The sequence below is a fragment of the Niallia oryzisoli genome, from assembly GCF_043641075.1.
Classification (GTDB): Bacteria; Bacillota; Bacilli; order Bacillales; family Cytobacillaceae; genus Bacillus_BD; species Bacillus_BD oryzisoli_A.
Window position 1 is genome coordinate 178289 of the sequence record NZ_JBHZRC010000003.1, and the last position, 57671, is coordinate 235959.

Genomic DNA, 57671 nt, shown 5'->3' on the forward strand with positions numbered 1-57671 from the left:
TAGCCAGCATTACACCATGGCCGATTTAGTAAAGGAAATAAAAGGTCATTTCGAGAAAGTAGATGATTTAAGCCACTCCTCCTTTGGAAACTCTAAAGAACTTCAACAAAAGGGAGAAAGTTTAATTTTATCAGCGAAGGATATGGTGATTAAATCTGACGAAGGAAGAGATTCTGTTAATAAGGTTGAGCAGTTGATTATCCAACTAGGTAAGAAACTGGATGAAACTTATAACAAAATGAGCCAATTAAATGATCGTTCAAAGGAAATTGAACTAATCGTTAAGACGATTAAGGAGATTGCCGACCAAACAAATTTATTAGCCCTAAATGCTTCTATAGAAGCCGCGAGGGCAGGAGACCAAGGAAAAGGCTTTGCTGTTGTTGCTGAGGAAGTTCGAAAACTTGCAGAAAGCACGGCCATGAGTACGAGTGATATTAGTCTTTTAACGCAAACCATTCAGCAAGATATTTTTGATACCCTGCAATCCACTAATTTAAGTACCGAATTAGTTAGAGAAGGAATGGATTTAAGCAAGGACACCTCAAATAAAATTGATTTTATTTCCTCGGTTATCCATCATGTTGAAAATGAAGTAACAACGGTCATACATACAATTGAGGAACAAAAGGAATATTCACAGGAAGTCATGCACGAAATCTCAAAAACGAAGTCTATTTTTGAAACGGCAAATGAGTTGATATTACAGCATATTAAGGATGCCAATATTGTTGACGTGAAATTAGAAGAAACAATTAAACAAGTTACCAATTTTGAGGGGAAAATATAATAAGCTAAGATCTAATTTCAGAGAGCTCTTGGTTTAATCTTGTTGCAGGTACTCTATTATTAATAAATTTGAAATATAAATAAAAAGCTGCCTCAACGAAGAGAAGCAGCTTTTATATTTCGGCAAGTCATTTAAAAGGCTTTTCAGCAGATCTTTACGTAAAGCTTACCTTCATGCCGTACTCTTCTGCTTAAGTAATAGCCAGATCCTTAAAGTTATTCTATACGATTTAGAACGAGTTCGTAACCGCTTCCCTCTGATTCAATTAATCTTTTGATTCTTTTGATTGAAGTCGATGAGGCTCCGGTCTCGATTTGAATGTCCATATAGGTATCTCCATCCCTTACCAGCCTTGCTACCTCAAGCCTTTGACTAAAGGATTTCAATTCATTCATCGTACACAGATCATCCAAAAACTCCATACATTCTTGTTTATTTTCTAAAGAAAGAATCGCTCGAAATAATTGCTTAACTATTTCTGGTGAAAATTCTTTGATATCCATTTCTAGCCCCCGCTGACTTTTATGATTAAGACCCTATTATTTTTTATAGATAAATAAATTGTGAGAATAATTCTCATTAATAAACATTACTAGTATAAAAAATATTTTGCAATATATCAATTTTTTCTATAGAATATCATTCTTTTCTCCTATTACACAGGGGAAGGGGCACCCATTGACTAATCGGGCAGCCCCTCTATATTTCTATTTATCTATTACATTTCCTATCGACGGATATCCCACTTTGGACGATCGGTTGAGGAGAAGAAGCTATTTCTTACTTTTCTACTATTCAAGCTCTTTTCACACATCCTATTTGCTGCTTCAACAGTTGTCATATTTTCTTTCTCTGATTGCTCAAGAACCTCAAGAATTGAACGATAGATATTTTTTGTTTTACTTAATACTCGCTCCTTATTTGGTCCGTATAATTCATCCGCCACTTGGATCACACCGCCACTATTGACAATATAATCAGGTGCGTAGAGAATGCCTTTTTCTTTTAACACTTTCGCATGACTTTCATGAAGAAGTTGGTTATTAGCAGCCCCTACAATTCCCTTGACCTTTAATTGGTCAATCGTTTGGTCATTAATAATACCTCCAATGGCACATGGAACGAAGATGTCTCCGTCAACACCATATATTTCATTTCCTTTAACAGCCGTTACCTTTCCACCCATTTGCTTACCCTTTTCGACTAAGGAATGGATCGCGTCTTCGGAAATATCTGTTACATATAAGTCTGCTCCATTTTCCAGTAAATGTTCAGCTACTTTATAGCCTACTTTTCCTAATCCCTGAATCGCAAATATCCTTCCAGTTAATTCCTCATGTCCCCAAAGGGTCTTCGCCACCGCTTGAATGCTGTATAATACACCTAGTGCTGTCGGAATTGATGTTTCACCGCCACCACCATACTCTTCAGGTAATCCAGCGATGCAATTTGTTTCTTTATGGGCATGAACGAAATCGTCAAGAACGGTCCCCATATCCGTACCAGTATAAAAGCGTCCTTTAAGAGAATCGATAAATTGTCCATAAGCTCGGAATAATTCAGGTGTTTTGTCCTTCAGAGGATCACCGATAATGACACCTTTTCCTCCGCCAAAATCATTCCCTGCAGCAGCATTTTTGTAGGTCATGCCTTTTGATAAGCGCAAAGCATCCTCCAATGCTTCTTCAAACGTATCGTATGGTCTCATTCTTGTTCCACCTAATGCTGGTCCAAGGGTTGTATCATGAATGGCAATAATCGCTTTTAGTCCTGTCGCCGGATCATTACAGAATAATACTTGTTCATGCTCTTGAATTTTCGTGAAAAGGTCGAATGATTGGATTAATTGCCCAGATTTTTGTTCATTTGAATATGTTAATGCCATTTTGAATTCCTCCTAGAATGTTTGTAAGTTAGTGATTAACCTTCAAGTGCTTGTCTTGTTACTTCAATGGATTCTTCCTTCGTTTCTTTTTCCTCTTCCTGTAAAGGTGTTAAACCAATTCCGGTGTAACCATAAATAATTGCGATAATCGGATTGATCATACTAATAAAAACAAATGGAGCATACTCCATGCCGATATTTAAAGTGGACATGATAAAGGCCCCTGTTACCCCCCATGGCACTATAGGATGAATAATGGTTCCTGCATCCTCTAATGTTCTCGATAGATTTTTCGGATGAAGCTTCACCTTTTGATAGGCCGTTTCAAATAACTGCCCCGGTAATAGAATGGACAAATATTGCTCACCGACTGTCAAGTTAATGCCAAGACAAGAGACAACCGTTGATGCAATAACATTCCCCCTGCTCTTCAAGATATTTTGAATCCCTTCAATGATGGAGCGGGCGATTCCTATGTGTTGAATCATTCCTCCAAAGGCGAGCGCGATTAATATAAGTGAAACCCCAAATAACGTACTGCTCAATCCGCCAAGCGAAAGCAGGCTGTCAATGGCTTCCACACCAGTGTTTGCCGTATAGCCGTTATGCGCTGTTGACATAATCGTTCCAATCCCAACATTCGGAACCGTATAGAAGGTTGTTAAGATAGCTGTTATTAAACCAATCACCATTGCCGGAATAGGGCTTACACGTTTGAATGCCAGTATGATGATTAACAACGGTGAAAGAAGTGTTACCGGTGTAATCATAAACTCATCATTGAGCACCCGGATGAGAGTATTAATTTGGCTGCTGTCTGCCCTCCCCTTGTCCATCAATAGACCAATAACTGTAAAAGCCGCCAATGTAAGGAGAAAACTCGGAATGGTTGTCCATAGCATATGTTTTATATGATCAAAGATATTGACCTTGGCCGTTGCCGATGCCAGATTCGTCGTATCTGATAACGGGGAGATTTTATCGCCGAAAATCGCTCCGCAGACAATGGCCCCGGCTGTCATGGCTGGAGAAATGCCTAAACCGAAAGCAACCCCCATTAAAGAAACCCCAATCGTACCAATAGCACTCCATGAACTTCCGCAGACAACCGAGACAATCGCGCAAATGATTACGGCTGACATTAAGAAGAACTCAGCTGATAAAGTATGCAAACCATAATACGTAATGGTAGGAACTGTTCCATTCAGAACCCATACTCCGATTAAAATTCCAATTAAACATAGAATTAAGATCGAAGGAATCCCTTGTGCAATCCCTTTCGCCATGGCACTCTCCAGTTCTTTCCATTTATACCCTATTGCAAGTCCATAACAAGCAACAAAAATCGTTGCAATGACAATCGGGATCTGTGGTGCGACATCATAATACAGGATACTCGTACCTAAAAATGTAATAACAATTAGTACAATTCCTATCGAGGCTAAAAATGAAGGTTTTTTCATGTATCTTCTCCTTTATCTTCTTTTATGAAGACGGGTCTCATTAAAAAGGAAAGCACCAGTCGTTCATCCTGATCCAATTCAAACATTTCAATCTATTTATTGAAACTTCTATTATTTATTGATATTTTATATATAGGTAATTGTTTATTTTTGTTGCCACCTACTTTTTCTAGGTGGTTTTTTATGTCTTTATATTTTGGAAAAAGCTTACTAGTTTTAAAGTGAAATTGTCCAATCTTCATGACAAGGGGGAGCCTTTATTTCTAGGCTGAACCATTTTATATAGTTGGTTTTGCATGTTGATAGCCGAATCCGCTTTCATTTTCGAAAATGAGTAATACATGGACATCCTCCTTTAGATGTTGAAAACATTTCAGGATTACTGCGTGATTGTTTTTTTTTGATACGAATCAACTGTTGCACTGTTAAATTAAATTGATTACCAATTCAGATTATTACGAACATTTTGAATTATTTAATTACCACTGTCATTATAGTAATTAAATCATTATGACGCAAAAATATTCATTAAAACGATAGTGCGTTAGTGAGTTAAAGTGTCTATTTGCACATCTTATCAACGTCACAAATAAAAAGATGACCTAGTATATACGAGGTCATCTTTTTTATTTCGATATCTTGTCCCTAAGGTCCCTGCTATATAGACACATGTAATATAATCAGCTTTATAAATGCCCCACACCTAAACAAGGCAGCTTTACATTCAATACACACTAGCAAGGCCTTTAAAAAGCTCGACAGCCGTTTCAATAATGTCATCCTTAAAATCATATTCATAGGTATGAATGGGTGGATGCTCAAATCCGTTTCCAATGTAGATCATAGCGCCTTTTGTTACCTTTGTATAATGACCGAAGTCTTCGGAAGCGCGCCATGCCTCCTTCATTTCCACAAGCTCCATTCCCTTCTCCTTGCAAACGGCACGAACCCTGTCATTGCTCTCTTTATAGTTGTAGGTTTCCGGAAATTCATCGTTATACGTAAAGCTTACCTTCATACCATACTCTTCTGCTTGAGCATTAGCTAAATCCTCAAGGTTTCTCTGAAGCTTGTCTAATTCCTCTTCATAATAGGCACGAATCGTCAACAACAGGTCGCCCTTGCTTGCAGACATCCCAAAGGCTCTTTCACCGACATCAATTTGAACAACCGTACATAGGACAAGTCCTTTGTTATTGTCCGAAGAGGTGAATTCAGGAATCGCATGAATCAATTTGGCAATCGCGTAAGAAGGGTTAACACCCGTTTCAGGCTGGCTGGCATGTGCCGGAGATCCCTCAAAGTGAATCGTCATACCCTTTGATGCAAATTGACAGGTGCCATCGATAACGTTGACAGATTTGAAAGCCATACCACTCATGTTATGGTAAGCGAAAATTTCTTCAATCTTATTTTCCTCGATAAAGCTGACACATTCTACAGCACCATCTCCTGTTTCCTCGGCGTGCTGGAAAAGGAAGAAGATGTTTTTATCAGTACCCTTTTGATCAACCTCAAGCGCAAAGCCGGCAAGGGAAGCAGAATGTCCGTCATGTCCACATTTATGTGCTTTCCCAGGGAACTGTGAACCGTATGGAAGCTCAATGCCTTCATCCATCGGAAGCGCATCGAAGTCAGCACGGAACGCGATATTCTGTTTGCCTTCACCTGCGCGGTATGCTGCATAAAACCATTTATCATGTTCAATGATTTCCAGCTTTGTGTGTTTTTTTAGGAAGTCGATTAAATACTGCTTTGTCCATGCCTCCTCGTTAGAGAGTTCTGGATGCTGATGTAATTCATGACGCAGTTGTTTGACTAATTTGAGATTTTCACTTTCCAATGTTACTATCTCCAATCTCGAAATGATATTCGTATTCTTTCTTTATATTCAATATACACCTTGTATAATTAGGTTACTATACTGGGAACATTGTAATCTTTTGGATTTTTGAAGTATCGACCCTTTTCTATATGACTATTTAGCTCCTATATTATTCATTATTGATTTTCGTGTAGGTATGACAATTCATAAGCGGAGAATTTCCGGATAATCTCTAAAGAAGAGGCTTAAAAATAAGATATAAACGGAGAAAATCCGATTAGCTGCTCTAAATAAGATAAAATCCAAAGATTTGGATCATATAGACGGAAAAACATCCTTTATTTTTAGGGGAATATCTATATTTCCCAGTCTAGGCGGAATTTTTCCGCTTATTTTTCAAACACAGTGATTGACCCTACCGTTATAACAAAGGTTAATAGAAATAAAAAACCATCGGGTCCACACATTGAAAGTGAACCAGATGGTATGTTATCCTTCAGAACTAAATTGAGGCAGATCCTTCTCCATGCACTTGTTTCACCAATGATTTTAGGTCCTGTGCTAGTGTTTCAAGGCTTACGGTCATCGTTTTAAGTGATTCGGCTTGAGAAAATTGTTGTTCAGCTGTTTTTACGATGCTGTTTCCAACATTTACTGAATGCAGGGATGCCTGCTTGATTTGTTCCATTGTTTTAACAACATGATCAGAGCCCGATGCCAGCTGTTCGGTTACAGCTGAGACGTCGACGATTTGTACTTCGGCAGCTTTTGTTGCTTCTACGATATGTTCAAAAGCATCACCGCATTTTTCGAATAAAGGCAGACCTTTTTTCACATTCTTAGAAGCCTTATCAATAGTGTTTACGGCTGCAGCTGTATCATGCTGGATTTCCTGTATCAGCACAGAAATCTTCTTTGCCGAGCTGCTTGACTCACCGGCAAGCTTTCTCACTTCTTCAGCCACAACAGCGAAGCCTTTTCCGGATTCACCTGCCCTTGCCGCTTCAATCGCAGCATTTAAAGCCAACAGATTGGTTTGCTCTGAAATGCCGGTAATAACAGCCAATATTTCATTAATTTCCGTGGATCTTTTTTCCAGCTGATTAATGACAGTCGCTACATCAAACACGTTTTTCGAAATTTCCTCAATTTGATCCTGTGCTTTATTCAATTGATCAAAGCCTTCTACCGCTTGGTTGGCCGTGGCGTTTGAGGCCCCTGCAACATGTGAAAAGCTTTCAGCAACCTGTTGAACCCCTGACATTATTTCATCCAGCTGCCCTTTTCCATGTTCAATTTCAGATGTTTGAACCTCAATTGTAGAAGCTGCCTCCTGTACAGACATAAGAATAAGATGGCTTGATTGAGTAGACTTCTCTGCATTTTCCTTTAAGGTCGTAACCGTTTGAATCACACTATCCGAGGCTTTTTCTAGGTTAAAAATAACCTGTGTCAGCAAAGCTTCTTTTTGTTTGTTTTCAAGATTTAATTCGGCTGTATACTTTCGTTTTGAAAGGATATAGAAAATCGTGGCACCTGCTGTAAAAACAAGAAACACTGCATGGATCAGCAATAAGGAAAACGGATAGTCATGCGTGCCGCTAAGCAATACAGGAAATATGAAAAATCCGGCAAAATGGTGAATGGCAAAAATAATGGTACTAATGAGGATTTGGTTAATATCATCCATGAAAGCAATCATGGCAATAACCCAAAAAATCGAAAAATGATATTCAACAAATCCGTTACCCCCGGCGATAATGGAAATACTGCTAAAGGTAAGCGTTAATTGAATAAATAACGGCAAAAGAGGATGCTCCTGTTTTCCCTTGTGCAACAGCAATACAACACCGTACAACAGGATTGGGATTAGCAGAATAATGGTTAGTATGAAAGAATTTGAATACTGAACATGATTCCTCATTGAAAGTACATGATCAAAGGTCCCTGTACCTCTGTGTAACACGTGAACAATGACGTTTATTAACACTGCAGCAAAAGACAAATACAACATATTCTTATTGTTCTGGGCTGTCATAACCCAATCCCCCTAATGATACAATTTTCTATATATTACTATAATTGTATAGGAAAATTGGCTCATATTTTCATGAATTTGCCAATGGTTTGTGAAGGATTTGTGAAGAAGGACCAGGGCGACGGTTCCTTGGTCTAAAAGCTCTGCTTTGTGTCCACTATAGACTTCTTACGAACCATATTAAAACCGGTTCTGACAGATTCCTCCTTTATAGGAACGTGTTTGTCAGAACCGTTAATCTACCTGATTTCCATTAAGTATTTATAATAAGGTGTGTAGGGGTGTCACTAGTAAGGAGCCTGCTGTTTTTTAACATGTCTACCCACTATCTATTTTGTAGCAGGAATCTGTCGTGTGCAAAGTTCCCCTACTCCGCCGCCAGCCTGCCGGATGATTTTCGATTCAGGAGCCATTTTACTGCATACCCGCCGATGGTAAAAAACAGTAGAAATCCCAGCAAAACCATCAAGATAGTCATCATTCTCGATGTGTTGATTCCGCTTGTGATCATTCTTAAAGCCTCGACAGTGTAGGTCATTGGGAAGTATGGTGAAATCGCTCTGAAAAATTCCGGTGATGTTTCAATTGGAAAGGTTCCACCTGACGATGCAAGCTGCAAGATAAACAAGACAAACACAATTGGTGTTGCAATTAACCCAGCTGCAAATGACATTCCATACATGATGCTGAAAAATACGAGTGAGATAAACATATTGCCCAAGTAAAATAATGGCGTGTTAACGGCTTCCATTTCTAATCCATTCACAAGGACTGCTGTTAAAATCACAGCCTGCAGCATAACCAAGATGGCCCCCATTATAAAAGTACCGATATAACTACCCCAAAATTTTGATTTAACCGCCTTAGACAGCTTGACTAATGAAAGAACAAGATTCATTAACATGGCCCCAAGCCATAAAGACAATGAGATGAAATAAGGTGCCAGCCCTTCTCCGTATGTATTCACTTGATTGATGGTCTGATCTTCAATCACTAGCGGGTTTTTGATAAAGTTTGAAATTCCTTCAACTGTAAAAGTTAGGCTGTTATTCATCTCGTTGTAGCCGTCCTCCAAGCCCTCTTTTAAGTCAAGTGCTCCTTGATCCGCAGCTGCCATTCCATCATCAAGGTCGATGGCCCCGTCATGTAATGTATGTAATCCTGAGGACAATTCCCCTGTTTTTACTACAGCTGTCTGCAGCCCTTCAAGTAATTCATTGCTGCCTGTTTGCAGTTCTTCGGCACCGCTAATCAGTTTATCCACTCCCGCCGATGCCTGCTCCTGCGTTTGCGTTAGCGTATCCGTTAGAGTACTCGTTCCATCTGCTACCTGTTTGGCACCTTCGTTTAGTTTTTGTAAATTGACCACTAAATCGCCGGTGCTCGTGGCTGCGTTCCTTAGATTCCCTTCCAGATTTTGATTCGTAAGATTCGTGGCAAGCTGCTCTAATATTCCACGTGCCTGCGCAATGCTTGCTGGATCATTAGACGTCGCTAAAAGAGTCGAGGCCTGACTGATTGCACCTGTGATGCCGCCAATGCTGTCAGCCGCAGCCCCTAAGACTTCTGAAAACTTCGCTTCCTCAAGTTTAGAAGTCATTTGAGCAAGTCCATCCGATACCGATGTGGCACCCGTGGATAATGCAGTAATATCACCGGTGCTTTGGGTTAATCCGCTTTTGAATTGATTCAGTCCACCTAGTAAGGAACCCACTCCCGTTGACAACTGTGCCTGTCCCCCAGCAGCATTCTCCAGTCCTTCCTTCAGCTGGTCTGAACCGGAAGCTGCAGTATCTAATCCCGATGACAACTGCTTGGAACCATTGGCTAGTGCGCTTGTCCCCTCCTGAAGCTTACCGGCACCAGTACTCGCTTCTCCAAGAGAATCTCGTATTGTATAAAGATTGTTGGCTAAAGCCTTAGTTGTTTCCTTTTGAATATTGGAGGACACCTCTGCCTTAATATTCTCAGCAGCCCGTTCCGACACTTGGGCAAATACATAGTTTTTCCCTTTGTTTGCTTCATAAATAATCGTCGGTTTTTCAAACTTTCCATAGTTTGACTCTGCAATTTTTTTTGAAAAATTCTCAGGAATCACAATTAGTGCATAGTATTTAGTGCCTTCTATTCCCTTTTGCGCTTCTTCGTAGCTGACAAAATGCCAGCCAATGCTTTTGTTATCCTTCAGGTTTTCTTGGATATCCTTACCAAGATGAAATTCATTCCCATTCTTCACCACCGCCTTATCCTTGTTCACAAATGCAACAGGCACCCGGTCAAAATGTCCATAAGGATCCCAAAACGAGCTTAGATAAATACCTGAATACAGGAGCGGTACGAACAGAATTGCGATGATGGCAATGATCATCAGTCTTTTTATCGACCTCTGATTCGGCTTTATTTCCTCATCCATCGATGCTCACCTCTTAACGGAGTTATATATGTATATTCTCCCTGTTAGGAGAGGATTATTCTAGTTTCGAGATAGAGGAGAGCAGGGATGAGAAATCCCTAAATACCAATTTAGATAAAAAACACAAAGTGTGGTGTGACGCTCACCCCATGCTCTATTGAGAATATTTGTAAGGACATGGAACAACATTTAACATAAAAACATATATTGAAACTAGGTCGTACACAAAACAAAAAAGACCGCGGCTTAAGCTCGTACGGTCAAAAAACAAGACTAATGGTAATTGAGAAATCCATCTTCGTATGCACACGCAAGGTGGATTATTCTTTTATGCTTATTTGGTCTACACAAGCGAGACGTCACATCCCTGCCAATTTTTTTGTTAAAGCTTAGCCTAAACATGGGTATTACTTTATTTAAGAGTATCATCATGGTACTACGGTAATTGTATCGTTTTAATATGCTCTATATTTAGATACACCATTTCCCTTTCAGCTGTTATCAGAGCCACTTTGTTATTTCGAACCTTTTGGAGTAAGCCGATTTGATCAGGATTTTCTCCCCCATCGATAATCACTAGTTGATTTTCAAATTTCTTCAACTGCTCATCAAAGGACCTTGCCAATGGAATAGAAATGGGCTTAAGGGGTAGATTTTCATTGTTTAAAGAATACGGTGTGGCATTTGGGGGATATGGAATAAGCCATTTGACGTGTTTCATTGCAATAAACATGGTTTTGTACACAGGGGAGTGAAAGACAAAATAGTCGTTCATAATGCTGGTTAAATAGCCATGAATGGATTTATTTCCTGTTACGTACACCTGGACAAACAAACCCTTTGCAATCATCAATACCTTTCGAAAGGATATAAGTTCCGTTTCGATTGGTCTTTCTGATGGTGGATGATAAGTAAAGCCTTCATTGTCTTTACTAGTTTCTTTCAATTTTTGAATGTGTACTAAAGGTATATAAAGAAAATGTTGGTCTTTTTCATCATACATGACGATAATATCCAATCCACTATCTAATAGAGTTCCTCGAAGAAAAATATCTCTGGACATTTCCACCTCAATATTTTTTCCTATTAAATCTACAAAATCTACAAGCATTTTCATTCTCCTTCTTTCAAAATCCTACCCTTGAAGAGTGCTGCCAAAAAGCCAATAAACCCAATAATAAAGAATAACTAAGGTGAATAATGTTGCTGGCGGTATTACAACTATTGTGACTTTTATATAGTCCAGCCAGCTAAGCATGACTTTCCCTTTTCTGATGATGTGCATCCACATTAGTGTAGCAAGCGTTCCCATTGGAAGTAATAATGAGCCCATGTCGCTGCCAATTACGTTCGCAAGATAAGCTATTTTCAATTCAAGTAGACTCAAATCCATATTCATTAAGGTGAGTGTACCAACCATGAGGGCCGGGTGATTATTAAAGATATTGGAGAGGACAGTTAGAAGGGTACCCATCATGACACTTGCGTGGAGCAGGCTGCCTGAAACCATTGGCTTCATGAACGTAATCAACCAGTCTGTTAAACCAATGTTATGGAGACCGTAAATGATGGTATACATAGAAAAGGCGAAAATGATAATATACCACGGTGTTTTTTTCAGCATATCTGCAGGAGATTGTTTTAAATAGGCCCATCTCCAGCCTAAAAGAACAAGCGAGCCGATAACCGCCATAAGGGAAACGGGAATGTTGACAAACGAGGCGACAAATAAGCTGCAGCGGACTGCAAATACAAATAGAAGGACGTTTCGCATAAATCGAGATCGAGCTTTTTCCGAAGCATGCTGAATTCCTTTGTTTATTTTAAGCGGGTGGTCTGTTGAACGTGACAAACCTGAAACATTTGTAGGAACTGTTTTGGGTAAAATTTTTCTAAAGCGAAGGTACAAGAGCCAAGTCAGCAGCAGCAATCCAGTTGTTGCAGGCACAAACATCATGGCCGTTTGCAGCCATAAATCCATATGGACAATTTTTAGCGCGATTAAATTGACCATGTTACTTACGCCGATTGGCGCACTTGAAGCCGTTGCAATTAAAGCACCCGACAATAAATACGGGATTTTTTGATGGTTAGGTAAGCCCATATTGTTTAATAACATGACTAGAATAGGAGTTGTGATTAAAATACTTCCATCGTTGTTGAAGAAAAGTGTCATGAGAAAGCACAAAAGATTGACGTACCAGAATAAACGAACCCCTGACCCCTTTGCTCTTTCAGCGAGCTTCTCTGCCATCCAGTTAAAGAAACCAAAGCTTTCTAACACGATCGCCATGACAATGGTGGCCATAATCGTAATGGCTGCACCACTTATGGTGTTTGAAATGATCCCTAGGTCTGATAATGAAACACTTCCAATAAGCACAACAATGATTGCACCTATTGAGGCTGGTATCGCTTCATTCATGCCTTTAGGTCTCCAAAGAATAAAAACCAAAGTAGCCAAAAAAGTGAATATGGTTAGCCAAACGGTTAAATGCTGCATTTTATCCCCTTTCCATCATTAAGTAATTCAGGTTGTTCCTAATATGGCTTTACCTCCATCCGTCCAGCTGTGCTGATGTCCCTCCCTGCCATTTGTCCCTCTAGTGATGTTGTACTATTACTATATGTACCATGTATTGGACATGCTCTGGTTTTGTACCCTTTTTCACAAAATCAAACTAGAGTCTACTTTTCTTTCTTAGTAGAAATATTCATTTGGTTAAGCTGAAATAGAAAAATAATTATTTAATAATTTAAATATTGATAGATTCATCCAATTCAAAATTACATTTTCACATAAACTATTACAAATACTAAAAGGAGGTGATAAATATAAAAAAACAACAAAAAGAGCCTAAGGATTATAATTCGGCTGTAAATGTTGTGTTTTTTATACTATCTGTGATTGTCATTGGCTTTTCTCTATTTTTTGGAAAATAGGTTCTAGCGTACTATTTCTTTAACGTAGATTTTCAAGCTAAGAAAGCTACTTTAAAGAAATAGTATGAAGGATTAAAAGGAGTGAAAAAAGAAGAATGCGGGTACGGTGTCCCTGCAGAAGATCGGAGTGCTGTTAATCATAATCATATCCCTTTCATTAAAATGGAATAAACACAAAAAACAGAGCCTTGCATAATGCATGACTCTATTTTTTGCTGCAAAATCGATCAAGAACTTTGGGACGAGGTGTCTGTCTCTTTGAGGCTGCCTTGTATTTCTTGGTGCCTTGATATGGCAGCATCCATTATGCATCTGAAAATGATTAAAGCATATTCTGGATTCAGATTATGCTCTTCAGAAAGTTTGATTAGTTTATCAAACTTTTCAGACTCTCGCACGGAGTCTTGAGCCATAAGGTTATTAGCAGCCTTATAAATACCTACTTTTTCCGTTAATTCAAACCGTTTAGACAGTAGATTGATTAATTCACTATCAATTTGGTCAATACTAGTTCTTAAATTTTCTAGATTACTATTATTCATAAAATTCCTCCAACTTTGTTTTAATCATTATAACTCCTTTAGAGCAGATATAGATAAAAACACCTCCAAATTGGAGGTGTTTTTATCTATATCTTCAGGTCCAGGGCCATGGGGGCAGGTTCCTTGGCTCTCCCTGTTTAGCCTTTCCGAGGAGGCTCTTGACCTTCAGGTATGAGTGAAAAGTATGCTTCGCCTTCAAGTCGTTTTTGGTGCTCTTTCTTAGCTTGATCGAGAATCTCCGGGTTCTCCATGACCTCTATGGCTGTGCATGCGATGACTTTTCCAGCCTGCAGCATGCCTTTGTGGCCAATGGGCATTGCACCCTGCGAAACGACCTGCCAAGTGTGAAAAGGTGTTCCGAGCGCCCAGCAGGCTGTCATACATTGCATGGTTGGAACGATCCAGCTCACATCTCCCACATCTGTGGAGCCTGACAGCATGATTTCTTTTTTACTAAACGGCGGAATGACATCAGCTATGTGCTTTTCTCTTAATGTTTCCGCCGTATTTTTATCAAATCCTAATAGGGCAGCTTCACGATCTTCGGGAGATAGCGACTCTCTTATTTCCTTCGCGTACTTTTGATCGAACTCGTCATAGGTAGGTACTCCAATGACTGTTAAGTTTTTGTGCATGGTCTCTGCAAGTGTGGTATTGGGAATCAAATCCGAAGCAGCTCCCTCGAAACTTACCTCCACCTTTGTTCCTGTCATCATGGCCGCACCTTTTGCAATGTCATGCACTCTGTTATACAGCTCGATGACTTGCTTCTTTTTCGGCGCACGAATTAAATAGGCGACCACTGCGTGTGCTTGTACAACATTCGGGGAATTTCCGCCTGTATCCGTAATGGCATAATGGACCCTTGCCTCTGGAATCATGTGTTCCCTTAGGTAGTTGACTCCAATATTCATCAGCTCGACCGCATCAAGTGCACTGCGGCCTAAGTGAGGTGCAGCGGCGGCATGTGCACTTTTTCCGTTAAAAATAAATCGTACGGCGTAGTTAGCCAACGTACTGTAGTTCATAATAACCGGCTTCGTTTCCGGGTGCCAGGAAAGGGAGAAATCTACATCATCAAACAAGCCAGCTCGAGCCATATACGCTTTTCCCGAACCGTTTTCCTCAGCCGGACATCCATAATAACGAACCGTTCCTTTCAATCCAGTTTGTTCCATATATTCTTTTACCGCTACTGCTGCGGCAAAAGCTCCTGTTCCCAATAGATTATGTCCGCATCCATGGCCATGACCGCCAGTTGAAATAGGATCATTTTCAGTAAGTCCTTTTTTCTGACTTAAACCAGGTAAAGCGTCGAATTCACCTAAAATTGCCACTACCGGTTTTCCGCTGCCAAAGCTGGCCATAAAGCCAGTTTGAAGTCCGGCAATATTTCTTTCTACCTGAAATCCTTCCCCCTCCAATGCACGATACAAATATTCTGAGGACTGATACTCCTCAAAGTGAATTTCTGGTGTTTCCCATATTTTATCGCTTAGTTGGATAAATGTTTCTCTGCGTTTCTCTATATAGTCTGAAATAAAAGTTTGTATGTTCAAACCGAAACCCCCTCCTTACTTTTAAAGCTGTACATAGCATCACTCTAATCATTAGCTCACGAAGCACTGGCTTCTTCACTCTTTTTAGTAAGTAATTCACCTTTTTCAAAGTTTATCGTTAAAAGAGCAACCGCACATATAAAGGCAAATATTATTAGCATCCAAAATGCGGCATTAAACGAGCCGTTAAATGCTTCAACGATAAATCCAATGGCAAGAGGCGTGATAAAACCAGCAAGCTGCCCGCCTGTGTTAACCAGACCCATACCAGAACCTGCGACAGCGGATGGTAAATTTTTCAATACTAATGCTGGTAGTAAAATAATGATGAACGAAATAATTAGCATAATGACCGTTTGATAAATGATAAAAGAAGTTACAGTTGAGGCAGTAAACATAAGGTAAAGAAGAATGGAAATCAATACACACGCAAAAGCCCCTACAATTTTTTCGCGTCCTTTTGCTAATTTGTCAATCAAATACCCACTTAAATAAATACCTACAAGCTGTGCTACCCCTGGAATCGTTTGCAGCCAACCTAATGAAACTAAATCGAGACCGCGTACATCCACCAAATAGGTAGGAAGCCATGTGGCAAGACCCCAGTTAACCGCGTATAAGGAAAAATAAGCAATAAATAAATTGAGCATCATGGGTGTCTGAAACAGCATTTTAAACGATCCCTTTTTAACCCCATTAGAAACCTGTTTATTTTCCGTATCAGGACTGTTTGGAAGCTTGATCACATACCAATATAAAGCGGCAATAATCGCACCTATGAAACCGATGATGACAAACGTGGTACGCCAGCCAATTGTGGAGAGTAATGTAACAGAAAGTACTGGGATAATAAGTGCAACAATTCCGCCAGATGATAGCATGATAGACATGGCCCCAGCCCGTTTCTCTTTTGGAAACGCTTGTGAGATGATTTTTGAGCTGGCAGGTTGAAATCCTCCCTCTCCAATCCCAAACAAGAAACGTATCACAATCATGGAAACCATTGACCATGCCGCACCAGTTAGACCAGTAAAAATGGACCACATAACGACGGACGTGATCAGAACCTTCCTAGCTCCAAACCGATCAGCAAGCCAACCCCCAGGCAGCTGCATAATTGCATATCCCGCGAAAAAACTACTGAGTAGGAGTCCTGTCGATGAAGCGTTCAGATTCAAGTCTTCCGTAATGTGCAAGACAGCATAATTCATAATATATCGATCCAAATTCCCTAATGCCCAGCCTAAAAAAAGTAAAGCTAAAAACCAATTTCTTCTGCGTGATGACACCAATTCTACCATCTCCCTTATTTCATCTTTTAGTGTTGCATACGACTATAAGATAAAAGCTAGTTTCTTTCATAAACTTCAACAGAATTCCCCAGCTATTTTCCCCTAAAAAGTAATGTTTTCTTTCAGAAAAATAATCATGAGGTTAAAGCTTAATATGAACTTTCGGAATCCTATAAGCCCCTGCTGTTAAAGCTAGCTCTCTATCTTTCATGCATTTACATAGAATTTATATAACTTAACGAACTATTAACGAATTATTCGTTAATTAAATATTACGTAATATTCTCAATCATATCAATAGTTTTTTGAATGATTGAGAATATTGGAAAAAATAGGCAACATTGTCCAATCGGTTATATATAGCTTAATAGGCAAAAAAAATAAGCATTGTATAATCAAATGCTTATTTCAACTTATATACTTTTATTGGCCTTCCTCGAGTATGTGGTGACTCCTCACCGATATAGTCTGCCAAATTCACTTTACACAAATCTGCTACAATCTTTTGGGCATACCGTTCACTCATCTGTAGGTTGATGGCTAAATCCTTCGTTGTGAATCCATTCCAACCCATTCTTCGAATTAATGCCTCAATTTTCTTATACGTTTTAACACTTATATTTCCTTTATTTAGTTTCTCCAAAAATTCTTTATCATCCGTTCGATAGACATAAGTGAGTTCCTCTTCCTGTCCGACTGACTCAATCATCGTCCCATCATCCTGAATAATCGTAATCTTCTTTGCTTCCTTTTCCTTCGATTGACGAAGTGCACGATGAGCATTCATTTCTGAAAAATAAAGTGTTTGCCCATACCCAATCCCTGCTGCAACAGCAGTGTTTGATTCGATTGACAAGCTTTCAATTTTCTCCTGGATGCTCTGAATTTCTCTTTCAATGACCCCTCTAGAGCTGAAAATCGTATATCTTCCGTTTCCTTGTTCAAAAAGCGACCCACCTAAATTTTCGCATAGCTGAATGAGCAGTTCTTTGAGTCGAAGCTCTAAATAATGAATTTGATAAGGTTTTTTCAGCTTCTCTTGAATATGGTCAAAATCTATCACTTCAATCATGACAACACCGATTTGAGTCTCTTTATAGTATGATGTCTTGATTTTTTCAAAAAAGATTCGAATCGTTTGAAAGATTTCAATCCGAGTGGGTGACATCCAATAGGCTGGAACACCCGCTTCTTGAAGGGCCTGATTGACAGTTGGGTAACAGGTTAAAGCACCTTCTGTCTTTTGTTGCTTCCATAAATCATAATGGAAACGAAACAATTCATTAGGGTCAATCTCTGCATCGAAGGTCTTCACATAAAGGTCCTTTATGGTCATTTTCAAGTGCTCCACGCCTTCTCCTTCTGCATTATGATTGGACTGAAACATATCAATACTAGCCTGATTTAATAATTTCCCTTGGGAATAAGAGAGCTCCATGAGTCCTTTATAAATGCTCGATTCCGTAGAAAAGATATACACTAGATTTTCATCTGACGGGAGCAGTTTTTTTGCAATCGTATAGGGGATATTTCCCGAAAAAAGCCAAAAATCCACTCGCTGATCATAACTCAAGATAATTTCCTTTATTTCACTTGTTTCATTATAGGCCAAGGGGATAAACTCCATCTCTTGTTCCATTTCTTTTGCCATCTCAAGAATTCGATTTACTGACAAACTCGGGCCAACAATACCGATTCTAAACATTACCGATTCCTACCTTCTTAGATTTACGCTCACGGGACCGCATCCCGCTATTTGTAATTTCCTGTTCATCTTCTGTACATATACCGATTATACACTAAGGATGTCAAAATGAGTTTGGAGGTATGATGATGAATATTGCTTGGAAAGAAATAAAGAAGAATAAGGGCAGGTTTTTGATTTTAGGCTCCATTGTATTTCTCGTTAGTTTATTAACATTTATGATATCTGGTTTGGCGAATGGATTATCACAGGACAATGCAGCATTAATTAAGGATTTACCAGACGGACAGTTTTATATGACAAAAGAAGCTAATGAAACCTATAATCTATCAAGCATAGATAACCATACACAGGATCAAATATTAAAAAATCAACAGGATGCTACAGCATTATCGATCCAAATGGGACTTTTAACTAATCGTGAAAACAATCAGCTCAGCGTTGCATTTGTGACATCGACTCCTTCCCCATTGTTTCCAAAGGTCAATAAAGGAGAAATTATTCTCGATCGTTCACTAAAGGAAAACGGTATAAAAGTAGGAGATACTTTATTAAATAATCAATTCAGCGGCACATTCACTGTAAAAGGTTTTGTTGACCAGAATAAATTCAGCCATGCCCCTGTAGCCTATATTGGCATAGAGGATTACAAGGAAATGTACCGGACAGATAAAATGCAATTAATTTTTGTGCCTGGAGAGGATTCAGATCAGTCTTACGCTGGTTTACAATTTTTCTCGAAAAACGAGTTTCTCAATACCATTGCGAGTTACAAAGCAGAACAAATGTCACTTTCGATGATTGTTTGGTTTTTAGTGGTCATAAGTGGGATGCTGTTTGCCATCTTTTTTTACATGATGAACGTTCAAAAATTGGGTCTTTACGGTATTCTTAAAGCAATCGGCGTCAAAACAAGTACATTGTTCAAAATGATGTGGACACAGATGTTACTCATTACAGTGATTTCGCTGGGTATCTCGATTGTGCTCAGTCAATCCTTTCACATGATAGCACCTAAAGGAATGCCATTCCATTTGACCTTTGAAACAACTGTTCAATTGTCAATCGTATTTCTGGTAATTGGATTTTTGGGAGCTACTCTCTCAGGCTTACAGATCAAAAAAGTCGAACCCTTACAAGCGATACAACAAGGAGAGATGTAACATGACCATTTTTACAATAGATGAAATTAGAAAGTCATTTACAAATGGTGAAGTGAAGGAGGAGATATTAAAAGGAGTGAACCTATCTCTTAATGAAGGGGAGATAACCGCACTAGTAGGTGCTTCAGGCTCTGGTAAAAGCACACTTCTTACAATCGCTGCCGGGCTCCAACCCGCTTCAGACGGTCAAGTGATCTTTGAGGGAAAAAATATGACGTCTATGAGCTCTGAGCAAATTCGAAGGATACGGGCATATAAATTTGGCTTTGTCTTTCAATTTGCCCATCTCGTTCCTTTTCTCACCGTAGAAGAGCAACTAACGCTGATGCTGGATGTATCTGAATCAAAAATGAAGAAGCAGGAGCAAAAAAAGGAAATTGACAAAATACTATCATTAGTTGGAATGGAGCACCGGAAACATGCCTATCCAGCTTCTTTATCCGGGGGAGAAAAACAGCGAGTCGCCATCGCCCGTGCCATTATCCATAAACCTAAAGTTCTTTTTGCAGATGAACCAACGGCAAGCTTGGATTCTAAACGGTCGAAGGATGTAATGACATTAATCCGGGATTTAACGAAGTCTCTAAATCTTACTACACTCATGGTTACCCATGACGAAGATATGCTGTCATATGCTGATCATATTATTAAAATGAGCGATGGACAGGTTATGATAAGCTAAAAGTCAATTCTTTCACAGGAGATTAAACGTATGTCGAACATTCTAGTTGTTGATGATGATATTCATATTTTAAAACTAGTTTCCATCCATTTAACCGAAGAAGGCTATCATGTATTTCAAGCAAAAAACGGAATTGAAGCGTTGCAGACTCTTAGTACTGAGGTGTGTGATTTAGCTGTAGTGGATGTGATGATGCCTTTTATGGATGGCTATTCTTTAACGAAGGAGATAAGAAAGCAGTATGATATTCCCGTCATTCTATTAACTGCCAAAAACCAAATCGAGGATAAGGAGCAAGGATTTCAAGCCGGAACAGATGATTATTTAGTCAAGCCCTTTGAACCTAAGGAGTTAAGCTTTCGAATTAAGGCGTTGTTGCGGCGCTATGATCATGAATCTGATGGATCCCTTGTCCGGATTGGTAGTACAACAATTAATAAAAAAAGCTATGAAGTGAAGATGGGGGATCGAACCTTTCTTTTACCGTTAAAGGAATTTGAACTTTTATCCTATTTATTCTCGAATCCGATGCAGGTCTTTACTAGAGATCACTTAATTGAACAGATTTGGGGTTTAGATTATGAAGGGGATGAGAGAACAGTAGATGTTCATATCAAAAGAATACGTGAGCGTTTTTCAAAAGTAACAGATGATTTCCAAATTAAAACTGTGCGCGGAGTTGGCTATTCATTGGAGGCCAAACACTGATGAAATCCCTTTATGTAAAATTTGTCGTCATTACGATTGGCATCATGATCATAAGCAGTATTCTTGCCTTTCTAGTATCTAATGCTTATTATCAGCAAAAAATAAAGCCTCTTAACGATCAAAAAAACACAGAGATTGCCTTGTCTATTGCTGCATTTGCTAAGGAACATCCAAGTATTATGTTAAAGGATTATTTAGAAAACACAGCTGCAATGGGCTATCAAATATATTCAATTGACCAATCAGGGAATGAAGCGTTTTATGGTGCACCCTTCAGAGACAGCAATCTTTCTGCTTACACAAAAGAGAAGGTATTAAACGGAACTGTACATCATGGAATCCTACAGTTTCCGAAGAGAACATTTGTGACAGGATTTTTTGCTAACGAACTGCAGAATACGATTGGAGTTCCATTAAAGCATAATGGGAAAACCTATGCTCTTTTCATTCGACCGGATATTAAACTACTTTTTAACGAAATGCATTTTTTATTCGGATGGATTCTGATCTTATCGATTACATTGAGCATTGTGATGGTTCTTTTCAGTACAAAATATTTAGTAAAACCGATCACACACTTAACCAATGCAACCCAGTCTCTTGCAAACGGCAATTATCATGTAAAACTGAATATTCCCCGCCAGGATGAGCTTGGAAATCTAGCACGAAGTTTTTCGAAAATGGCTCAAAAGCTGGGACAAACGGAAGAGATGCGCAAGGAATTCATCTCGAATATTTCCCATGATATTCAGTCCCCTTTATCTAATATTAAGGGATATACGAACCTATTGGAAAATGAATCGATAGGTCCAGAAGAAAGAGCACAATACATTTCAATCATTAATAGCGAAATTAGAAGACTTTCTACATTAACAAAACAATTATTACTTCTAGCCTCTTTAGATCGAAATGAGGATATGTTGAAAAAAAGACCCTTCAACATAGGTCAGCAACTAAAGGAATTGATTCGAAACTATCAGTGGGTAATTAGCGAAAAAGGTCTCATGCTTAGCTACACCTTACCTGATACAGAAATAATGGGCGACCCTTCCCTATTAAATACTGTCTGGGATAACCTTTTATCGAATGCCATTAAATATAATAAACCAAATGGAAGCATCGAAATCTCGATACAAGAAAGGAAAGAATCCGTCCTCATCACGTTTGAAGATACAGGTATAGGGCTGAAGCATACAGAAATAGAAAGGATTTTTGACCGCTTTTACCGGGCAGATCCAGCACGTACCAGAACGATTGAAGGCACAGGACTCGGACTATCCATTGCTGCCACCATCATTAGATTACACGGAGGGCAAATAACTGTAACCAGCGAAGAGGGAGAAGGATCTGCTTTTATAGTGGAAATGAAAAAGAACCACGGGGACGGGTTCTGCTGAATAAAAAGGAAAGCTCTGTGATTGAATAAAATCCTAGCAGAGCTTTCCTTTTTTATTGTGATTATGAATGTGAATATAGGTCGGACCAAGGTAGCCGTCCCCGTGGCTCACTTTTATATTTTAAATTGGCGTACTAATTCGTTTAGCTCTTCTGCGACACGGGCGAGATCATTTGATCGTTTGGCCACTTCTTCCATCGAGCTGCTTGTTTGTTGAGAAGAGGCAGAGGTTTGTTCAATGCCGGCAGCCGATTCCTCAGCCGTTGCGGCAATTTCTTGAATCGATTGATTCATCTCTTGAGATTTGGAAGTAATGGCAGATAGATTTCCCGTTATTGTATTAATACTGCTTGCCATTTCCGTTACAAAGGTACTGATCACATTAAAGGTATCATCCGTCGTTTTTATTTCCTTTGAACCCTTCTCAACCTCTTTGTATCCTTCGTTTAAGGATTCGGTTACAAGATGGAGTTCACCTTGAATATGATTGACAATCCCTGTAATATCCGTAACAGAAATAGATACTTGTTCAGCGAGCTTTCTAACCTCCGTTGCAACAACAGAGAATCCTTTTCCATGCTCGCCTGCTCTAGCCGCTTCAATCGCTGCATTCAAGGCAAGCAGGTTCGTTTGGTCTGCCACAGCATGAATCACATCAACCAATTTGGAAATTTCCTTTGATTGAGAATTTAACTCTTTTACCTTTTCGACCGCCTCTTTGACAATTGAATCAATCTTAGTCATTTGCTTGGTAGAGGAATCCATCAATTGCTTTCCTTCATTCGTCATTCCCAATACTTCATTTGATGCAAGCTGGATTAATCCGACATTTTGATTTGTTTCTTGAACCTTTTCGGTAAATTCCCCCATGACCATTGACAATTCACCTGATCGGCTTGCCTGCATCTCCGAACCCGCAGCTAATTCCTGCATCGTCACAGCCACCTGTTCAGAACCCGTTGTCACTTCATTAGATGATTGCGTTAATTCTTCACTTTGACTCGTCATCATATCAGATGCATTTGCAATCTTGATCATCATTTCCTTTAACCTAGCCTGCATGTCATTCATCGCATCTGCGAGCCGTTTTGTTTCATCATTTGTTTTAATCTGGACAGCTTCCTGCGACAGATCACCCTTTGAAAGCAGATTCATACGTTCGGTTACTTGACTGATTGGCCAGGAAATATGGTTAGCAAACAGCCAAATAATCACGATTCCAATAACCAAAGTAATTCCCATGACAATCAAGTTTAACTGAATGATATCATTAGCTGGCTGATTGAAATCCATCATAAAAGTACTTGCATTAATAACCCAGCCCCAATGTGGATCAATCTTGACATAGGTTACTTTTTTTGCAATCTGTTCCTGATCATTTGGCAGAGGAAATTCATAGTATACAAACCCTCCCCCATTCTTTCCCGTTTTTATAATTTCTTGCGCAAACTTCACTCCATTAGGGTCTTCTTTATCCCAGATATTTTCTCCTTCTCGATACGGGTGTGCGATTTCATTCCCTTGTTCATCCAGGACAAATAAATATCCATTTTTCCCCAAATCAATATTTTCATTAATTGGCCTTGTACCATCTTCCGCTCGTTTCCCCAACATGTACTCTTTTACCTGTTCCTGAGCATCATTTAAAGAGAGGGCACCGGCCTCCACATCTTTATTAACAGCATCGATAAATGCTAACGTCATCTCTACACTATTTTTTAGATTTGTCTCACCAAGCTCATCAAGACTAGAAGCACTTTTTTGATAGCTAACCACGCCGAGGATAATCATCGGAATCGTAAGCAGCAGAATCGAAATCGTGAAAAGCTTCATTTTAATTGTTGGATTAAATTTTTTCATGAAGGAATTAAGTTTCATTGAATACACCTTTTCTTGAAATAATATTATCTTTACTTTTGAAAAAATCAGGGTTCTCCTATTAGGATATGTATCATAGCCATCTATTAAAAAGATTAACGATTGTAAAACTTTGCAAAAGGTTCTTTATTAAAACGAAACATGCGGCATTGCTGGAACGTCATCCCTCCCCCTCTCATTTTGTCGTAAACTAGGAATATCAATATATATTGAAAAAACGCTAGCTGATAGGTCCTAAAAACAAACCCTTAGATACTAGGTTTTTATCCTATTTGCTACTATTTCACTATAATAAATTCTGCTAACTATTAATTTTAATCGCTCCATTACTCAATGTAAATGATAAAAGACACATTCAAGACAGGGTACTTGGGCCTAAAGCTCCAGTTTACCTACTCCAAATCATTTAACCCAATTAAAAGAGAATAGCTCCCATACTATCCTCTAAGTTTTCTACCATTATCAAATGCTTGTTCTCGAGAATCCAAGGAACCCGTCCCCGTGTCTCTATTTGAAATTACTCGTGTAATTTATATGGGTTAAGTGATATATTTAAATTAAATGATTATTCAGACTAGCGTATATCTTGATAAAGGGGATGGCAGTCTTGTTTTTTAAAAAGAAAGAGAATAATGAGGAAATGGAGAGAGCTTGGTACTGCGTTGGCATTTTGTCTAGGGGTAGGATTGATGCTGACGAACACGACAGAATTGCGGATAAGATATTGAATTCTGTTGATAATGTCGGGATTGTATCAGGCTTTGTTAAGGATGAGTGCGACCCAGCACTATTGCAAATTCTTTACAGACGTTTTTACCAGCCAGATTTTTCTTCTCCTTGTTTAATCATAAATGAGATTATTCAGGAGAATATTGAAAGAGAAATGAAACTGCTGGAAAAGAAACACAAATGGAAGAAACGATTTGGCATGCTTTCTTTTACTGACTATCAGGAGGCCGAAACGAAAGCCATTTTTAATTTTAATGAAACTCTTTATTTTACGGAAGACGTTGATGCTGCCATTGAATTCCTTAAAAAACAAGCTGCAGCACCTGTTATCTGATGTGGATATTTTTTCATTATTTGTGTTCTTGAACTATACGTATTACCTTTTTGCTAAATCAATCTATTACTTCATAAAAAATAGAGGAAACTCAACTATGGGTTTCCTCTTTTACTTTTTAAAAAAATCCCTATCTCTTATTTATTCTCCTCCAGCTGCTTCTTTATGAATCCCTACATGAATTATGTAAAAATAATGTCTTCTTTTTATATCTGTCTGGTATTAACTCCGCTTTCACCGTCGTCTATTAATTTATGGCATGTGTTGAAGCATATGTATAATAAGACCAATCATCATCATCCTAAAAAGACGATATTAACCAGTGCAGAAAACATTACCGATCCTGCCCATCCATCAGATTCTATTTCCTAAGTTGATAAGAATCACACCACATATACGGCACATTCATTGAGAATATAGGAGAGATCAATGATGTCGACAATCAAAGAATTGTTTGAAATGGCTGTTCAAAATAACTATTCGTTTACGGCCCATTCCCTCTATTACCTGCTGCGGGAGGGACTCGTTTCACCAAACGATGATCATACCGTGCTTCACCACATTCAGGTGGACACCGAGCTGGTAGGAGAATGGACAGATCAGAATTATCTTTGTATCTCGGTTGAAAAAGTGTACTCTTTAAGAATCTCCAGCAATGAGTTTGTCTTCGTCTACGCAAAGAACCCCGATCAGGCAGCTTGTTTTGTAAAGCATAGCTTGAACGTCATCCCGCGAAACTGCCATGAATATTTACTTGATTTTTCGATTGTAAGAGGAAATGAGTTTGTGAGTTTTCGAGAGTTAAAAAAGAACTTATATTCTTCCCCGGCTTTAATTGGAATTTATCAGAAGGATGAAATGTATTACAGTTAGAGCCACGGGGGCGGGTCCCGTGGACCTACTAAATAAATAATATTGACATTTATTTTCACTATCTGTATAGTATAAAATATTCTAATATATTTTTTAAAGAATAATAATTATGAATACCTAAGATTTATCACGCTGAGAAAAGTCAGATAAATTTGCCTATTATCATTATTTGTTTTTATTTGATTGTACTGATTAATCTTGTATTTTCTTATTTTATTACTATATCAATTTAATATTTTTCTTATCTCGAGAGGTAGAGGGAACTGGCCCAATGAAACCTCGGCAGCGGATCCATTTTTGGGACTGTGCCAAATCCAGCAAGCGAATCGCTTGGAAGATAAGAAGAGCTTTGTTTCGTTATTCATTCAACCCTCTTCTTATTTTATGAGAAGAGGATTTTTTATTTTGAACCATACCAAGACAGCAAAGGGGAAAAACAGCATGATTGAATTCCAGGACCTTTCGAAGATCTATCATAGCGGGGACAACCCTGTTAAAGCATTAGATGGAATAAATTTAAAAATTAATAAAGGGGAAATCTATGGAGTCATTGGATTTAGCGGCGCGGGCAAAAGTTCACTAATCCGCTGCGTTAACTTTCTTGAACGTCCTACCTCCGGAAAAGTTATTGTAGATGGCCATGATTTGACCTCTTTATCCACGAAAGAAATCCGTGACGTGAAGAAAAACATCGGAATGATCTTCCAGCATTTTAATCTATTAAACTCAAAAACTGTTTTTGCCAATGTTGCCATGCCGCTCACGTTAGCAAAGGTTCCAAAGGATAAAATCCGACAAAGGGTATCGGAGCTTTTGGAATTTGTCGGGTTAGCAGACAAAGCAGATTTTTACCCTGATCAGCTTTCTGGCGGACAAAAACAGCGAATTGGGATTGCAAGGGCATTAGCGACACAGCCATCCATCCTTCTTTGTGATGAAGCAACATCCGCATTGGACCCGCAAACAACGAATTCCATCCTGCAGCTTTTGAAAAAAATCAACCAGGACTATAATATAACGATCCTCATGATTACACATGAAATGTCTGTGATTAGACAAATTTGTGATCGTGTCGCGGTCATGGAGGCTGGAAAAATCATTGAAGAAGGCACTGTATTCGATGTCTTTTCTTCACCAGAAACAGAAACAGCGAAGAACTTTGTCAGCACCGTTATGCATGATGAGCTTCCAGATTCGATAAAAAAGGCACTTGAGGAACACGACGGTCTGCAAAAGGTATACAAAATTAATTTTAAAGGCAATTCTACTGGACAGCCATTGCTCTCAGAACTTGCAAAAAAGTTTGATATTCATTTCAATGTACTGTTTGGAAATATCACAGAGCTACAGGGAGTACCATTTGGGAATTTAGTTGTTGAGTTTCAAGGAAAACAAAACGAAATACAACGGGCGCTAGCATACATCAAAGAGAAAGAAATCAGCGTAAAGGAAGTGATCTCACATGCTAGTTAATAACTCCCAAATCATTGAAGCGTTAATTGAAACGATTCAAATGGTTGCCTTCTCTCTATTGTTCTCGGCACTTCTCGGGCTGCCTCTAGGTGTTTTACTTGTAGTGACACGTAAAGGACATTTACTTGAGAACCTGCCAGTGTTCAATGTGTTAAACGCGATTATTAATATTTTCCGTTCTGTTCCATTTATCATTCTAATGGTGGCCATTATTCCACTGACAAGATTGATTGTCGGAACCTCTATCGGTACTGCGGCAGCGGTTGTCCCGCTCGTCTTTTATGCAGGGCCTTATATTGCAAGATTAGTAGAAAATTCACTGCTTGAGGTCGATAAAGGTGTCCTTGAAGCTGCAGAAGCGATGGGTGCCACACCGTTTCAAACGATTTTCAAATTTCTTGTTCCAGAAGCGTTAAGCTCACTTGTTCTTGCCTTCACAATTGCGACGATTGGACTTGTCGGCGCATCTGCCATGGCTGGAGCAGTTGGCGGCGGAGGGATTGGTGATTTAGCTATTACTTACGGCTACCAGCGTTTTGATACAATCACCATGATCATTACCGTTGCTATTCTTATCATTATTGTTCAAGGTCTCCAATCACTTGGTAACCTTTTATCAAAAAAAATTAGAAGAAGATAAACTAGGAGGAAACTAACATGAAGAAATTATTATTATCTCTTATTCTTATCACACTCGCACTTTTCAGTGTTGCTTGTTCAGGGAAATCTGGAGATGCAAAAGACGCTGAAGGCGAAACAAAGCATATCAAAATCGGCGTAAGCGGAACAGATACCCGCGTTTGGGATCATGTTGCTGAAAAAGCGAAAAAAGAAGGCATTGAAATTGAAGTTGTCACATTCAGTGATTATGTTTTACCAAACACAGCACTTGCTGAAGGTGAATTAGATGCAAACTCGTTCCAAACAGTCGCTTATTTTGACGAATTTATTAAGGATCAAAAGCTTGACCTTGTACCAATTGCAACAACCATCATTGCCCCAATGGCGATCTACTCTGAAAAATATAAGGATGTTTCAGAAATTCCTGATGGAAGCACCATTGCAGTACCGAACGATGAATCAAATATGGGAAGAGCCCTTCTTTTACTTCAAGAAGCAGGACTTATTAAACTTCCAGAAGATTTTAACGGCCTTGGCTCATTAGAAGTAATCAAAGAGAATCCAAAGAATCTTAAAATTGAACCGGTCGTTGCGGCTCAAACACCACGTGTTCTTCCTGATGTTGCGGCATCTGTTATCAACAATGGAGTAGCCGTTGATGCCGGCTTCAGCCCAACAGAGGATTCAATGATGCATGAAAACGAAACAGCAACACCATATATCAATATCATTGCAGTAAGAGCAGAAGACAAAGATAATGAAACATTAAAGAAAGTCGCTGAGCTTTATCAATCAGAAGATACAAAGAAATTTATTGAAAAAGAATATAAAGGAAATCAAATTCCAACATTCGTTCCTTTAGAAAAAATCGGCTGGTAATAGCTAACGACCCTACTCACAAGGCGCAGTAATCTTCATTACTGCGCCTTGTCCTAAAATTACATAAGAAACGAGGAGAAACAATTGACTACTCTATCAGCAGCAGCTTTAAAAGAAAAAATTATTGAGCATGTAGAAAGCCAAAAAGTCCTTTATCTTTCAACAAGTCACGAAATTCATGCAAACCCTGAAATCGGAAATGAGGAGTTCTTTGCTTCTTCCCTATTAACCAAGATTCTTGAAGATGCAGGATTTACTGTAGAAAAAGGGGTTGCCGGTCATGAAACAGCTTTTGTCGCAAGGAAAAAGTCGGCTAAACCAGGTCCATCCATTGCCTTTTTAGCAGAATATGACGCACTTCCTGGACTTGGACATGCTTGCGGGCATAATATTATTGGAACTACAAGCGTTGCGGCAGCGATTGCTTTTAGCCAGGTAATAGAGGAAACAGGCGGTGAAGCGGTTGTCTTCGGTACACCTGCTGAGGAAGGCGGCCCAAATGGAAGTGCAAAAGGAAGCTTCGTCAAGCATGGTCTTGTCGAAGGCATTGATGCAGCGATGATGATTCACCCACTTGGAGAAACTCGGTTAACCTCATCTTCATTAGCGGTTGACCCGCTTGATTTTGAGTATATCGGTAAGCCTGCACACGCGGCGGCCTCTCCACATGAAGGCATTAATGCACTTGATGCTGTGATCCAGCTATTTAACGGAATCAATGCACTAAGACAGCAAATGACAGATGATGTGCGAATCCACGGAATTATTACACATGGCGGTGATGCACCCAATATTATTCCTGAGTATGCAAAAGCAAGATTTTATATTCGTGCCGCTACTAGAACCCACTTAAACGAAGTCACTCGTCGTGTAAAAGCTATTGCGGAAGGCGCAGCACTCGCTACAGGTGCTAAGCTTAATATTATTGCTTTCCAAAATGAAGTAGATAATCTCGTGTTAAACAGCCGCTATGATGCTATTTTTAAAGAAGTGATTGAAGAGCTTGGCGAAGTGATTATTGATGGCGACAAAGGCATTGGCTCAACAGACGCAGGTAACATCAGCCACGTCGTTCCAACCATCCATCCTTACTTAAAAATTGGAGCAGATGAGCTTGTACCTCATACGGTCCCGTTCCGAGAAGCAGCTGCATCTGAAAGAGGCGATGAAGCCCTTATCAAAGGAGCTAAGGCATTGGCTTTAACTGCCCTACAGCTTGCGACGAATAGTGATGTATTAGAGGCGGTAAAAGAGGAATTTAAAGAGAAAAAATTAGTAGAAGCAAATTCGTAATAGAAAATAAGCAAGGGCAAAGGATAATATCCTTTGCCCTTTTTTGATGGAGAACCGTGGGACCCGTCTCCGTGACTCAAACCACGGGGACGGGTTTGGCTCATTTATCCTACTGCTATTTGTTCATCCTTATTGGATTCTGCACTTTCTAGGTATACTTTATCAGGTTTAACAACGAATATACTAATTAACGTTGCAACCGCAAATAAGGCCATAATGACATATAACACCATGTTATAGGATTGTGTTGTTTCAAGAATAAATGCACTCAGCTGATTACCTGTCAGTCCTGCCACGGCCCAGGCTGATAATGCTAGTCCGTGTACAGTCGAAACACTGTCTAAACCAAAGCGGTCTGATAACAGTGGCGGTAATGATGAAAATCCGCCGCCATAACCTGCATTTACGATACAAAGTAAGGCGATAATAAGGATCGCGATAGAATTATTGATTCCATCAAACACAACGGTTAATACTATAGCTGAAATAGATAAAATGAATATTAATTTATAAATTGAATTCCGATCCTTTAATCGGTCAGCCCATGAGGAGAAAGCGATTCGTCCCCCTGCATTGAATACAGCTGTTAACGAGCTAACTAAACCGATCGCTCCAAATCCAATGAATGCCAAGATACCTTTTTCTTGTGAAATTAAGGCTAGTCCACATGAAATATTAATATAGAACATAAGCCAAATACCGATAAATGTTCTATTTGTTAACACCTTTCGATAGCTAAAGCTTTGGGCTTGTACACTTTCTTCTTCATGACCAGCTGGTTTCTTTAGAAGCAAATGTCCAATCACCATCATCACTAAATAGATACCTGCTAAAATATAAAACATGGTATAGATATTCTCGGCATTTACTAAAATTCCCTCATTATTTCGTTCTCCGAGTAGTTTTTCCATTAATGGACTTGCAATGACCTTCGCTAAACCAAAGCCTGCAACAGCAAGACCTGTCGCTAACCCTTTTTGCTTCTCAAACCAAAGCATTAAAGTTTTGACGGGTGTTAGATAGCCGATACCAAGTCCAATCCCCATCACAATTCCATAAGAAACATAGATTCCAATCAATGACTTTTGATAAATAAAGAAACCCGTGCCCGCCATCCCAACGACAAAAAATAATGCCGCAATGAGTGACGACTTATGAATGTCCTTTTCAACAAGCTTTCCACCAAATGCCGCAGACATTCCAAGGACAAAAATGGCTAAGCTAAAGGCCCATTCCACTTCACTAACAGAGCTCCCAATATAAGTAGCAATATCTGCCTTAAACAATGACCAACAGTAAACTGTACCAATACTACAGTGAATCAACAACGCTGGAAGTACAGCACGCATCCACTTATTATCAAGATTTCCCATATTACAACCCCTTTGTTTTTATTCAACCTAAAATCACAATACGAATATTACTTTTTAAAGATAACTATTTATTCGATTTTAAAATAAAAAATAACGCGTTTTTTGTTGAATTTTAGGTTTTATTTATTTTTTCACGAACATTAACAAAATCATTATATATCATATTCGTTCATAAAAGAACAATATTTTTAATATATCGATAGTAATAATAGGGAAAATGTTCAGCATATGGGCATCAATTTATTAAAAAACCAACAAAAAAACAGCCTAACTAAACTAATTAGACTGTTTCTAAGTGAAAGTTTTTGGGGTCGATTTAATAACCATTTACAAAGTCGGCAATTGTTATTTTTTCGTCCTCTGTAAGCTCCCTTTTTACGAGCTTTTCGTATTCCTTCATTATTTCCTGTTTATCTCCACCGCAGACTTCTGTATATTTCGCAATTGTTCTAAGCTTGACTGCTTGTAGCTTAAATTCCTCTTTTGAAATCGGGCTTTGATGCGATGGTATATATGTATCTGCATCAAATGATTCTAATTCATCCAATAGCCTCAGTGTTTCCTTGATTGTATAGTTTTCTTTTTCAGAAAAAATATCAGGATAAATGCAATCACCAAGAAAGAGAATCTTTTCTTCTACGATATACACGATAACTGAATCAGCAGCGTGATCCCCTCCAACGTGCTGTACAAGACAGGTTACCCCGCCAAGGTCTATTTCCACTCGTTTTTCAAAGGTTAAATCCGGCAAAACAATCGTGATATCTCGGTGATCGGTGAATTCCGCTTTAATGGCATTCGCACAAAATTCAATTTCTAATCCTTTTTTCACTCGCGCATCTATTGCCTCGTCAGACCATGAAAACGGGATCAGCCTCTCCATTTCTTTTTTTGTTTGTTTGGAAGCAATCGAAACGGTATTCGGTAATGCGGAAAGACCAAAGATATGATCCCAATGCCAATGTGTAAGGACCACTAGATCTGGCCTGGGAACCTCCCTTTCCAGGAGCTCCTTCAGAAAATAATTTGCATGGTCTTCAGAGTTGCCTGCATCAATCATTAATGTCTTGTTATTGCCCACCACCATCCCAAGAATGGGCCGGTCAGTAACCGAAACCGGAGTGCTGTACCAAAAACTCTTGCCTATTTTGTTAATTAAGTGCATAAAGGGTGGTCTCCTTTCATTTATTCTATTTTAAGTCTAATGGAGGTTGTTTACTCATTTGGGAATCTTTTTAAAAAATAAACACGTAATACATCAATTTGAGATGCTTCTGGATTTGAGATAAAAATGGCAATATTAAATAAGAAGGCTTGTCCTTAATTGAGTAACCAGCAAACGTAAGATAAGCGGAGATTTTTCGGTTAGATTCAGGGTGGAGCTGTTTTCGGGGGATATAAGGGGAGGTTTTCCGGTTATCCCTTCAAAATCCACCTTTTTTTACGTTTTTCAAGTCAATAGGAGGAATCTCTCCGTCTATATAAGCTCTTTCCAATGATATTTACTAATTAAGCGGAATCTTTCCGTCTATATATCAAATCGGGCGCTTAACCTGTGCGTCCAACACGTAAGTCCGGAACGATGTCCTGCTACTATTTCTCTTTTACCAATTAACTTATATTATGTCGAAGGGTGGGAAATTCTATTTAATAAGGAGTGAATAAGATGAGTAATGCAAATAAACATATGCCCTTTCCAGAATTAACCGCAAATGAAGTATCTAACCTCTGGTCTTCCTTTTTAATGAATAGTATGCAACAAAGACTTTTGGAATATTTTCTGGCTAGTACAGATGATAGCAAAATAAAACAAATAATAGAAAAAATATTAACTCAATCTCAAGAAAATATAAATGAACTCAAAGAGATATTTGACAAAGAGAATCTAAACGCTCCTCAAGGTTTTACTGAGAAAGACGTAAGGATTGACGGAATCAAAATATTTTCTGATACCTTTATCTTAAATTTTTGTTTCGATCTAACCCACCTCTCGATAAGTACATATCCTATTGCATTATCAGAATGCACTAGAAACGATATTCGTGAACATTTCCAAAGAAACATTGCCTTCACTGTGAAAATCCAGGATGAAATTGTAGAATTAATGCTATCCCTAGGGGTATATTTAAAACCTCCACAAGTAGCAATAGATAGTGAGGTTGAATTGGCTGATAGCTTCATGTATCTTAATGGTTTTTTTGGTGGTTCAAGACCTTTAAATGCAGCTGAAATCGCTAATTTATCAAGGATTATTCATAGGGCACAATTCTCAAAAATGATTTTTGTTACCTTTAGTAAATTAGCTAAAACAAAGGATTTAAAACAGCATTTTGGTAAAGGTAGAGATGGGATTGAAAAAGTATTAAATTCACTAAAAGAAGTTCTCGATAAAGAAAACATCCCGATTTCAGCCTCAGGAGACTACCTAATTTCCAATGTAGAGGCATCTCCTTTTTCCGATAAATTAATGTTGTTTTTTGTGAATACTTGTCTAGGAATATTCTGTTTTACTATGGTAAATCAGGCTATGACCTCTAGTTTAAGAACAGATGTAGTTTCTAAATTAGGTAAAATATCTGATGATATGAAGAAATTTTATGGTTCTGGTCTACTTTTAGCAATAAAAGAAAAGTGGTTTGAACAGCCTCCCCAAGCTGTTGATAGAAAGGTTTAGTTAGATGATTTATAATGTAACGATAGGTAAACAAGCCGAGCTACCAAGTTTAATACACTTGATAGCTCGGCTTGTTTATTACTTATTTATGGTACGGTTCACCGTGTTGTATCTAAATGAGGATTTATCGCCCTCTTTAATTACTCAAACAACTTATCCTGTTTCCACACAGTTAATTACATCTATTATCTCTTACAATTCAGTTCAAATAAAGTCCATAAACTACTTTGTGGACTTACTTTTTTATAAAGCCGTGGATAAAATGGTTTTCTTTTTCAAAAAATAAGAAAAAATTATTAAGGATTTTTCAAATGGCAAACACACCAAATAACAATAATTGCCCAAATCATAAAAAAATTAAAAATATCCTCAACCAATCACCAGATTTACTTTGCAGAACAATTGAGGTCGCTGGAGATTGTCTGGAAGTTATCTTTATGAAAAATTTAATTAAGACTGAAACAGTTAATGAATATGTAATTAAATTCATTCAACAGCTTCCAGAAAAAGATATAACCTATTCTTATTTAATGAAGAATATCCCTATTGACGAGGTAAAGATTGACTTTAAGGAACAAGAAATTATTTCTTCACTTTTAAATGGATTCGTTTATATTTACTTATTAAAAGAAAATAAAGCCCTTTTAGTAAATTGTGCTAATCCAATTGAAAGATCCATCGAGAAAGCAGAAACTGAATCTTTGGTATACGGCCCTAAAATTTCGTTTACAGAATCATTGTCTTCTAATATAAAAATTATCAGACAAAATCTAAATAATTCTAATTTGTGTACAGATGAATTAGAAATAGGAGAACGTGTTAAGAAGAAATTAAGAATTATTTACATTAAAGATTTAACGGATGAAGACATACTAAAAACACTTAAGAAGAAGCTTGAAACTATTACAATGGATGATATAAGTGACAGTTCAGTTTTGGCACAGTGTCTTGAAGATAATCATTATTCTTTTTTTCCTCAGTTTATCATGACAGAACTGCCCGATCGATTTCTCTATTCTATTTTAAATGGACGGGTTGGTATCCTTTTAGATCGAAGCCCAGTAGCTATTATTGGGCCTGCTAATTTTTTTTCGTTTTTTGAATCAACAGAAGATATTTATTTACGCTGGTCTTTGAGTACTTTCATTAGATTTATACGGTTTTTAGCTATGGCTGGATCATTGCTCTTTACAGCCTTCTATGTGGCAGTCCTCACCTATCACTATGAACTTATACCATCTAAATTGTTAATTGTCATTGGGCAATCACGTTCACAAGTTCCTTTTCCCCCGTTACTAGAAGCAATATTAATGGAATTCTTAATTGAATTACTTAGAGAGGCAGGGGCACGTCTACCATCAAAAGTAGGTCAAACAATGGGGATTGTTGGAGGGATTGTGATTGGTCAAGCAACTGTTGAGGCTGGCTTAACTAGCAACATTTTAATTATAATCGTGGCATTTAGTGCCTTAGGGGCCTTTTCAGCTCCAATTTATGAAATGGGTACTGCTATAAGAATTGCCAGATTTCCTTTCATTATTCTAGCAGGTGTTTGGGGTTTTAATGGGATTATCATCGGTGTCTGTGTACTGATTGTCCACTTGTTAAAGTTGACATCCTTAAATAGACCTTATCTTGCACCACTATACCCGCTTAGGATAAAGGATTTAAAATACTCCTTTATACGTCTCCCACACCATTTTTATAGGAAACGTCCTGTTGTTAATCGTCCATTAAACTTATTCCGGATAGGAAGGAAATCTAAAAAAACAGATAACGATTTAGATGAAATTTGAGGTGGATAATGAAATCAAATATTAGTTTTGTAAACGCCTATCTTGCTTTCTTTATCATTCACACTTCACAAATCGGAATGGGCATACTTGGCGTTCCTAGATTTGTTTTTCTTGAAGCTAAGCAAGATGCCTGGATCAGCGTTCTACTCTCTGGACTATTCATAAGTGTTATCATTTTGATAATAATGCGCATCCTTGCTAAATATGAAAACTGTAATCTTTATGAAATACACGAGAATTTATTTGGTCGCTTTATAGGCAGTATCATCAATACCTTTATGGTTATTTACTTTATTGCAGCACTTTACTCTATCATCATCGCTTATGTTGAATTGTCCCTGACATGGGGATATGAAGGACTTGATGAATGGGTAGGTGTTTTAGCGCTATTATTAGTAACCATTTATGCCGTCTCTGGTGGATTCAGAGTAATTGCAGGAACATGTTTCTTATCCTTCTTAATGACTATATGGATGGTATTTGTTTTTTATCAACCACTTGAATCGATAAACTTCACGAGAATTTTACCCGTCATGTCTGCAACCCCTGAACAAATAATGAAAGGAGTATTTAAAACCAATTTTACAATGTTAGGTTTTGAAACTTTATTTTTTATTTTTCCATTTATAAAGGAGAAAAAAAAGCTGCTTTTTTTCAGTCAATTAGCAATCTGGTTTACTACACTTCTTGTATTTATCACAACGGTTATTTCGATCTTATTTTTTAGTCAAAAGGAATTGGAAAAATATATTTGGCCTGTGGTCAGTATGATAAGCACGGTCCATTTTCCATTTCTTGAACGGTTTGAATTTATTGCCGTTCCATTTTGGATATTGGTTATTTTTCCAAATTTATGTTTATACCTGTTCATTTCTTCAAAAGGATTAAAACAAATATTTCATTTAAAACAAAAACATGGTATATGGTTAATCTCCATAATCATTTTTATCACGAGTTTTTTTGTCACCAAAAGAGTCGACAATAACCTTTTTTTTGATCAAGTTGGTCATGTTGGCTTTTACCTATGGTTTATCTATCCATTCTTGTTATATTTCATTTCAATCATTAAATCTAAAATTTTTTCACAATCTTAACGGAGTTGAAACGATGAAAAAATGGCTTATTCTATTTTGTTGTCTTATCTGCACTGCATGTGTGCCCCCTGAAAAAATATTAGAAAGGCAAGGGATTTCAACTATTATTGGTTATGATTTACTTGATAAAGATACATATAAAGGCTCTATTAGCTTGTTGCAATTCGACCGTAAAGAAGAGAAAACAAGTGAAACCATTTCTGCCGTCGGTTCTACAAGCAAACAAATAAGACAAAGGTTAGAACAACAAACAAGCCACGACATTACATCTGGACAATTGAGGACAATACTATTTGATAAAGATATAAGTGAAAAGATAGGAATTTCATCTTTTTTAGATTCAATGCAGCGAGACAGCAGCATTGGATCATTAATATTTTTGGCGATTACAAACAATAGTGAAGAAGTCATTAACAATAATAACTATGAAGAATACCCTGAGATGGGGTCCTATATTTATCAATTATTGGATAAGCAAGCAAGGAAGGAAATGTTAATAAACTCCAACCTGCATGATTTTTTCTCCACTCTATATGAAATTGGCATCGATCCCACCTTACCGATTATATCGAATAAGAAAGGTGCAGCACCCTATATTGAAAAGGTGGCATTATTAAAGGATGATAAAATGGTCGGTTCTATTTCTTTGACAAAAACCTTGTTCATAAAATTATTCTCCAATCGCAAGGCTTCTTTGGGAGATATAACATTAAACATTCCTATAGAGGTTTTAGAACAAAAGGGAATACCATTAGTCGAAAAGCCAAAAGGAGATAATTTTAACATTACTATTCACCCAATAAAGCACCACGGAAAGGTTAAATTATTTAACGAAGATGACTTTTATCTAAACGCAACGATAACGGTTTCAACTATAGAAGTACAGCCTGCAATTCCTCTTAACAATAGGAAATCTATAAAAAAATTAGAGCAACTGCTTGGGGAAGAACTAAACAAAGAATTGGGGGATTTTCTTGAGGAGTTAAGAAAATTAAAAACTGATCCAATTGGCATTGGGAGAAAAATAAAAAGCATCAGAAAATATTCCAATTTAAGTGATAAAGATTTGAGGGAAAAGTATTCAAATTTAAAGTTAAAATCAACTATTAAGGTTGAAATAAAACGAACAGGTGCTGTTGATTAGTAAAGATAGTAGAGAAAAATACTCTACTATCTTATTTGTTCAAGTTATTTCGTTCAAGAATATTAACTAAGAAGAACCTCATTTATTTATGGTACGGTTCACCATATCACAACCATACGTACCAATATATTGTCAATCTCTTATGTTATGGGGAATAAGTGAAAGTAAATGAAAGATAATTTATTCCGGTATAACAATCTCCAGTTTTCCTTCATGGTTAATGATTTCAATCACCTCATCAGCAAACAGATAAGGTGTATCGAATCGATCCTGCTTTTTCATATCCAGATAATGATTATTGGCAGTCAGGACAGGGAACACCGCATTCGTTTTCTTAAACATATTTTGCTGAACCTCTATTTCTACCATCAAGATGATTTGTTTTTGGGAGATAGCAAAAAAGAGCTTTCCAATTACTCTGTCATTCTCCATGATAGAAATCTGCTGGAGGATGGAAATAAGGCAAGTGACCAAATCATTTATTTGTTCGTTCGTTAGACCATCTAACCGCCATTCCTCTATAGCTTTGTTCACTCCACTTTTAATTTCCTTGAAGGAAAATACATCTTCAATCCTAAGAGCCGATTTCGTTTTCCCAAGGCTTTCAAACTTTTTTCTCATTTCAAAAATATAATCCTTGATAAATCCTGTATACTGTTCCCGCTGCACAACTAAATCTGTAAGCTCATGAATACTGCGTATCTCTTTGCATCGACTGGTGATAAATTGTAAAAAAGGATAGATATCCTTCTCATCAAAGGTATGATCCATCAGCTTACTATAATAATATTTCACTAATGATTGTTCTTTCTTATCCATTTGTCTCTCCTAGCTGTATTATTCATATCTTTCTATTGTACAACTTATAAGTTATACAGAACATTACTATTCTTTTAAAAAGATGTTAATGAAGAGCAGAGCAGCTTTTTATTTAATGAAATAGATCTACAAAAATCCGGTCCCCTTATTCCTCTCAACCCAATTTGGAAGCAGAAGAACCGTCCCCCCGCTTCCAAAACAAAAAGAGATGAACAATAGATTTGTTTAGCATCTCTACTGTCCATCTCTTTTCTTGTTTATTAAAGAACTAATAAATATGGGTTTTCAATATAGTTAATTAAGATACTTAAGAATTCTGCTGCTAATGCACCGTCTGCTATTTGATGGTCGAAGGTGAGGCTGAACGGAATTTTCTTAACGGATTTCACTTGGCCTTCTTCATCTAATATTAATTCATCCTGGAATGCCCCTACTCCTAAAATACCTGTTTCTGGTGTATTTAAGATAGGTGTAAAGTATTCAATTCCGCTGGCTCCAAGGTTTGTAATGGTGAAGGTGGAGCCTGTTAGTAAATCGCCGCTTGCCTGACCGTTTCTTGCTTTCGTCGAGATTTCTTTTATTTCCTTTGCCAAAGCACCGATTGTTTTTTGATGTGCATCCTTCACAACAGGAACTAGTAGGCCATCGTCCAAAGAGGTTGCAATCCCTAGATGTACCTCATCAAACTCTGTTAACTGACCATCCTGATAGTGAGAGTTCATTTTCTTTAAGTCTTGTAATGCTAAAACCGTTGCTCGAGCAATCAATACCGTCAAGGTAAGCTTGACATCTATATCAGCTGACTCAATTTTGTTTCGAAGCACCTTTTGGAAGTCTAGTAAGCTATCAGCATTTGCCTTTCGATGTAATGTTAATTGAGCGGTTTGTCCCAAGCTTCTACGCATATTGCGAGCAATGGCTTTTCTCATTGGATTTAGGCCTTCACCAATGGATTCAACATTGGCAAAAGAAGTAGGTACAGCCAGGGCTGCCGCCACTTGTGAAGCTGCTTGATAATCGTATCCACTCGCTAAAACCCGTTGGATATCCCGTTTTGTAATTCTGCCGTTTCCGCCGGTTCCCTTAATTAAATCCTTATCCAGATTTTGTTCTTTCACCATTTTTCTTGCTAATGGAGTAATAAAAATCCGGCTTCCTTTTGATTCCATTTGTTCTGTTTTGACCAAATTAGCACTTTGAACTGCTTCCACTTTTTCTGGATCTGCTGCAGGCTGCTCGGCCTTTCCTTCATTCGTTACAGGCACTTCGCCTTCTTCTCCAATTATCGCAATTGCCGCACCTACTTCTAATTGATCATCTACATTCGCATTTTTCGCTAGTAAAATACCTGAAATAGGAGCTTCAACGTCTTGGTTTAATTTTTCCGAACTGATCATTAAAACAGGTTCTCCTTCGTTAACGAGATCTCCTACTTCTTTATACCATTCCACAATCGTACCTTCTGTCATTGTCATTCCTAACTTCGGCATTACTATTGCTTCACTCATTCCTCTTCACCTCCTAGTTCATTACTTGTTGTTTTTTCAAGTCAGCGATTAATTCTTCTGCAACAGCCAACACTTTTTTCGCATCTGGAATATAGGCTTGTTCTAAATTATAAGCAAATGGGACTGGTGTATTTGGTGCACATACCGTTTTAATCGGACCATCTAAATAATCAAACGCTTTATCCGCCACGACTGATGCAATATCTGTAGCTGTGTTATTATGTGGATTCGATTCATCCATAACAATTAATCGACCTGTTTTCTTCACAGAGTTCAGAACGGTTTCTTCATCCCATGGTGCTACCGTTCTTAAGTCAATAACTTCCACTGAAACTCCATCCTTATCCAATGTTTCTGCTACCGTATGGGCTACGTGCACCATTTTACCGATTGCCACAATGGTAAGGTCTGTTCCTTCTCTCGTTACATTGGCTTTTCCGATTTCAATTGTATAGTATTCTTCAGGTACCTCCCCTTTCATGCCGTAAAGGGTCTTGTCTTCTGAAAAAACAACTGTGTTATCTTCTTCAATCGCCGCTAACATCAAGCCTTTTGCATCATATGGATTGGAAGGTACAACCACTTTAACACCTGGAATGGCACCAAACATTCCATACAGAGTTTGGGAGTGCTGCGCAGCCGCTCCTACACCTGCTCCATGGACGGTCCGAACAGTTAGAGGGATTTTTGCTTTTCCGCCGAACATATAGCGCATTTTGGCTGCTTGATTTAAGATTGGGTCCAGAGCGAATCCAACAAAATCATTAAACATTAATTCAGCAATCGGACGTAAACCTGTTGCTGCCGCACCTACAGCCGCACCAAAATAGGCATGCTCTGCGATTGGTGTGTCAATGACACGTCCTCGACCAAACTCTGTTACCATCCCCTTGGATAATCCGAAAACACCGCCAAATGCATCATCATAACGGCCATCGTCTTTCACTAAATGATCGACTTCAGCACCGCCCGCTACATCCGTACCAATTAAAATAACGGTTTCATCTTTTCTCATTGCCTGTGACATCGCCTCAGTAATAGCAGTCATAAAAGTTACTTCTCTTTTTGTCATTTTTCATTCCTCCTATTCTTATGCAAAGATATCCGTATATAAAGTTTCTAAATCCGGCAGTGGACTTGCTTCTGCAAATTCAACAGCTTTTTTGATGGTTTCCTTCGCTTCCGCTTCAATACGATCGGCTTCTTCTGCTGTCATCCAGCCATTTTGAAGGGCTTTTTCTCTAAGTTCGATAATCGGATCACGGTCTTTATTTGGATCGTTATCCGTTTTATATTTTTGTTCGTCCCCTTCAAAGTGGCCGAATTTTCGATACGTATCACATTCAATCAAGGTAGGGCCGTTCCCTGACTTCGCTCGTTCAATTGCTTCTTTTGTCGCATTGTATACAGCCTCAACATCCATGCCATCCACACGTACGCCAGGCATATTATAAGCTGGTGCTCTTTCCGCAACCGTTTCAGAAGCACTTGCATATCTAAACGGTGTACCTTCACCAAATTGATTATTTTCACAAACAAAGATAACCGGTAAGTTCAAAATGGAAGCTAGATTTAGGCCTTCATGGAATAATCCTTCATTTGATGCTCCATCACCAAAGAAGCAAACAGCCACATTGTCACGGCCTAATGTCTTAATGCTAAGTGCCGCGCCAGCCGCTAAGCCGAATCCGCCGCCAACAATCCCATTGGCGCCTAGCATACCTTTGCCAACGTCGGCAACGTGCATGGATCCGCCTTTACCTCCGCCTAGGCCATCCTTTTTCCCCATAATTTCAGCCATCATGCCATTGATATCGCAGCCTTTTGCAATCGCATGTCCATGTCCACGGTGAGTACTTGTAATATAATCCTCTTCATCTAATAGGGCCATGACTCCTGTTGCAACAGCTTCTTCCCCTGCATACAAATGAACAAATCCTGGAATTAATCCCTTTCCGAAAGTACGGTGTACATCTTCTTCAAAAAATCTGATTTCATTCATCTTTTGATATATCCAAAGTACCGTTTCCTTTTCCATTTATAATTCCTCCTTATAGGTTGATTACATATGAATAGCTTGCTTGAATAAAGCGTTTGCATTTTCACCAATTGCTTCAGAAATAGCCGGATGGGCATGAACCATGCTTGCTAGTTCATTCATCGTTCCTTCTGAATGCTTCATGGATAAAATTTCTCCGATGAGCTCGGTTGCATTGGCACCGACAATTACAGCGCCTAGTATTTCATCATATCGATGGTCGGAGATGATTTTGATAAAACCTTCTGTTTCTCCCATCGCAATGGCTTTTGCATTTCCTGCAAGGTTAGATGTGGTGATTTTCACATCATAACCGGCATTCTTGGCCTGTTCTTCATTTAGACCAAATGAAGCGATTTCTGGATGTGTATATACACATCTTGGAATTTCTGTCTGATCTAGAGGTTGAGGCTTCTCACCATTCATGGCTTGAACCGCAATAAGACCTTCAGCACTTGCTGCATGGGCCAATTGATAGCCTCCGATCAAATCACCTACTGCATAAACATGTTTTTTGCTAGTTTCATAAAAATCATTAACAGCAACAAATTTATTCGAAGCATCCATTTTTAGGTTCAACTCTTTTGCCACTTCGATATTCGGCTTTCTACCCGTTGCGACTAACAGAGTGTCATATGGAATTTCTTGATCCGCTAAAATGATTTTTCCTTGTTTTACTTCTCGGATTTCAGCTTTTATAATGGTTTGTACTTTTTTCCTTTGTAAATGTTTTTTTATGATTTTACGTGCGTCAAGGTCTTCGGTTAAAAGAATATCTGGAGCTACTTCGATAATGGTCACCTTTGTCCCAAGTGGAGCCATCGCAAAAGCTAACTCTACGGATATCACCCCACCGCCGATGATGACCATCGATTTCGGCAATTCCTTCAAGTCAAAGAATGAATCGGTAGTTAAGTAGTTTACTCTATCCAATCCTTTGATAGGCGGGATAAACGGTCTACTACCTGTTGCTAATAAAATATCTCGACCCTTCAATTTGTCGTCACCGACGGAAACCACTCTGTCTTCCGTTACAGTTGCATCTCCTTGAAAAAACGTAATCTTGTTTTTCTTTAACAGATGGTCCACTCCACCGGTTAGCGTCTGTACGACTTGATCCTTACGCTTCATTAATTTTGGAAAATCAATCGATAATTCACCTGTTTTAATGCCCCAGCTATTTGCCTTTTGAATCTCTTCAACCATTTCACTATGTTTTAATAATGCTTTTGAAGGTATGCAACCGACATTTAGACAGGTTCCACCTAATTTCTTTCTTTCGACGATCGCTACCTTTTTGCCTAATTGAGCAGCCCTAATGGCGGATACATATCCCCCAGGTCCTGCCCCAATGACAATGAGATCAAATTCTTTCATTTCTGTTCATCACCTTGCTTTCGTCTTGAAGTGAATGTTTTCTCTACACTTTTATATAATGCAAGTATCGTGCCAATTTTTATAAAAGGTTGAAAACGCTGTCAAAACAATGTTTTTCCTTGCCATTGTATTTTTTCATTTTGTCTCAATGAGACGGATTGTGTCTCATCTGTCTCATGTGTCTCACAGTCTCAAGAAAAAAAACTCCATTTTATCCTTCTCAACTAAGAGAGGGTTAAAATGGAGGTATTATTTCATTTCATTCTTACTTTCCAATCTTCAGCAGTCAGCTGATACTGTTTGATTTTTCGATACATGGTCGCGCGAGAAATATCAAGGATTTTTGCGGCGTTTGTGACATTTCCACCCTCCTTAATCATCGCTTCAATAATTCTTCCCTTTTCATCTTCCTCTACCGGGTCATTAAGCAATTCTGGAGGAAGGTCGAATGGGGATAGGCTGTTTCCTTCCATATTAAAAAGTGACTGTTGAATGACATTTTTTAATTCCCTAATATTCCCTGGCCAGTGATAGTGTGTCAGGTACTGCAAGGTATCCTCTTGTACGGCAATATCATGCTTTCCAAATTCTTCACCCATCATGCTTATAAAGTGATGGACCAATGCAGGGATATCCTCGCTCCTTTCACGTAACGCAGGAATTCGCAGCTGGATCACGTTCAGACGATACAATAGATCCTCACGAAATTCACCTTTTTGTACAGCTTCCTTTAAATTTTTATGAGTAGCCGCAATGACACGTACATCAAGAGGAATCGGTTTACCCCCTCCTAATCTAGTGACTACCCTTTCTTCCAATATCCGAAGCAGGTGAACCTGCAAATCTAATGGCATATCTCCAATCTCATCAAGAAAAATTGTCCCTCCCTGAGCCAATTCAAACTTACCGGGACTTCCTTTCGATTTCGCTCCCGTAAATGCACCTGACTCGTATCCAAATAATTCACTTTCTAACAAACTATGTGGAACAGCTCCACAGTTAATGGCTACAAAGGGTTTATCACTCCGGTTACTACCCTGATGGATGGATTGGGCAAAAAGCTCTTTTCCTGTCCCTGTTTCACCTGATAGAAAAACAGTGGTATCAATCATCGCAGCTTTCTGGGCCTTTTTTACAGAATCTATAAACTCCTTTGATGAACCGATCATATCATCAAAGCTATATCGTGTGGATTGAGAATTTCTTGATTGAATGAAGTTAGGTTTTTGCGACTTTGCGATCGAAAGCCCTGCGTTTTTTCTAAAAAAGATAACAGCACCTAGAATCTCATCCTGGAAGGTAACAGGATAAATAGAGCAGACAAATTTTTGCTTGTTTTTATGATTAATAGTTACCTCTTCTCTTATAACCTGTTGTCCATTTTGTAAAACAAACTCTACGAAATGATTTAACTTTGGTATGCTAGTTAAGGTCTGAACTTCACTTAGAAGGGAATGTGATTGAGCGGCTGCATTTTTTTCGACAATACTTTTTCCACCATCCACGATAAATACTGCATCTTCCACGCCTTCCAGTGCCGTATTTAAAAATAAATGATTTCTTAAAGCATATTTGAAAAAATATTGATTGATCGATTTGGAGATTTGATTTGCTTCGGAAAAGATATACGTAAGGTGCTGCTTATTTAACTGATTATTACATCCTGCAATATTAATCACGCCTAACAGCTCGTTTGTAAACGGATACAAAATAGGGAAAGCAGCACAAAACCATTCATGATTTTTTTCACAATAATGCTCCGAAAACAAAACTTGCGAGTTCTGTTTGGTTTTCAGTGCAAGCCCCACTGCGTTTGTTCCCGCAGATTTCTCAGTCCAGGTACCTCCAGTGAAAATATTGATTCTCTCCGCTTTCTTCAGGATATTCTTTTCACCTTCAGAATACAGAACGGTACCGTGATTATCGGCAATAGAAAACATCGTTTTTGATTCATTTAATAGGTCAGATAAATTTTTAATTTTTGGCGAGGCAACGGTAATCAGCTCTTTATTTTTCTCGAGCCGATCATCTAAATCGGTATGCGTAATAATTTCATTAATTTTTTTTTGAAAAGGACTGATGCCTAGCTTCTTCGAATCTTCCCATGAATGGAAAATGTCCATACGGATCTCATCACCCGTATATTGTCCCATTTCTTGATATTGCTTCCAAATTTTATTAATAGAAAGGTTATATTCCATGGATCCAACTTCATTATTTGTAAGTGTCGGTTTCATCAAATGCCCTCCAAAATATATGAAAGATTACGAATATTATATCACAAACTCGTGCTACTCAGCAGGGCAAAAAGGCTTAAGGTGAATCGTAACTAGTCTAGTTATTTATAATAAAAACGGCACCACCAAATTGTTAGTTATGCCTACCAATTGGTGGTGCCGTTCACTATATTCCACTCTGAGACGAGGTGTCCTCTGTTGACAAGGTTCCACCCTCAGATTCTATATTAAATGTCCAATAATTATTTAATAGAAAATTAATCACTGGTATGACCAGTGTTGTTACGAGCTCTCCGAAAAAATAATGAAGAGAGAGACCCTTTATAATAAAAAACATAATGATAAAGTTTAGTATAAAACCGATTAAAGAAACAGCAAGAAAACGAAGCAAGGTTTTCGTGGAAAACGTACTCCCAAAGGTAAACCTTCTATTTAACAAATATGAAATCAACGTCATAAAAATAAAGGATAAGGCCGATGCATACAAAGGATCATATTTTATAAACTCTACTAAAACAAATACGGATAAAAAATAAGTGAGCGTGCTTAAACAGCCGACAAAGCAGTATTTAATAAATTTAAAGGATAGTTCTTTATTTATGTCCATAACGATGTCCTTTCAATTAATAAGAAAGATTCCTAGATTAACAATCAAAATGCGATTGTGTTATCACGCTTTTTTGAAAGATATTCGTATGTTTCCTCATGATCCCTTTTAATGAAAGCATGTTTTCGATTAATCAGTAATAGCAGCTGTACACAAGTAATAGGCAATGAGGCTTTTTTATACGCTAAATATTTAGGCTCCCAGTCGGTCGCAAATTTATTTTTAAATTCTTTTAAGCCTTTAAAATTGTACAAGGAATTACCATAGAGATACGCAAGATGTGCAATTTTTTCACTAGTGAAAGAATGCTTGCAATGTCCTACATTTGAAAGTGGTGACATACCCAAGCTGCACTGTTTGTATCCGTTATCCTTTGCCCATTTAAAAATATGAATAAATAAGACATCCATGGTTCCATGTGGACTGTCCGAAAGCTTTCTCATCAAATCAATCGTAATCGTGGATTTATAATCCGTTGCTAATGTTGAGAATGCAATAATGTCATCATTAGGATCGTATAAAACCGCTATAGGAAAGCGGGAAACATATTCCTCGCTAAAAGAGACAACGGAAAAGCCTTTTTCTTTCTGCCCGCTTAACCATGAATCCGATACATGTTTTAACTCCGTAAGAAGGTCATCTGCAAAAGGAGGATAGACAACTTTAAATCTATATGAATTTCGTGCAAACTTATTCATTCGTGTTCGTAACTTTGCACCCTGTTTTCCTTCTAGAGAAAATTGCTTCAAATTAACGAGTCCTTCCTCACCTAGCTTCAGAAAACGATAACCTGAATCATGATAATATTGCATATACTGCGGACTTATTTGATAGAATACAGGCTTCAATCCTCTCATTTTTCCATATTCACAAAATTCCTTTATGGCATCCTTGATCTCTGCTTCTTCTCCAATCGGATCTCCAAGCACGACTAATTTATTGCCAATTCTTTTATAAGCAATTAATACATTACTTCTACTAGTCCAAAATATTTCTTTATCCTGCAAAAAGATTAAATGGGATGCGTGATTCCCTCCTTTTTCTTTTAAAAAGGAAGTTATATGTTCACAATGTATATTATAATCTTCGAATTTTTCAGTCTTCAGATTGCATTTTTTTCTAAAGGGATTAAGAATCTGGATATCAATCATTAACAGTTTTCCTCCTGATAAAAATCACTCTTACATAATACCACACAGAAGGTGTTCAATAATATCGGAACTTGACAAAATCTGAAACATTCTGTCTAATAAATATCCGCTAAAAAAGAAACATAAACCATACAGACAAAACAGGCACTCTCCCCTGCAGACTTTAAGGAAAAGTTAAGGGTTTACACTTAAAATAAAGGAAGTTGACACTTTACATAGTTTTTTCAAAGTGGTATTTCATAACTTCGCGTACGTTTTTAGGGAGATTTTAGTATCAAAAAAATACAGAACACTGATACCGTAGAGATCAGCGAAGCATCAAAAAGTATGTATAGTAACCAAGAGGCATAACACCCCATACGAAAAAAAGCTAGAGACCATCACTGGTTCTCTAGCATTCTTACAAACTATCTTTTTCTATTTAACTTGTCTTAAACCATTTTCTTCTATAAATAAGTTCAATTCATCTTTACTTGGATAGGAGATTTGTGTTCCTCTTTTTGTTACACTCAATGCGGCAAAGCCAGTAGCCATTTGGATCGCTTGAAGTACGTCTTTGGTTTCTACGTAGTAGTGGGTAAAACAACCAATAAATGCATCACCGGCTCCTGTTGTATCAATGGCATCAACGCGATAGGCATCAACGCGTTGAATTTGCTTCTTAGTAGCCCATAGTACACCACGGCTGCCCATTGTCACAATAACATTTTTGACACCTTTTTCAATAAGATAAGAAGCAGCTGCACGAACCTGCTCTTCCGTTTCTACAGGCATGCCAGTTAAAATTTCTAATTCAGTCTCATTCGGCATAAAGAAATCGCATTTACACACATAGTCAAAATCCAATTCCTTTGATGCCGGAGCAGGATTCAATATAACTGGGATATGATGTTCCACACCAAAATCAATCGCATGATAGATCGTTTCCAAAGGAATTTCCAATTGTAGCACAATCACAGAGCATTTTTTCAATTGTTCTGCTGCCTTATCAATTTCTGCTGGCAGGAGATGCTGATTGGCACCCTTTACAATTAGGATACGATTTTTTGACTGCGGATCAACAAAAATAGGTGCTACACCACTTGGCGTTCCAGGAACCTTACAAGCAAATGTTGTATCAATTCCAAACTTTTCTAGATTTTGAATCGTATTGCCGCCAAAAATGTCATCGCCTACTTTGGTCAGCATCATGACCTTTGATCCAAGCTTGGCTGATGCTACCGCTTGGTTCGCGCCCTTCCCTCCACAGCCTAGCTCAAAGCTTGGAGCTTCCAGGGTTTCTCCCTCTTTCGGCATTTTATCAATATATGTAATCAGATCCACCATATTGGAACCAATAACTGCAATGTCCATGTTGACTTCCTCCTTATTTCTTACCCGTTACGACTTTGAATGATCTCTCTTCACCAGATGACAGGGTAATTAAACTGCCTGATTCTTTTGCTGCTAAAAATCCCTCTGGACGACAGGTACCAGGTAATACAAATGCTGCAACCTGCTGATCCTCATTGTATAATAACCAGCGCGTAGCAAAATTAAATTCATCTGTAGAGAATTTCGTAAACAGTGTTACGCCTTCTGGCGAAACCATTTCAAATTCTGCTTCCTTTGTATACTGATCCAAATGATCAGCAAAGAAGACGATTTCTGGATCATACATATCCGGACGGTCAAGCGTCTTTAGCGTTCCGTTAGGGTTATTTAACAGTTCCTCATTAAAGGCAAGCCACTTTTCCGTTGGTTTCACGTGATCTGGAATCGACTTTCGAAGAGAAAAAGCGCTGTCCGGAATATTCTGCTTCAGCAATGCGTCGTGAGAATAGGTATAGTTTGTATGGCACATATACTGTAAAGGCATTTCAGCACCTGAGAGATTTTTCACCTTCATGCCAATTTCAATCAAGCTTTCTCCTGCAAGCATTGTAACGGTAGGTTTTGCCAAATAATGACTGCCGAATCCCTTTGTATACTCGTAAGACCCGCCAACCGTTACAGAAAGATCCGTTACCTCCAACCAGGCTTGATCCATGTTCGCACAGGCCATTTCTCCATGTAATGGATGAGTATCTTCAGGACCTGGGCAGCCATTGCTTAGTAAACCAGAATGGAAGGAAAAACACCCGTACGTATCAACAATTTCATTCACTTTCTTTGGCTGTGAGAACATATTCTTCATTTTAAGATTGACATCATCAAATTCTAAATCCCAAATGATTTGGCCCATAAATGGAAGAACCACCATTTTTCCACGTGAATTTATTACCTCTACCGCTTCTACACCTGATGGATATTGAAATAAAGATACCTTAAATTCATTATTTCTGAAAATAACAGAACTATTTTCTTTGAAAAAACCACGCTGCAATTCAATGATACCCGCCATACTGCATCTTCCTTTCACTGTTGACCTATAGGAATTGTTGCAGGACCACAAGTGGCCCTGCTCTGCTATTCTTTTACTGCCTATTACATTGCCTTTGCATTTACTACTTTTTCTTTCTTTTCTATGCTCACTTCTCTTTTCATTTCCTTATAAAAGTAGAAGCTAATATAAAGGAAGCAAACCATAGAAACTAGGAAGGATAAGGATAGTGATCCTGTTATATCAGAAACCAAGCCTTGGATAACAGGCACTACCGCACCACCAACAATGGACATAACAAGAATGGCTCCTGCTGTTTCTGTATGTCGTTTATCGTCTACTACTTCCAGTGTTCTTGCATAAATGGAAGCCCAGCACGGACCAAAGAACAAGCTTACAAGAATAGCTCCATATACGGCTGACATGTTTGGAACTAATGCAACATAAACCAATAATAGGGTTCCAATGACTGAATACGCTGTCAAAACCTTCGTTGGTGAAAAACGAGAGATTAATAAATTAGCTACAAATTTCCCTACAAAGAAGGCAATAAAGCTAAATACCATAAAGTTTGAAGCAAATCGTTCATTGATATGTGGATTAAGCTCTAATGCTAATCGAATCGTATATGACCAAACAGCGGTTTGAATTCCTACATACAAAAATTGAGCCAAAATACCTTTGCGGAAGCTTGGAATTTTAGATAGATATTTCAAGGTTTCTAGAATGCTTGGATTCTTCACTTTCAAGGAATCAGCGGATTCTAAGGGCTTACATTTTGGAAATTTAATAACAAGGAATAATACTAACATGGCAATCAGAACAAAGATGATGTATCGATATGGCTCCAATGTGTGCTGCAGCATTTGAGCGCCAAAGACTTTCGCTTCTTCTGAAGTCATAGTAGCCATTTGAGCTTGAAGGCTCTCCCCTTCTTGGAATACAAGGTATTTACCTAATAAAATCCCTGCAATCGAACCGATTGGATAGAACGTTTGACTGATATTTAAGCGAAGTGTTGAGTATTGTTTCGGACCAATCATTGAGCTATATGTGTTGGCAGAGGTTTCTAAGAAGCCTAAACCAATAGCAATGGCAAAAAGCGCAAATAAAAACATATTATATGTGGCCATATGTGACGCTGGGAAAAATAATGAACAACCAATGATATAAAAGGCTAATCCTGTGATAATCCCAATCTTATAATTTGTCTTTTTAATAACCATTGATGCAGGAATCGCTACTAAGAAATAGCCTCCATAAAAGGCACTTTGTACGAAAGCGCTCGCAAGATCACTTAACTCAAAAATACTTTTGAATTGAGTAATTAAAATATCATTTAAACTAGCGGCAACTGCCCATAAAGGAAAAAGTAATGATAGCATGATGTATTGAAAAATAGGAGTTCGATTTAGATAGCCGTTTGGTAATTGAATAATATTTTCCTTTTTCATGATAATACCCCCGTATTCATCTTCATTTAACATTTGGTAAATCAATTTTTCACAAAGGATTTCCTATAAGGAGATTTCGACGAAGTCAATAAGAGTGCACTCCATAACGAATCCCCTTTATAGGAATCTAAAACAAAAAACGGGAACAACATTCTCAGAAATATGTATTGCTCCAGTATTCATCGCTGGATGATAGTATTTAAGAATTAATATCCAGCCTCTACAGTTAGTCCCTGCATAATTTTGACACCTGAGCTTGCTCCTATACGGTTAGCACCAGCTGCTGCCATCTTATCTAAATCGGCTTTATTTCGCACACCGCCAGATGCTTTTACACCATACTTGTCACCAACTACTTTTCTCATTAAAGCAACATCCTCAACAGTTGCTCCACCTGTTGAAAACCCAGTTGAAGTTTTAACAAAATCCGCACCCGCAATTACAGCTAATTGGCAGGCACGCTGCTTTTCATCATCATTTAATAAACATGTTTCAATGATCACCTTAAGTAGTGCTTTACCGTGTGCCACATCAGCAACTGCTTTGATATCCGCCTCTACCTTTGCATCTTCACCTGCTTTTAGAAGGCCAATATTGATGACCATGTCAATTTCATGCGCTCCATTTTTAATAGCCTCTTCTGCTTCAAATGCCTTCACAGAAGTAGTCGTGCTGCCAAGTGGAAAGCCAATCACGGTACAAACCTTAACATCACTTCCTTGCAGATTCTTTGCTGCTAGCGATACCCAGTATGGGTTAATACATACAGAAGCAAAGTTGTATTGCTTAGCTTCTTCTATTAATTTCATAATCTCATTTTCAGTTGCATCAGGTTTTAACAAAGTGTGATCAATCATATTTGCTATCATCTAGTATCTTCCTTTTCTATTTGATTTTCAGTAAAGCGATTTCATAAATCAAGAATACCACCGAGTTGAACAAATGTAAATATACATATGAAATTTTGTTCAATCAAATTTTTATTGGCTCTGCAGCTAAAAAAAACCTGCTAGATTGTTAATCTAACAGGTTTTCGTGTCCTTCTATTTCATTTCTAACAGCGCTCTTGCAGTATACTGGTCAATAATTAAAATATTCGCATACTTTCCAATCAAGGCTGCATGAATTGACTGAATTTTATGCTCTCCGCCAGCCACAAGGATGCTCTTCTCTTTTTTCTGTAATTCCTCTAGTTCGATCCCCACGGTTCGATTATTTAGCTCTTCTTTGCATATCCTGCCCTCAGCATTATAGAATCGCGAACAAATATCACCTACAGCACACTGCTGCAGTTCTGCCTTTTCCTTTTCGTTAAAATAACCTAAATTAAATAATAGTGCATCCTTTTGAACCGTACCCACCGTAAAGATCGCAATATTTGCTTGTCTACCCAGTTCAATGATTCGCTGGATATGACGATCTTCTTCAACCATCAGTTTGACTTCCTTTTTGTCAAAAATAACGGGCAGGGGCAAATAGCGGGCAACCGTGTAATAGGATTTGGCAAATAAATTAATGGTTTCCGCCGCATAGGTTTGCGTCTGTGAGTGGCTGACCCCGCCCTTTAATTGCACAACCTCTACACCCTGAACTCTCTTTGCCGTTAGCTGTGAGGCTAACATGTGCATCGTTTTCCCCCATGAAACTCCTATGATATCCCCGTCCGTTACGATTTCATCTAAATAATCAGCTGCCGCACGAGTAATATGCTTAATAATTTCTTCATACTCATTAAGGGGCGTATAGGCTACCAAAACGTGTTCTAATCCATAACGGTCCTTTAATTGCTGCGAAATATCATTCATATTCTCCAATGGGTCAATAATTTCAATTCTTACATAGCCCTGTTCCTTCGCATATTGTAACAGCCTTGAAACGGTCGGCCTTGAAACACCTAAGCTATTACAAATATCCTGCTGACTATAATCAGATTGGTAATATAGCCGTGCTGCAGCTATACTAAGCCGTTCCTTGTCTTTATCCACCGTAATCATCCTTTTTCTTTTTTGTAGGAAGACATTTCATTATGTACTTTATCATACTACTATCTTCGAATAAATTTCTACGTTTTTCCAATTGGGGTAAATCAACGGAGTAAATTTCGTTACACTTATTTTTTCTGAAGAGTATTCCTACATGGCAGATAGTCTAAAAATCGCTTAACCGCCAGTGATGCAGATTTTTTATCTCTCATTGCAAGGCCAATTTTACGGTACGCTGGTATGTCCAGTTCTTTTATGACAAGCTGATAGGGAATACGGCGCAAAATTAACTCAGGTAAAATACTGATCCCCAATCCACTTTCGACCATTGACATGACGGCATAATCATCCCATGTCGTAAAATGTACATTGGGTTCAACGTTACATTTCTCAAGTATTTCGGAAATTTCTGCTTTAGCGCCTTTTTCTAAAAGCATGAAGGGATAATCACTTAGCGCCTTTACAGGAAAAGAGTCACAGTCGGCCAACGGATGATCCTCCGGTAAAACAACAAGCAGCTTATCCTGCTCCAAAAAGATCGTTTCAAGCTCCGGATGTGTTGGAAGCCTGAGGAAGCCGCAATCCACTCGCCCCTCTAGAATCCAGCTTTCAATTTCCGTATAGTCACCTAGTAAAAGCTCGTAATCGATATTGGGATAGTCCTTTTGAAACTCTTTGATGATATTTGGAATCCAATGGGTTGCTACGCTAGAAAATGTGCCAATCCGAATTAAGCCCGATTGCAAGCCGTTCAGTTCGTCCACCTGCGCCTGCAGTTTTTGATATTCGTTACATACATTTTTAGCAAACGGCAATAGCTTTAGTCCGTCGGAGGTTAGTCGCACACCTGCGCGTCCACGTTCAAGAAGCGACACACTCCATTCCTTTTCCAAATCGTTAATCATTCGGCTGATGCCGGATTGGGAATAGTTTAATACTTCCGCTGCCTTTGTAAAGCTTCCATATTCAACCGTTTTGACAAAAGCCATAAATTTTTGGATATTCATGTCCATACGAATCACACCTACTTTACATCTGGATTCCTCATGTTAACTATGATAAACATTCGTTTTTGTAATCTACGAGAGCATGATACACTTTTTTATACAGATATATCAAGTGAAAGGAAATGGATTATGTTCTATGTAAGTGATATTTTTTCAACCGCGCCGTCCGAGTGTAAGACGGAGCTCCAAGAAAAAACATATAAAGTATTGCAAGACCTGAATATCCAGTTTGAGCGCGTCGAAACCGACGAGGCCATTACAATGGAAGATTGCGTTCAGATTAATCAGGTGCTGGATATGAAAATGGTCAAGACGCTTTTTCTATGCAACAGAAAGCAGACAGAGTTTTATCTCTTTGTTACCACAGCAGACAAGCCTTTCAGTGCCAAGGAATTCAGTCATGCGATGGGTGTTTCCCGCGTTTCCTTTGCCACTAAGGAATTGATGGAAAAGATGCTAGGAACAAAGATAGGTGCAGCGACTGTTTTTAGCACCTTGTTGGACAAGGACAATATGGTACAGATGGTTTTCGATAAGGACGTTCTTGAGGAAGAATGGTATGGGTGCAGCGACGGCACGACTACCGGGTATATGAAAATTAAAACATCACAAATCATCCATGATTTTCTAACATTTACAGACCACCCTCCAAAGACTATTCATGTATAGCGAAAGAAAGGTGAATGAATTGAGCCTGTATCAAAATAGAATGGTTGTTAAGGTAGGAACCTCTACCTTGACAAATGATCTAGAGAAAAGCAATCTCCGTTCCTTTGACCGCATTGCCTGTGTACTGTCCGATATTCAGAACATGGGCTATGAAGTCATTTTAGTTTCATCTGGCGCAATTGCCCTTGGCACAAATAAGCTAAAAATGAAAACACGCCCAACGAGTATGCGTTTGAAGCAGGCTGCCGCTGCGGTAGGACAATGCAGCATTATGCACTTATATGACAAATTCTTTAATGACTACGACAAGACGATTGCACAGATTTTGTTGAACGCCGAGGATATGGAAATGGAGGAAAAGAAGGAGAATTTGACAAACACCTTTGACGCCTTGCTCGAAATGGGCATTATCCCAGTTGTGAATGAAAACGACTCGGTTAGCTATACCGAAATCGATTCAGAGGATAGACTTTTCGGCGATAACGATATGCTCTCTGCGGTTGTAGCCGTATTATGCAGGGCGCAAAAACTCGTTATTCTATCCGACATTGACGGCTTTTATGACAGCGATCCCCGCCTTTATCCTAATGCAAAACGAATAGAGCGTATCAACGTAATAGACGAAGATGTACAATCATTTGCCGGAGGAGCTGGTTCTCGGCGCGGCACTGGAGGTATGAAAACGAAGCTACAAGCAGCAAATCTGGCAACCTCGCAGGGAATTGACACCATTATTACAAACGGCAAAAATCCGTCTGTACTCTATGAGATTATCAAAGGTGGGAGTGTTGGTACGCTTTTTGTTGGGAAGCGATAGTTTGTGGACTTCCCCATGTCTGAAGGAGGCACTGCTTCGGACTCATCTTGCTTTTTTGGCCTCCCTCTTGTCTGAAGGAGACTCTGCTTCGGACTCATCTTGCTTTTTTGGCATCCCCCTTGTCTGAAGGAGACTCTGCTTCGGACTCATCTTGCTTTTTTGGACTTCTCCTTGTCTGAAGGAAACCCTGCTTCGGACTCATCTTGCTTTTTTGGACTTCTCCTTGTCCGAAGAAACCCCTGCTTCGGACTCATCTTGCTTTTTTGGACTTCTCCTTGTCCGAAGGAGACTCTGCTTCGGACTCATCTTGCTTTTTTGGACTTCTCCTTGTCCGAAGGAACCCCTGCTTCGGACACACCTTGCTCTTTTGGCATCCCCCTTGTCTGAAGGAAACCCTGCTTCGGACTCATCTTGCTTTTTTGGACTTCTCCTTGTCTGAAGGAGACTCTGCTTCGGACTCATCTTGCCTTTTTGGAATTCTCCTTGTCCGAAGGAACCCTTGCTTCGGACTCATCTTGCTTTTTTGGAATTCTCCTTGTCCGAAGGAGACCCTGCTTCGGACTCATCTGCTTTTTTGGCCTCCCTCTTGTCCGAAGGAAACCCCTTTTCTGACAGACCACTAGATTATTAACTTCCTCTTTTCAGAACGTACCTTACTCTTACAAAAGTTATAATAAAATAAAACTTCTTCTTTCAACTGATGTACGGTTCATAGGCAGACATAAAAAGCCCTGCAGAAAAGTGTTCCCTCCACAGAGCCTTCATAAACGTCTTTGCTAAATCTTCGTTAGCACAATTCCAACGAGTGCAGATATAACCCCGATAACTTGATACCTTTTCAGCCTTTCTTTATAAACCCAACAGCTGCTGAGAACGACAACTAAACAGCTTAAGCTAACAATTGGAAAGACAATACTTGCTACGCCTGTTTCCAAAGCAAAAAAGTAGCTGCTGTAGCCGATAACACTAATGAATCCAATAATGGTCCCAAACTTCAGCTCGGTAGGCTGCCATTTTTCCTTCATAATAAAACTGTTTAAGATTAAATAGGCTGCACCGCCGCCATACATAGAAACAA

Annotated in this window: 48 protein-coding genes and 1 riboswitch (2 of these 49 running past the window's edge); of the genes, 18 read left to right on the plus strand and 30 right to left on the minus strand. The window is 38.5% G+C overall.

The genetic code is table 11. The features are described from left to right. A protein-coding gene (locus ACHUFV_RS13100) for a methyl-accepting chemotaxis protein (RefSeq protein ID WP_394234786.1) crosses the window boundary here: on the plus strand, nucleotides 1-790 show its 3' portion. Its footprint begins 173 nt before the window's first position; 790 of the gene's 963 nt are visible here — the last part of the coding sequence; its start codon lies beyond the left edge, outside the window; it ends in the stop codon at nucleotides 788-790. Nucleotides 791-1005: 215 nt separating this feature from the next. Here the strand turns inward: ACHUFV_RS13100 and ACHUFV_RS13105 are convergent, their stop codons facing one another. From ACHUFV_RS13105 to ACHUFV_RS13160, 12 genes are all read right to left on the minus strand, one after another. After that, nucleotides 1006-1293 carry a YerC/YecD family TrpR-related protein gene (locus ACHUFV_RS13105; protein WP_394234788.1) on the minus strand — a complete coding sequence of 96 codons (288 nt, stop codon included), beginning with the start codon at nucleotides 1291-1293 and terminating at the stop codon, nucleotides 1006-1008. Between the two features lie 224 nt (nucleotides 1294-1517). Then, a complete protein-coding gene (locus ACHUFV_RS13110) occupies nucleotides 1518-2675 on the minus strand; it encodes a Glu/Leu/Phe/Val dehydrogenase dimerization domain-containing protein (RefSeq protein ID WP_394234790.1) in 1158 nt (385 codons plus the stop codon). A 35-nt stretch (nucleotides 2676-2710) separates the two neighbouring features. After that, the gene (gene nhaC / locus ACHUFV_RS13115; RefSeq protein ID WP_394234792.1) at nucleotides 2711-4138 is read right to left on the minus strand and encodes a Na+/H+ antiporter NhaC; all 1428 of its coding nucleotides are present in this window, start codon (nucleotides 4136-4138) and stop codon (nucleotides 2711-2713) included. Nucleotides 4139-4862: 724 nt separating this feature from the next. Beyond that, entirely contained in the window at nucleotides 4863-5981 is a 1119-nt protein-coding gene (locus tag ACHUFV_RS13120) for a M20 metallopeptidase family protein (RefSeq protein WP_394234794.1), read from the minus strand. A 484-nt stretch (nucleotides 5982-6465) separates the two neighbouring features. Then, a complete protein-coding gene (locus tag ACHUFV_RS13125) occupies nucleotides 6466-8001 on the minus strand; it encodes a methyl-accepting chemotaxis protein (protein WP_394234796.1) in 1536 nt (511 codons plus the stop codon). A 367-nt stretch (nucleotides 8002-8368) separates the two neighbouring features. Then, nucleotides 8369-10414: a YhgE/Pip family protein gene (locus ACHUFV_RS13130; protein WP_394234798.1), complete on the minus strand. Its 2046-nt coding sequence runs from the start codon at nucleotides 10412-10414 to the stop codon at nucleotides 8369-8371. Nucleotides 10415-10850: 436 nt separating this feature from the next. After that, the gene (locus ACHUFV_RS13135; protein WP_394234800.1) at nucleotides 10851-11531 is read right to left on the minus strand and encodes a DUF2642 domain-containing protein; all 681 of its coding nucleotides are present in this window, start codon (nucleotides 11529-11531) and stop codon (nucleotides 10851-10853) included. A gap of 18 nt (nucleotides 11532-11549) precedes the next feature. After that, nucleotides 11550-12917 carry an arsenic transporter gene (locus ACHUFV_RS13140; RefSeq protein ID WP_394234802.1) on the minus strand — a complete coding sequence of 456 codons (1368 nt, stop codon included), beginning with the start codon at nucleotides 12915-12917 and terminating at the stop codon, nucleotides 11550-11552. 667 nt (nucleotides 12918-13584) lie between these two features. Continuing rightward, on the minus strand, nucleotides 13585-13899 hold the full coding sequence (locus tag ACHUFV_RS13145) for a chorismate mutase (protein WP_394234804.1): 315 nt from the start codon (nucleotides 13897-13899) through the stop codon (nucleotides 13585-13587). A 137-nt stretch (nucleotides 13900-14036) separates the two neighbouring features. Then, entirely contained in the window at nucleotides 14037-15458 is a 1422-nt protein-coding gene (locus ACHUFV_RS13150) for a M20 family metallopeptidase (protein ID WP_394234806.1), read from the minus strand. 56 nt (nucleotides 15459-15514) lie between these two features. Next, entirely contained in the window at nucleotides 15515-16750 is a 1236-nt protein-coding gene (locus ACHUFV_RS13155) for an MFS transporter (RefSeq protein WP_394234808.1), read from the minus strand. 403 nt (nucleotides 16751-17153) lie between these two features. Next, the gene (locus ACHUFV_RS13160) at nucleotides 17154-18455 is read right to left on the minus strand and encodes a hypothetical protein (protein WP_394234810.1); all 1302 of its coding nucleotides are present in this window, start codon (nucleotides 18453-18455) and stop codon (nucleotides 17154-17156) included. Between the two features lie 128 nt (nucleotides 18456-18583). Here ACHUFV_RS13160 and ACHUFV_RS13165 point away from each other — a divergent pair, with 128 nt between their 5' ends. From ACHUFV_RS13165 to ACHUFV_RS13180, 4 genes are read left to right on the plus strand one after another with little or no spacing between them, the layout of a single operon-like run. Further along, nucleotides 18584-19618 (plus strand): ABC transporter permease, encoded by a 1035-nt coding sequence (locus ACHUFV_RS13165; RefSeq protein ID WP_394234811.1) that lies wholly within the window; start codon nucleotides 18584-18586, stop codon nucleotides 19616-19618. Nucleotide 19619: 1 nt separating this feature from the next. Next, the gene (locus ACHUFV_RS13170) at nucleotides 19620-20300 is read left to right on the plus strand and encodes an ABC transporter ATP-binding protein (protein ID WP_394234813.1); all 681 of its coding nucleotides are present in this window, start codon (nucleotides 19620-19622) and stop codon (nucleotides 20298-20300) included. 30 nt (nucleotides 20301-20330) lie between these two features. Continuing rightward, a complete protein-coding gene (locus tag ACHUFV_RS13175; RefSeq protein WP_394234815.1) occupies nucleotides 20331-21008 on the plus strand; it encodes a response regulator transcription factor in 678 nt (225 codons plus the stop codon). Beyond that, nucleotides 21008-22405: a sensor histidine kinase gene (locus ACHUFV_RS13180; protein ID WP_394234817.1), complete on the plus strand. Its 1398-nt coding sequence runs from the start codon at nucleotides 21008-21010 to the stop codon at nucleotides 22403-22405. Before ACHUFV_RS13175 ends, ACHUFV_RS13180 begins: the two co-directional genes overlap by 1 nt. Nucleotides 22406-22518: 113 nt before the next feature. Here the strand turns inward: ACHUFV_RS13180 and ACHUFV_RS13185 are convergent, their stop codons facing one another. Continuing rightward, nucleotides 22519-24264, minus strand: coding sequence for a methyl-accepting chemotaxis protein (locus ACHUFV_RS13185; protein ID WP_394234819.1), 1746 nt, complete (start codon nucleotides 24262-24264; stop codon nucleotides 22519-22521). Between the two features lie 625 nt (nucleotides 24265-24889). On the opposite strand from ACHUFV_RS13185, the gene ACHUFV_RS13190 reads away from it, so the two are divergent. The 7 genes from ACHUFV_RS13190 (at nucleotide 24890) to ACHUFV_RS13220 (ending at nucleotide 30484) form a co-directional block, all read left to right on the plus strand. Then, nucleotides 24890-25345, plus strand: a complete 456-nt coding sequence (locus ACHUFV_RS13190) for a hypothetical protein (RefSeq protein WP_394234821.1) — start codon at nucleotides 24890-24892, stop codon at nucleotides 25343-25345. 195 nt (nucleotides 25346-25540) lie between these two features. Next, nucleotides 25541-25717 (plus strand): hypothetical protein, encoded by a 177-nt coding sequence (locus ACHUFV_RS13195; protein ID WP_394234823.1) that lies wholly within the window; start codon nucleotides 25541-25543, stop codon nucleotides 25715-25717. A gap of 60 nt (nucleotides 25718-25777) precedes the next feature. Then, nucleotides 25778-26218 carry a hypothetical protein gene (locus tag ACHUFV_RS13200; protein ID WP_394234825.1) on the plus strand — a complete coding sequence of 147 codons (441 nt, stop codon included), beginning with the start codon at nucleotides 25778-25780 and terminating at the stop codon, nucleotides 26216-26218. 238 nt (nucleotides 26219-26456) lie between these two features. Continuing rightward, a riboswitch (SAM riboswitch) is annotated at nucleotides 26457-26562 on the plus strand. Nucleotides 26563-26659: 97 nt separating this feature from the next. Further along, complete coding sequence (locus tag ACHUFV_RS13205; protein ID WP_394234827.1) at nucleotides 26660-27691, plus strand: methionine ABC transporter ATP-binding protein; 1032 nt, start codon at nucleotides 26660-26662, stop codon at nucleotides 27689-27691. Next, complete coding sequence (locus ACHUFV_RS13210) at nucleotides 27681-28331, plus strand: methionine ABC transporter permease (RefSeq protein ID WP_394234829.1); 651 nt, start codon at nucleotides 27681-27683, stop codon at nucleotides 28329-28331. Before ACHUFV_RS13205 ends, ACHUFV_RS13210 begins: the two co-directional genes overlap by 11 nt. 17 nt (nucleotides 28332-28348) lie before the next feature. Next, entirely contained in the window at nucleotides 28349-29191 is an 843-nt protein-coding gene (locus ACHUFV_RS13215; protein WP_394234831.1) for a MetQ/NlpA family ABC transporter substrate-binding protein, read from the plus strand. 84 nt (nucleotides 29192-29275) lie between these two features. After that, nucleotides 29276-30484 (plus strand): M20 family metallopeptidase, encoded by a 1209-nt coding sequence (locus ACHUFV_RS13220; protein ID WP_394234833.1) that lies wholly within the window; start codon nucleotides 29276-29278, stop codon nucleotides 30482-30484. 104 nt (nucleotides 30485-30588) lie between these two features. On the opposite strand, the gene ACHUFV_RS13225 is transcribed toward ACHUFV_RS13220, so the two are convergent. After that, complete coding sequence (locus ACHUFV_RS13225) at nucleotides 30589-31857, minus strand: OFA family MFS transporter (protein ID WP_394234835.1); 1269 nt, start codon at nucleotides 31855-31857, stop codon at nucleotides 30589-30591. A 316-nt stretch (nucleotides 31858-32173) separates the two neighbouring features. Next, nucleotides 32174-33022, minus strand: coding sequence for an MBL fold metallo-hydrolase (locus ACHUFV_RS13230; RefSeq protein WP_394234837.1), 849 nt, complete (start codon nucleotides 33020-33022; stop codon nucleotides 32174-32176). A 501-nt stretch (nucleotides 33023-33523) separates the two neighbouring features. Between ACHUFV_RS13230 and ACHUFV_RS13235 the strand changes: the two genes are divergently transcribed. From ACHUFV_RS13235 to ACHUFV_RS13250, 4 genes are all read left to right on the plus strand, one after another. Then, on the plus strand, nucleotides 33524-34531 hold the full coding sequence (locus ACHUFV_RS13235) for a DUF3231 family protein (RefSeq protein ID WP_394234839.1): 1008 nt from the start codon (nucleotides 33524-33526) through the stop codon (nucleotides 34529-34531). Nucleotides 34532-34842: 311 nt separating this feature from the next. Beyond that, nucleotides 34843-36327 carry a spore germination protein gene (locus tag ACHUFV_RS13240; protein WP_394234840.1) on the plus strand — a complete coding sequence of 495 codons (1485 nt, stop codon included), beginning with the start codon at nucleotides 34843-34845 and terminating at the stop codon, nucleotides 36325-36327. Between the two features lie 8 nt (nucleotides 36328-36335). After that, entirely contained in the window at nucleotides 36336-37421 is a 1086-nt protein-coding gene (locus ACHUFV_RS13245) for a GerAB/ArcD/ProY family transporter (protein ID WP_394234842.1), read from the plus strand. 13 nt (nucleotides 37422-37434) lie between these two features. Then, nucleotides 37435-38565: a Ger(x)C family spore germination protein gene (locus tag ACHUFV_RS13250; RefSeq protein WP_394234844.1), complete on the plus strand. Its 1131-nt coding sequence runs from the start codon at nucleotides 37435-37437 to the stop codon at nucleotides 38563-38565. 180 nt (nucleotides 38566-38745) lie between these two features. On the opposite strand, the gene ACHUFV_RS13255 is transcribed toward ACHUFV_RS13250, so the two are convergent. The 14 genes from ACHUFV_RS13255 to ACHUFV_RS13320 all read right to left on the minus strand — a co-directional run bounded on the left by ACHUFV_RS13255 (nucleotide 38746) and on the right by ACHUFV_RS13320 (nucleotide 55107). Further along, nucleotides 38746-39384 carry a hypothetical protein gene (locus tag ACHUFV_RS13255; RefSeq protein ID WP_394234846.1) on the minus strand — a complete coding sequence of 213 codons (639 nt, stop codon included), beginning with the start codon at nucleotides 39382-39384 and terminating at the stop codon, nucleotides 38746-38748. Nucleotides 39385-39644: 260 nt separating this feature from the next. Next, nucleotides 39645-40892: a dihydrolipoamide acetyltransferase family protein gene (locus ACHUFV_RS13260; protein ID WP_394234847.1), complete on the minus strand. Its 1248-nt coding sequence runs from the start codon at nucleotides 40890-40892 to the stop codon at nucleotides 39645-39647. 13 nt (nucleotides 40893-40905) lie between these two features. Further along, nucleotides 40906-41964, minus strand: a complete 1059-nt coding sequence (locus ACHUFV_RS13265) for an alpha-ketoacid dehydrogenase subunit beta (RefSeq protein ID WP_394234848.1) — start codon at nucleotides 41962-41964, stop codon at nucleotides 40906-40908. Between the two features lie 18 nt (nucleotides 41965-41982). After that, complete coding sequence (locus tag ACHUFV_RS13270; protein WP_394234850.1) at nucleotides 41983-42930, minus strand: thiamine pyrophosphate-dependent dehydrogenase E1 component subunit alpha; 948 nt, start codon at nucleotides 42928-42930, stop codon at nucleotides 41983-41985. A gap of 24 nt (nucleotides 42931-42954) precedes the next feature. Continuing rightward, nucleotides 42955-44307 (minus strand): dihydrolipoyl dehydrogenase, encoded by a 1353-nt coding sequence (lpdA, locus tag ACHUFV_RS13275; RefSeq protein ID WP_394234852.1) that lies wholly within the window; start codon nucleotides 44305-44307, stop codon nucleotides 42955-42957. Nucleotides 44308-44561: 254 nt separating this feature from the next. Then, nucleotides 44562-46544 (minus strand): sigma-54-dependent Fis family transcriptional regulator, encoded by a 1983-nt coding sequence (locus tag ACHUFV_RS13280; protein WP_394234854.1) that lies wholly within the window; start codon nucleotides 46542-46544, stop codon nucleotides 44562-44564. 166 nt (nucleotides 46545-46710) lie between these two features. Beyond that, on the minus strand, nucleotides 46711-47151 hold the full coding sequence (locus ACHUFV_RS13285) for a GtrA family protein (RefSeq protein ID WP_394234856.1): 441 nt from the start codon (nucleotides 47149-47151) through the stop codon (nucleotides 46711-46713). A gap of 44 nt (nucleotides 47152-47195) precedes the next feature. Continuing rightward, nucleotides 47196-48302 carry a phosphatidylglycerol lysyltransferase domain-containing protein gene (locus tag ACHUFV_RS13290; RefSeq protein WP_394234858.1) on the minus strand — a complete coding sequence of 369 codons (1107 nt, stop codon included), beginning with the start codon at nucleotides 48300-48302 and terminating at the stop codon, nucleotides 47196-47198. Nucleotides 48303-48719: 417 nt separating this feature from the next. Next, nucleotides 48720-49655, minus strand: a complete 936-nt coding sequence (gene rbsK, locus ACHUFV_RS13295; protein WP_394234860.1) for a ribokinase — start codon at nucleotides 49653-49655, stop codon at nucleotides 48720-48722. Nucleotides 49656-49668: 13 nt separating this feature from the next. Then, entirely contained in the window at nucleotides 49669-50685 is a 1017-nt protein-coding gene (locus ACHUFV_RS13300) for an aldose 1-epimerase family protein (protein WP_394234861.1), read from the minus strand. Between the two features lie 83 nt (nucleotides 50686-50768). Then, nucleotides 50769-52118, minus strand: coding sequence for an L-fucose:H+ symporter permease (fucP, locus tag ACHUFV_RS13305; protein WP_394234863.1), 1350 nt, complete (start codon nucleotides 52116-52118; stop codon nucleotides 50769-50771). Nucleotides 52119-52324: 206 nt separating this feature from the next. Then, nucleotides 52325-52987 carry a deoxyribose-phosphate aldolase gene (gene deoC / locus ACHUFV_RS13310; protein ID WP_394234865.1) on the minus strand — a complete coding sequence of 221 codons (663 nt, stop codon included), beginning with the start codon at nucleotides 52985-52987 and terminating at the stop codon, nucleotides 52325-52327. Between the two features lie 174 nt (nucleotides 52988-53161). Further along, nucleotides 53162-54103 carry a sugar-binding transcriptional regulator gene (locus ACHUFV_RS13315; RefSeq protein WP_394234867.1) on the minus strand — a complete coding sequence of 314 codons (942 nt, stop codon included), beginning with the start codon at nucleotides 54101-54103 and terminating at the stop codon, nucleotides 53162-53164. Between the two features lie 125 nt (nucleotides 54104-54228). Further along, on the minus strand, nucleotides 54229-55107 hold the full coding sequence (locus tag ACHUFV_RS13320) for a LysR family transcriptional regulator (RefSeq protein ID WP_394235097.1): 879 nt from the start codon (nucleotides 55105-55107) through the stop codon (nucleotides 54229-54231). A 39-nt stretch (nucleotides 55108-55146) separates the two neighbouring features. Here ACHUFV_RS13320 and ACHUFV_RS13325 point away from each other — a divergent pair, with 39 nt between their 5' ends. Further along, nucleotides 55147-55776 carry a prolyl-tRNA synthetase associated domain-containing protein gene (locus ACHUFV_RS13325; RefSeq protein ID WP_394234869.1) on the plus strand — a complete coding sequence of 210 codons (630 nt, stop codon included), beginning with the start codon at nucleotides 55147-55149 and terminating at the stop codon, nucleotides 55774-55776. Between the two features lie 40 nt (nucleotides 55777-55816). Next, entirely contained in the window at nucleotides 55817-56593 is a 777-nt protein-coding gene (gene proB, locus ACHUFV_RS13330) for a glutamate 5-kinase (RefSeq protein ID WP_394234871.1), read from the plus strand. 776 nt (nucleotides 56594-57369) lie between these two features. Here the strand turns inward: proB and ACHUFV_RS13335 are convergent. Then, a protein-coding gene (locus ACHUFV_RS13335; protein ID WP_394234873.1) for an EamA family transporter crosses the window boundary here: on the minus strand, nucleotides 57370-57671 show its 3' end. The gene runs 535 nt beyond the window's last position; only the last 302 of its 837 coding nucleotides appear in the window; its start codon lies beyond the right edge, outside the window; its stop codon occupies nucleotides 57370-57372.

Coding starts and splice junctions, on each gene's coding strand:
- ACHUFV_RS13290 (WP_394234858.1), bottom strand. CDS start 48,302: ATGATTGATATCCAGATTCTTAATCCCTTTAGAAAAAAATGCAATCTG.
- ACHUFV_RS13250 (WP_394234844.1), top strand. CDS start 37,435: ATGAAAAAATGGCTTATTCTATTTTGTTGTCTTATCTGCACTGCATGT.
- ACHUFV_RS13170 (WP_394234813.1), top strand. CDS start 19,620: ATGACCATTTTTACAATAGATGAAATTAGAAAGTCATTTACAAATGGT.
- ACHUFV_RS13200 (WP_394234825.1), top strand. CDS start 25,778: ATGTCGACAATCAAAGAATTGTTTGAAATGGCTGTTCAAAATAACTAT.
- lpdA (WP_394234852.1), bottom strand. CDS start 44,307: ATGAAAGAATTTGATCTCATTGTCATTGGGGCAGGACCTGGGGGATAT.
- ACHUFV_RS13130 (WP_394234798.1), bottom strand. CDS start 10,414: ATGGATGAGGAAATAAAGCCGAATCAGAGGTCGATAAAAAGACTGATG.
- ACHUFV_RS13195 (WP_394234823.1), top strand. CDS start 25,541: ATGTCTTCTTTTTATATCTGTCTGGTATTAACTCCGCTTTCACCGTCG.
- ACHUFV_RS13215 (WP_394234831.1), top strand. CDS start 28,349: ATGAAGAAATTATTATTATCTCTTATTCTTATCACACTCGCACTTTTC.
- ACHUFV_RS13165 (WP_394234811.1), top strand. CDS start 18,584: ATGAATATTGCTTGGAAAGAAATAAAGAAGAATAAGGGCAGGTTTTTG.
- ACHUFV_RS13325 (WP_394234869.1), top strand. CDS start 55,147: ATGTTAACTATGATAAACATTCGTTTTTGTAATCTACGAGAGCATGAT.
- ACHUFV_RS13105 (WP_394234788.1), bottom strand. CDS start 1,293: ATGGATATCAAAGAATTTTCACCAGAAATAGTTAAGCAATTATTTCGA.
- ACHUFV_RS13175 (WP_394234815.1), top strand. CDS start 20,331: ATGTCGAACATTCTAGTTGTTGATGATGATATTCATATTTTAAAACTA.
- ACHUFV_RS13180 (WP_394234817.1), top strand. CDS start 21,008: ATGAAATCCCTTTATGTAAAATTTGTCGTCATTACGATTGGCATCATG.
- nhaC (WP_394234792.1), bottom strand. CDS start 4,138: ATGAAAAAACCTTCATTTTTAGCCTCGATAGGAATTGTACTAATTGTT.
- ACHUFV_RS13255 (WP_394234846.1), bottom strand. CDS start 39,384: ATGGATAAGAAAGAACAATCATTAGTGAAATATTATTATAGTAAGCTG.
- ACHUFV_RS13135 (WP_394234800.1), bottom strand. CDS start 11,531: ATGAAAATGCTTGTAGATTTTGTAGATTTAATAGGAAAAAATATTGAG.
- ACHUFV_RS13270 (WP_394234850.1), bottom strand. CDS start 42,930: ATGGAAAAGGAAACGGTACTTTGGATATATCAAAAGATGAATGAAATC.
- ACHUFV_RS13245 (WP_394234842.1), top strand. CDS start 36,336: ATGAAATCAAATATTAGTTTTGTAAACGCCTATCTTGCTTTCTTTATC.
- ACHUFV_RS13300 (WP_394234861.1), bottom strand. CDS start 50,685: ATGGCGGGTATCATTGAATTGCAGCGTGGTTTTTTCAAAGAAAATAGT.
- ACHUFV_RS13285 (WP_394234856.1), bottom strand. CDS start 47,151: ATGGACATAAATAAAGAACTATCCTTTAAATTTATTAAATACTGCTTT.
- ACHUFV_RS13125 (WP_394234796.1), bottom strand. CDS start 8,001: ATGACAGCCCAGAACAATAAGAATATGTTGTATTTGTCTTTTGCTGCA.
- ACHUFV_RS13205 (WP_394234827.1), top strand. CDS start 26,660: ATGATTGAATTCCAGGACCTTTCGAAGATCTATCATAGCGGGGACAAC.
- ACHUFV_RS13145 (WP_394234804.1), bottom strand. CDS start 13,899: ATGAATAATAGTAATCTAGAAAATTTAAGAACTAGTATTGACCAAATT.
- ACHUFV_RS13280 (WP_394234854.1), bottom strand. CDS start 46,544: ATGAAACCGACACTTACAAATAATGAAGTTGGATCCATGGAATATAAC.
- ACHUFV_RS13260 (WP_394234847.1), bottom strand. CDS start 40,892: ATGAGTGAAGCAATAGTAATGCCGAAGTTAGGAATGACAATGACAGAA.
- fucP (WP_394234863.1), bottom strand. CDS start 52,118: ATGAAAAAGGAAAATATTATTCAATTACCAAACGGCTATCTAAATCGA.
- ACHUFV_RS13210 (WP_394234829.1), top strand. CDS start 27,681: ATGCTAGTTAATAACTCCCAAATCATTGAAGCGTTAATTGAAACGATT.
- ACHUFV_RS13185 (WP_394234819.1), bottom strand. CDS start 24,264: ATGAAAAAATTTAATCCAACAATTAAAATGAAGCTTTTCACGATTTCG.
- rbsK (WP_394234860.1), bottom strand. CDS start 49,655: ATGGACATTGCAGTTATTGGTTCCAATATGGTGGATCTGATTACATAT.
- ACHUFV_RS13240 (WP_394234840.1), top strand. CDS start 34,843: ATGGCAAACACACCAAATAACAATAATTGCCCAAATCATAAAAAAATT.
- ACHUFV_RS13160 (WP_394234810.1), bottom strand. CDS start 18,455: ATGTTTAGAATCGGTATTGTTGGCCCGAGTTTGTCAGTAAATCGAATT.
- ACHUFV_RS13320 (WP_394235097.1), bottom strand. CDS start 55,107: ATGAATATCCAAAAATTTATGGCTTTTGTCAAAACGGTTGAATATGGA.
- deoC (WP_394234865.1), bottom strand. CDS start 52,987: ATGATAGCAAATATGATTGATCACACTTTGTTAAAACCTGATGCAACT.
- ACHUFV_RS13265 (WP_394234848.1), bottom strand. CDS start 41,964: ATGACAAAAAGAGAAGTAACTTTTATGACTGCTATTACTGAGGCGATG.
- ACHUFV_RS13140 (WP_394234802.1), bottom strand. CDS start 12,917: ATGCAGCATTTAACCGTTTGGCTAACCATATTCACTTTTTTGGCTACT.
- ACHUFV_RS13230 (WP_394234837.1), bottom strand. CDS start 33,022: ATGCACTTAATTAACAAAATAGGCAAGAGTTTTTGGTACAGCACTCCG.
- ACHUFV_RS13235 (WP_394234839.1), top strand. CDS start 33,524: ATGAGTAATGCAAATAAACATATGCCCTTTCCAGAATTAACCGCAAAT.
- ACHUFV_RS13110 (WP_394234790.1), bottom strand. CDS start 2,675: ATGGCATTAACATATTCAAATGAACAAAAATCTGGGCAATTAATCCAA.
- proB (WP_394234871.1), top strand. CDS start 55,817: ATGGTTGTTAAGGTAGGAACCTCTACCTTGACAAATGATCTAGAGAAA.
- ACHUFV_RS13225 (WP_394234835.1), bottom strand. CDS start 31,857: ATGGGAAATCTTGATAATAAGTGGATGCGTGCTGTACTTCCAGCGTTG.